Here is a 57,671-nt window from a genome sequence, read left to right on the forward strand (position 1 = left end):
GTTACGACTCCCCGTTAAGCAAACATAAAGTCTATGCAAAAGAATGGGAGTAATGATTTCTCTCATGTTGAAGCAGCCATTCTTTTCTCCATAGGCCCCCTGCATAACCGGTTAATTTCCCATTTGAACCGATTACTCTGTGACAAGGAATGACAATGCTTAACTTGTTTTTCACGTTTGCACTCCCTACCGCTCTGATCGCTTTTTCATTTCCAATGGAAACCGCAATATCCCGATAGGACTCCGTATTGGCGTACGGTATTTTTAAGCAAGGTATTCCATACTGTATTTTGAAAGTCAGTTCCGTCGAATTGATAGAGGAAGGTAAATGCATGGCGATCGCCTGTAAAGTATTCGTCAAGTTGGTGATAGCATTCTATCAAAACCGGAGGAGTTTCAGCTTGCAAAACATTCACCATTTTATTCTTTTCAGAAAACAAAATAGAACGGATAGCTTTGTGGTCACCGATGATTTCTATCACGCCAATGGGCGATTCATAATCTAATTTATATATTTTCATATGATAGCTCCCCTCAAGTTACCTTTCGATATTCACTAGGCGAACAGTTTTTTATGCTTCGGAACACTTTATAAAAGTTGGATGGACTCTGAAATCCCACCTCATAACAGATCTCAAGGTTCGTCAGCGATGAGCATTTTAGAAGATGAGCTGCTTTATCGATACGTATTTTTTCTAAATAAGTCCGTGGAGTCTCCGAGGTCTCTTGTTTAAATAAGCGTTCCAAATAAAAGGGGCTTAAACCGACTTGATCTGCAATATCTTGTAATGTCACATGTTGTTTATAATGATTGACTAAAAATGTAATGATATTTTTAACAACCCCAACATTCGGGGAATGCTCCACTTCCGGCTGACATCTTTTGCAAGCACGAAAACCAGCTTTTTCAACCTCATTGATGTCGTGGTAAAAATCCACATTGGCTTTTTTGGGCTTCCTTGATCTGCAGGAAGGACGGCAGTAGATTTTGGTTGTTTTGACTGCCGTAAAAAATAGCCCATCATATTTACGATCACAAGCGATGATTTTCTCCCACATCTCTTCAAATGAAAGATTCATACTAGTCACCATGTAACTCCACGATCCTTTCTGCACTATCTCTCGTTCTCATACAAATGGGAGGTATCCATTAGCCTTACTAATTCCTGTGCATTCTTTTCGATATAAGCAATCACTTTATCAGACAGAGCATTTCCAAAACTAAAACGTCTTACACCAAGTTCTTTAAGCTTATGACAATTCGTTAGTCCAGGTAATGATAATACATTTAGTGGAGCACTAATTTTCATTGCAATATCTCTAATTTCATCATGGTCGATCAGACCGGGAACAAAGATCCCGCTAGCACCACTCTCAACATACGCCATTGCCCGTTCTACTGTTTCCATGAAAGGGTTTTGCCTTTGAAAATAAGTATCTGTTCTGGCATTGATGTAAAAACCTGTATAACCATGATGATCTAACGCAGCTCTCATGTTCTCCAGGAGTTTGCAATGCTGTGAAATCTCTCTTAATCCACTTGATGTTTTCAATGAATCTTCAATATTGATACCAGCAACCCCGACATCTGCTGTCTTCAACACATGATCAATGATTTTGTTTATGTCTTCACTATACCCTGCCTCGATGTCAGCGGAAACGGGAACCTTCACATTCTCTGTTATCGTTTTGATGATTCCCAAATGCCTGTCAAAATCAATCAATTCACCATCTGCGAGTCCTAGCGAGTTTGCGATTCCCCAGCTTGTTGTACCAATTGCTTTGAATCCTGCCTTTTCGAGTGTCAAAGCAGAAAGCAAATCCCATGCGTTTCCTAAAAATAACAGCTCCTTTGCCGTATGCATCTCATTGAATTGTTGAATCTTATTCACTTTATTTCCTCCCGTTGTTTGTTTGTTGGACCCATTTTAACAAGGAAGCGACCTATCATTCGTCTCCATTCTTGCTCTTATGGTCTGTCTAAGTCGATGGCATAGAGGCTTGAACTCACCCCATTATTAGCACCGAAAAAACAAGAATGACCGAAAGCACCTTGGTGCCATCGGCCATTACAATCTGAGAAAGGAGCTGCCCGAAAGCAACCCCCCGACTACTCATTACCCCTGCTTCGATGCAAAATCCTCCGCTGCCACGCATAAATAATACGCTAACCCTGTCTGCTGAGCTTCGAGCATATTTCTGTGAAACTCATCCTGTACAAAGAATCTAGCCTGGGCGGCAAAGTCCTTTGCTGTTGTCATGTGTCCTTGGCTGTTTAGTGACACGATGTGTTGCGTAATGAGATGTTCTACTTTTGGATCATCGTGCTTGATACCTTCCTTCAATGTCTGAGCCATTCCATCCATAAAATGCTTGGCTTCCTGAGCGGCTTCATTCATGGCATCAACATCAATCGAATTCTCCTCCATCAAGTCATACGCATACTTTTCCTTCAAATACTCATTCTGCCGTGACAAAGCTTCCTTCCACTCTTGCTCACTTTGGAATCCGCTAAACATCTTGTTTGTATCCATCCTTACCCCTTTCTCGGTACACCGGATCGACTCGTCAATCGTCTGTATCAAGCGCTCCATTCTGCTCCTATTCGCTTGCAGAAGTTGCTTTTGACTTGACAAAATCGACAATCGTTCTGGTTCTCCGTCCAAAAGTTGTTTAATTTGTTTGAGGGGAAAGTCCAGCTCACGGTAGAACAAAATCTGTTGTAGACGCTCCAGCTCTTCTTCTCCGTACAGACGATAACCTGCATCGCTCACACTATGCGGCAACAAAAGACCAATCCTGTGATAATGATGCAATGTTTTTACCGTCACCTTTGCTAAATCGGATAGCTCCTTTACCGTATAGAGCACTTCCCTTCACCTCGCTTCCGATTCTAAAGGCTCCTGTAAGGTCAGAGTCAAGCAACTCGTCATCCCATTATTCTTGTATGACCCATTGCGGATTCCATACCACTTCCCACAAGTGACCATCCGGGTCTTGAAAGTAACCAGCATATCCACCCCAAAAAGTGTCATGGGGCGGTACGGTAATCGTCGCACCAGCATTCTTTGCCAGCTCCATGACCTGATCAACCTCTACTTTCGTTTCCACATTGTGACCAATGCTACATTCAGTATGGCTCGATGCGGTCAGTGGAAGCTTCGCGTCATGTGCCAGATCTTTGCGATTATCTTAAGTAACCTCCATTATTGATATCGAATGTCGCACCCGTATAATGCTTCGATTTATCCGACAGCAAAAAGACAACGGTATCGGCAACATCTTCAGGCAATACAGGCGTATCGATAAGCTGATGGCTGAGATACTCTTTTTTTCTCCATTCCGGTATGGAATCCATCATGGATGTGTTCACCATCGTGGGAGCGACAGCATTTACCCGAATGTAAGGCGAGAAATTCATGGCAGAGCTTTTTGTTAAGCCCAGTATGGCAGCTTTCGATGATCCATAAATGGCATCTGAGCTCCCTTCCTGACCAGACACGGAGGACAGATTCACGATTACTCCCTTGCGCTGGCTATGAAACAATTTCTTGCCAAACATTTGAGAGAAGTAGATATAACCCTTGACGTTGATATCGAGGACTTTATCGATTTCATCTTCTTGATAGTCCAGTATATGTTTGGCCAAATAAATTCCTGCATTATTAACCAAACCGTCTACGTCGGAATGCTCTGTTTCTACATAAGCGAAAAACGCAGCGACTTCTTCATACTTCCTTACATCCATCGGATAGGTATCTAGCACAGTGCTGTCATTCAATGATTCTTTCAAAACAAGCAAGGCTTGTTCATTAAGATCGCACGCAATGACTGAAGCTCCTTCTTGCAAGCATTGATTCACAATTGCTTTTCCGATGCCAGAAGCCGCACCTGTGACGATTACTTTTCTATTGCTTAGCATGTAAAAACTCCTCTCACATCATGAATGCTAAGAAGTACTTTTCTTGTGCTGGCTGATCTCGTCCAGAAAGGACTGCATCGTGCTCGTGATGACGGTATCCCTTCTTCGTATGAAAACCGTGGACACAGTCTGATAAGGTTCTGGTACCCGATGAAGATGAATCATCCCGCTTTCAGCTAGATGTCTCACCGCTGATTTCGGCATAATGGTGATCCCTATTCCTGCAGCAACTCCGCCGATGATCGTGTCAAACGTTCCGAACTCCATCACCTTCCTCGGAATCAATCCCGCAAGCTTCATCCAGCCCTCCAGCCGCTCGCGATACCCGCACCCTTTGTGATACAGGAGCAACGCTTTATCTGTCATGTCATCAACGGCGAAGGAGCTGCTTTTAGTGACGAGCACAAGCTCTTCTTGGAAAACCTTCACTTGTTCAATCAGTGGATGGTTGATTGGGCCTGTGACGAACGCTCCGTCCAGCCCCACATCCAGTACCTCCTGAAGCAAATGCTCTGTTACTCCTGCCTTAAGCGATAAATCCACTTGCGGATACTGACTGCAATAAGAGGATAAGAGGTCGGGAAGCGCATGGATCGTCTCCACCATCCCAATCGCCAAAACCCCGGAAGGCGTGGAGGTTTGATTGAAATAACGATGCATGTCTTCCACTTTCACCAGTATATCCCGTGAGAATTCCAGAAGTCTCCTCCCTTCTGCATTCAACGTCATCCCTCGCTTGTTACGATAAAACAAGGGCGTCCCCAGCTCCTTTTCCAGCAGTTTGATTCTTGCCGTCACGTTGGATTGCACGTAACTCAGCTCGGACGCCGCCTTGCTCACGCTGCCTAGCGTAGCCACCATTTGGAAAATCCTCAAATCGTTCAGCTCCACTTTTTCCCTCTCCTCATGCTTCCTCCCCAATGGAGTTCTTTCGATGTAACTATCACTAAAAATGATACAATACCTGATTTTCAATCATTATACTATCTTGTTTCCATCCCTTATGATCTTAGAGGAATCAAGATTGAAAGGGAGAGCTTCACCATGAAAAACAAACCAATCATCACAGGATCAATCTTATGCATGATCGCCAGCGTGTCGTGGGGAGCGATGTTTCCCGTCGCCCACATCGCCCTGCAGCAGATCGATCCATTTTATTTCTCGTTTCTTCGCTATTTCTTCGTTACTGTCATTCTGTGCGGCCTGCTTTGGATCAAGGAGGGATTTTCTGCCTTTCGCTTGGAGGGGCGGGTGAAGGCTCTGGTGTTCTTTGGAACAATGGCATTTACGGTCTACAACATGGGGGTCTTCCTGGGGCAGCATCTCATGGGCGAGGCAGGCACCATCGCTGCATCCATCATGGAAGTGCTTATGCCCATGATCTCCATCCTCCTTTTATCAGTCACCACCAAAAAGCTTCCGCCCTCTTATACATGGACCAGCATCGCCATTGCCTTGGTTGGGGCATTGCTCGTGATTACGAAAGGGAGCCTGGCTTTTTTCGCCACGGCAAGCGAGCAGGTTTTCCCGTTGCTGCTGATTTTCGCCGGTGTGGTAGGTTGGGTTGTCTACTCTCTCGGCGGAGGACATTTTAGCAATTGGTCTACACTGCGATATTCGACCTTGACATGCTTATTGGGAACTGCGGTTTCTTTCGTCATTGTTACGATCGGATCTCTCTTTCAATGGATTCCCGTCCCTAGCTGGGAGAGCATGATGTCCGTCAAATACGAAATGGCCTTCATGGTGCTTTTTCCTGGGTTGGCCGCCCTTTTGAGCTGGAATGCCGGTATTAAAGCCCTGACTCCGTTAAACGGCATTTTATTTATCAACCTGGTCCCTATTACCACTTTGATTATGATGTCTTTTCAAGGCTACGAGATCAGCATGTTTGAGTGTTACGGCACCTTGCTCGTCATTTTTGCTTTGATCCGAAACAATCATTTTCAGAGAAAACAGCTTGGACACCGCGCAGCTGCACGAGAAAAAGGCAAGAGGTCCATCTCTTCCATTCCGTATTGACCTTCTCGTCGCGTGAAGCTTTATGATGAGAAAAAACGTTGGAGGTAATCACGTTGGACAAAGAACAATTGCAGCAGATTTATTTACAAGAAGAATACTATTGGGGGAAAGAGCCAAACAAGTTGCCACAGAAAGTATTGGAATACATCCCAAATGAGCAAATCCAAGGGAAAAAGGCGATTGATTTGGGGGCAGGAGAAGGAAGAGACAGTGTTTTCTTGGCCAAGCAAGGTTTTGATATGACGGCAATGGATTTTGCTCCTGCTGGCCTCGCTAAAGCTGAAAGATTAGCAGAGGAAATGGGTACGACGATCAGAACCGTCGAAGGCGATATAAACCATTTTGTTTTCCCCCATCCTGTTGACTTGGTTTATTCCATTGGAACATTACAATATATTCATCCAAGCAATAGAGCGCAGCAGTTCAAGCATTTTAAAGAGAACACCTTGCCTGGCGGTCTGAATGTTTTATTCGCGTTCTCTGAACATCCCGACATCGCGCTCGCCCCGGACTGGGGGAAAAATGAGTATCTCTATCAAAGAAATGAATTGCAAGGCTATTATGCAGATTGGAAGACACTATTCACGGAAGAATTCATATTCGATTGCTATTCAAGCGGCGTTCCCCATCGTCATGCTTCAAGAATACTGATTGCCAAGAAGCCGTCTTAAAAAAACTCCTCGCTTCAACTCCCCGTCCTTCTGGCAGGGACTCCCTCAGACGAGGCCACCATCGTATTTCCTCTTACGATGGCCGGTCTTGTTAATGAAAAGACGGCACATAGCAAGGAGATTATGACAATGACACTCCCAAACCAGGCTGTACTGGAAACCGTACCAGTCTGGTTTAACACGATCCCGCCAATTGCCGATCCAAGCGAAATACCGATTTGCAAGGCGGAATTATTAAAGCTTTGCTGAATATCGGACGTAGCAGGGTCGGTTTGAATCAAATAACTTTGTTGCGGTGGTGCCAGACCCCAGCTCAATGCACCCCACGCCATCATCATCGGTATGAATAGGAATAGGGAAAAAGTCGTAAAGGGCAATAAGCCTAATACAATAGCAAATGCACTAATCACGATGATAATGCTTTTACGAGCGCCAATCCAATCCGAAAGTGTTCCGCCCAATGCCCCACCACATACAGCTGCAATACCAAATACAAAGTAGCAGATACTGACCCACTGGGAATCCAGATGAAGATTCGTTTCTAAAAACGGCGTGAAGTAGGCATAAAGCGTATAATGTCCCGCTAGCATAAACATGGTAGCAAGATGGGCACTACCCAATTTTGCACTGCCTACTGCTTTTACTTGCTGTGAAAGCGGAATCGTTTTTTCCCCAGGAATGCGCTCCAAAAAAAGTGAAATCAGCACCATGGACCCGATTGATAACACAGCGATTCCCAGGAATATGACGCGCCACCCAAATGCATTGGAAATCAGGATTCCGAGTGGAACACCTAACACAAGTGACGAACTGATTCCCATATAAATAAGCCCTAAAGCCTTTGCCCGGTGAGCAGGAGCAACTATTTTCGCAGCAATCGTCAAGGACAGTACGACGATCAAGGCCGTACTTGTTGCGGTCAGCACCCTTGCGATCATCATAAAGGTAAAGTTCGGACTGAAATAGGTCATGATATTGCCGAGAAAAAAAACGAACAGGGAAGCAAGATATACGTTCTTGCGTTCCAATTTGCTAGTTAATATGAGCAAAACTGGCCCGGCAATAGCGTACACAAGAGCAAACACTGAAATCAACTGTCCGGCAGCGCTTAGTGATATGTGATAATCGTCAGCTATCGTCGGCAATATCCCACCTACGACCAACTCTACCAATCCAACTGCTACGGTCGATAAGGCTAATATGAAAACCTTCACATTCATAATCTGTTTTTCATCCTTTCGTGTTGATTGAAAATAAAAAAATCCTAATTACAAAAAATGAATCAATCATTTTCTGTAATCAGGATTTTTATGGTTCCTGGTAGAGACCCTCAAGCCATATTCTCGAGGTTATACAGGTACGTATTCTGTTTAATAGTGTTGATCTTACTACACTTCATTTTACCTTTCAAGAGTAAAATCCCTCCACCGAGATTTCAACCAGCTACAAAGCTCTCCTTTTTTCATATACTTTTAATCTCCTGTTTCCTTAAATTTTTTCATACGCGCTTCAATTCCAGCAGAGTACACATTCCACGCGTCACCCAAATATTTCTTTCCCCACGCTTCGGCCATTTGGCTTCGGCAAGAATTGCCCGTGCATAAAAAGTAAATCGTTTTTTTGTTTTCCATGATAGGTTCACCCTCTCCGCTTTCATTAAAGTTGTGTGTTGGCAAAATACTTCCGCTTGAACCACAATGCGACATGAACCAAAGCAATCATCACGGGGACTTCCATCAAAGGACCGACGATAGCTGCAAAGGCGGCACCGGAGTGAATTCCAAAGACACCAACTGCCACAGCGATGGCCAACTCAAAGTTATTACTCCCCGCTGTAAACGCAAGGGTCGTCGTAACCGGATAATTGGCGCCTATCTTCCTGCCCATGAAGAAAGAAACGAAGAACATCAAGATGAAATAGAGAAGAAGTGGAATCGCGATGCGAACGACATCTAATGGTATGCTTACGATATTGTCTCCTTGTATGGAGAACATAACGACAATCGTAAAGAGCAATGCAATCAGTGTGATCGGGCTGATTTTGGGGATAAACACTTTCTCATCCAAAGGGGTAAGAAACGATCGAGAAATTATAGTTGTTTCATGAAGTACCCCCCTTGTCTTGTCTAACAGCACGATTGGCTTGCTACTGTATGTGACGCTGTGCAGCAAGATGTGGCTTCAATTTTATGCATGTCGCTGTCGGACTTGGTGTAGAAGAATTCCCACTCATTACCGTCTGGATCTGTAACCCAAAACTTATCTTGTACGGCATAACAACATGTCGTATCTATCTCTTCACGTGCGAAAAAACCTTCTTTTTCTAGCCTCTCCTTATGAACAATGATGTCCTCTGCACTTGCAACCTGGAATCCAAAGTGGCTGACTTGATTCCCACGAACTTCGTCCCGAACATTTAATGTAAAGTTAAGCCCAGGGGTCTCCAGCAGGAACTTCGCATAATCTGTCTTTACCTTCACAGGCTCTACTCCGAATACCTTCTGATAAAAATCAACTGACTTCTCCAGGTTCGTAACGTTAATCCCAACGTGAACATATTTCATTTCGTATTCCTCCCTTAAAGTGAGTACTGTTAATCAAAAAAAATTGATGTAAGGTGTAAAAAAAAATTAGCAGCAGGTGCCTTTACCTGTTTTCCGGAAAATACAACAAAGCTCTTCCGACAACAACTGATTCACTTCACTGTCGTTCAAATCGTAATAACTCCATGTCCCTTTTGTTTCTTTCATGATCAAGTTAGCGTCCAACAAGATCTTGAGATGATACGATAGCTTGGATTGGGGCATGTCAAAAATTTCGGTTAGATCGCATACGCATGTTTTCCCTCTCTGGCAAAGCTCATACATGATTTCTAACCGTTTCTGATCAGCAAGAGCTTTGAATTTCTTCTCATATTGTTCCAACTTCTGTTTCAAATCGTTCATCGAAGAGTACCTCATTCATCAATTTTTTTTGATATATTAATTATATGCACGGTTTCCAAGAAGATGCAATAGTCAATATCAATTTTTTTTGATTAATCGTGGGGGTACAATAATGGAATTACTTCGACTATAGCAAAACGCATGCCGATGCTGGCATGCGCTTCTAAGAGCCAAATGATTCTTATTATTTTTTTACCGACTCGGCATATGTTTTAAAGTTATCTAAAATGGCCTGCCATCCGGCTTGCTGCATCTCGACTGTGTTAGTCTCTTCCGCATCGAACGATTCGATGATTCGTGTGTCGTTCTCTTGGCGAAGAAAGACGATCTTCACTTTTCTACCGTCGCCCATCGTATAGGCAATACTCTCATTCGTACTCACTTCGTCGTATACTCCGCCGAAATCAAAGCCAAAACTGCCGTCTTTTGCTTCCATTCTGGAGACAAACTTTCCGCCTACCTTTAGATCATTCTCGGCGTATGGCGTGTGCCAGTCATCCGAAGCGTTATTCCATTGCTTGATATGCTCCGGGTCCGTCCAATATTCCCACACCTTTTCAACGGGGGAATGAACTACCGTTTCTACTGTTATTGTTACCGGATCAGTTTTAGCCATGAGACAGCCTCCTTCGTATAAGTAGAAGCAAACATGTAATTCGAGATAGAAGAACAATTCACCTGCACATAATGTAACAGAAAGCTGTAACCAACATTTCTTTTCGATTGCTATTCTAAAAACACCGCTCATTCCACCAAATATTCGTCCAAGAACGCCAATACGAAAGCAGTTTCCCGCTCGCATTGGCGCAGATCGATGTCAATATCGTTCATCCCCTTTCACATGATAGATGAGCTGCACAACGCCAGAGGAGAACGTTCTTGTACGAACCAGTTTTACATTCAACCTCTCTTTTATATCAACAAACAATGGTTTTCCTTCTCCCAAAATGACAGGGTGAACAGATAATCGATATTCATCAACAAGCCCCAAATTGATAAAAGTGGTAATAAGGCTTGCTCCACCATATAGCCAGATGTCTTTACCAGGCTTATTCTTTAATGCATGTACCTCTTCAAGAATATGATCATTTATAAATATTGCTCTATCATCAGTCGCCTTTTGTGTCCTAGAAAACACATATTTTTCTTTACTGTGAACGAGTCCCCAAAATTCTTTTTCAGTATCAGAATGTTCTATTTCTGGAGTAAATTGACCCCATAAATCATAACTTTTTCTTCCATATAAAATCGTATCAATTTGATGTAAGAAATTCATAAAATCCATCTCAGGGTCCATAATACACCAATCCACTTCCCCATTTTTCCCTTCAATAAAACCATCTAAAGTTACAGCTAGATCTAAAATGATTCTTCGTTTCATGGTTTATTTCTCCTTTCGTTGATCTACCTCCATTATAGATCTTTAAATAAGTCACCTTATGTCATATAATTCCTTAGAAAAATCCAAATACACACCGGCATTATTAATCAACACGTCTACTCTTCCATATCGCTCATTTACTTCAATTGCTGCTTGACGAACGCTGTCTTGTTGATCGACAGCCATCTGCACAAATGAAACGTCTAATGCTAGCTCTTTCAGTTTTTGCGCAGCTTGATGCCCCTTCTCTGGATCCCGACTTGTCAAAATCACCTTATAGCCACTCAAAGCCAATTGTTTGACCATCTCAAATCCAACTCCTCGATTCCCACCAGTGACGAGCGCAACTTTGCTATTCTCTGACATTGAAATCCTCCCTTTCTCAGCTAAGGAAAGAGGCACACCGTTTTTGGCATGCCCCATACTAATTTGCAAAGATCAATCGTTATTCATTCTCCATCGTGCTAATGTCGATCACAAATCGATACCGAACATCAGAAGCTAGTACACGCTCCCATGCCTCATCAATTTGCTTAGCAGAAATAACCTCGATTTCAGGAGCAATGCCGTGTTCAGCGCAAAAGTCGAGCATTTCCTGTGTTTCGCGAATTCCACCAATTGTCGAGCCGGCAAATGACCGACGAAACAGGATAAGTGGAAATGCGTTAACGGACATCGGTTCCGCCGGGGCGCCGACATTGACTAGTGTACCGTCCAGCGCCAGCAACGAAAGGTAGGCATTAACATCGATTTGCGCGCTAACCGTATTTACGATAAGGTCGAACGAGCTGGCCAGTTGCTTGAACGTCTCTGGATCGTTCGTGGCATAATAATGATCCGCGCCAAGCCGCAAGCCGTCCTCTTTTTTCTTCAACGTTTGTGATAAAACCGTAACCTCTGCCCCCATCGCATGAGCGAGCTTCACAGTCATGTGTCCAAGCCCGCCAAGTCCTACTACAGCTACCTTCTTGCCAGGAGCAGCTCTCCAGTGGCGCAGCGGCGAATAGGTTGTGATGCCGGCACACAGCAAAGGAGCAGCGACATCAAGCTCCATACCGTCCGGAATTCGAACCACGAAATCTTCGGTTACGACGATGTGGGTGGAATAACCACCCTGCGTATAGTGTCCGTACCTGTCGATGGCTGCATAGGTGTCCGTCTTTCCATGGAGGCAATACTGCTCTTCTCCGTCACGGCAGTGAGCGCACTCTCTGCAGGAATCAACCATGCAGCCTACCCCTACCCGGTCGCCAACGGCAAACTTTGTGACTTCCGAGCCAACCTGAGTGACAATTCCCGCGATCTCATGCCCTGGAACCAGGGGATAGTTCACCGGTCCCCACTCGCCGCGAGCTGTATGAATGTCAGAGTGGCAAATACCAGCGTACTTAATCTCAATGAGGACATCATGCGGCTGGAGATCCCTGCGTTCTATCGTGGTCAGTTTGAATGGACCTTCTGGGCTGAATGTTGCGCGTGCATGAACAGTTATCATAGTCTAACCTCCTGAAATTGATGGTATATTAGTGTTCTTTCCACTCAACAATCGCACTGATGCCAAATAAACAAAACAGGTTGTTTAATCAACACATGTCTATTATTATATGGTTAAGATGCGTACGATCAATGGTTAAAAACGCGCAAAATGTTGATATCTCAACAGATTAATCAAAAATGTTGATTATCTTAGAAGGCCAGGTGGAGATTTTCAATGACCAAAGTGGATCGGAGAATTCTAAAAACACAGGACTCCTTGAAAAAAGCTGTGATTGAGCTGATGACTGAAAAAAACTTCGATGAGATTACCATTCAGGATATTGCGGATCGGGCAAATGTAAACCGCGGGACCATTTATCTTCATTATCAGGACAAGTATGATTTATTGGATAAACTCATAGAAACACACATTAACGAACTAGGAGAGATGGATAAGTGGGCATGTGAGATGGATTGGGTCGATGCTCTTGTGCCCTATTTTGAATATTTTGCGGAAAATTATTTGTTTTTTTCAACCATGCTAGCAAGTAAAGGAACCCCATCGTCTTTCCGAACTCGGCTCTTTGCTTCTTTTATTGAAGGATTCAGAGGTGAGATTGACAGAGAAAGCGGCAGAAATACTGATTTGAGCGAAGATGTTATGCTGCAATACGCTGGAAACGCCTATGTAGGGGTAATTGAGTGGTGGATTCGGAATGGGATGCCGTATCCACCGCAAGTCATGGCCAAACAAGTAGGGGCTTTGTTAGAGAGAAGTCTATAGTTAGATAGAGCAAGAGCGTCCTGATCAATTCCAGGACGCTCTTGCTCTTTACTCCTATTTTTTTATTTTTACCCCTCTTCAAATAGCCGCTCGCCCCGATACAGACGTGTAGCAATGTGGGCAATATGCGGCAGTTCGCGGGGTGTGGGGGCATGGGCCGCCAAATAGCGGGTTGCCGCCAAAAGCATCGTTTCACCAGCACGGGCGGCAAAAGCGTCGCTGCGCTCTGCCCAGAGCTCATATTCGGCGACTGCCGCTTCGTACATTTGAAATGAATGGAATTCGGCGTCTTCGCGTAAGAGCGCATGGCCCAACGTATTAAGCAGGGCGCCTGGGTCGCCGCCGGCGTGTAGGTAGCCGACCGTCCAGCGCGCCGCTTCCTTCACCTGCTGGCGTTGATCCAAAATTTGCAGCAGCTGCTCCGGATTGGTAGTGTCCACGGGGGGGACGGTCGAGCCATCCGGGCGTTGTGCCGCTGGAATATTCAAAAAACGATCCAAATAAATGCTGATTATCCCGTGGTAGATTGCCCGGATGAGCAGAGGATGGGTCGAGCTGCGCAAACGCTCATGTACGGCATGGGTATAGGTAAAGGTATGCAAAACGGAGATCCAATCCCCGAAATCATTCTGGGTATGGAAACGGACGATCCGTTCCGCTGCGGCCAAAGCAACCAGTTGGGCCAGTTGCGCCGGATGTGCGCCGGATTTCAAGACCTCTGTCACAAGGTTCACCGTTTCAAGGGGTTCGTCGCTTAACAGCTGCTCCACAATTTTCTTCTCGTCCGCTTCGGAAATATCTATATAGGGCTCAGTCAGAGGGAGGCTTTCCAACTGGACGAAGGCTTCCTTAAGCGGAGCGACAAGATTCACTGGCGACTGCCATTGATGAAGCTCCTCGCTGCGGGTCGGATTGGCGAGGAGCCGAACCAGTGAGGTCAGCGTCTGCTCGGCGTGCTCTTCGCCGATAAGGCCAAGCGCTTCAAAGGCTTTATTATGGAAATCGAACGTATGGCCGCCGTCCAAATAAAAGTGGTCCGTCGCCGCGATCAACATCATCTCCGAAAGCTGCTCCCGGGTAGCTCCCTGACGGATCGCCGTGAGCAATACTCTTTCCGCCCCTTGTGTATCGCGTACCTCGACACAGTTGCGGTACCATTCCGTCAGCCGCTCAAACGGCACATCTGCCCCTGGCAGCGGCTTAAGCAGATGTCGCGCCGCGGCACCGGAGCTATTCCGAGCCACATGGAGCAGCCCTTGGTAAAGAGCGAGGATCGTTCCCGCTTTATCTAGCTTCGGCAGCACATTTGCCATCGCGGTAAGGATGGTGAGTCCCGAATTCCAGCCTCTTCCATATGCGGTGCCGAACTTGATGCCGATCTGCGTGATTTCTGCTGCTGAAACACCGGCTTCCACCAAACCGACGACAGCTTTGGCAATCACGAGACCCAGATTTTGCTCCAGGCCTTCCCGCAACCGAAGTTTGTATTTCTCAATGCTGTTCGCCTGTTTTGGATGCGGATTCACCCAAACTACCCCATCTTCAATTTTCACTTCATAGGATGGAACATCGTCCGCCCACGGATCCAGTGTTCCACCGCTGCAGACGTCAAAGCGTGCATGATGCCAATGACAGGTGAGTATCCCGTCGCACAAGCTACCCATATGCAGGGGAAATCCCAGGTGCGGACAGCGATTGTCTACCGCGTAAACCTGCTCCTCATGATAGAACACGGCGATCCCGCCGTGGATTAGCTTGTGGCCCTTCTCTTGGATTGACGCCAGTGTACCCGCATTGATCCAAGGCTGGCTTTGGTTTTGTTGCATACCTGTCCCTCCTTACTATTCTGTATTTTCAAACAAAATTTACCATCGCCCTTTAACTTTGTCAATATTTTTATTTATAATGTATTGTAACATCATTGACCCAACACTGATTCTTTCAGATCTGAAAGTGAAATTCTGTACAGCTTATCGTCATTCTCCTGTGGAGCCCCGCGCCCATCTGTGTTATTGCTGATGAAATAAAGAGAGTCATCTTCAATCAGAACATCTCGAATTCTGCCAAGACCCGTTATTACTTCACGATATCCACCTGTTTCAAGGTCAAACTCTAAAACCGCAGACCCTCTTAATGCGGCAACATACAATTTGCCATTAGAAAAGTCCATTCCAGATGGCGCCCAAGTTGCCTCATCTCCAGAAGTAAATTGCGGTGAAACCATCCCTTCTTGTTCCTCATAGCCTTTAATAATCGGCCAGCCATAATTTTGACCAGCTTCCACTTTATTTACCTCATCATTTGCATTGTTGCCGTGCTCGCTTGCATATAGCGTTCCGTCAGGCAGCCAGGTCATTCCTTGAGGATTTCGATGGCCATAACTATAGATGTAGGAGTTGGGAAATGGGTTGCTATCTGGAATCGATCCATCAAGATTCATTCTTAGAATTTTTCCGCCTAATGATTGAAGATCTTGTGCTATACCCGCTTCAGATGCATCGCCGGCTGTTGCATAAAGCTTTCCATCGGGCCCAATTTTCAGCCTTCCTCCGTGATGATAGGTACCGCTTGGAATTTTATCGAGAAGCAAGCTTTCTTCTCTCCAAACGTTATCCTCCAAACGAAGGGTAATGATACGGTTAAATTGTCCAGAGTTGTCCTCATACGTATAATAAGCATACGCTCGTTGCGATTCTAAAAAGTCAGGAGCAAGTACAAATCCCAATAACCCCGCCTCTGAAGCTGTGGAAATCTCTTTCTCAAATTTCACACTTTGCCGAACCATTTTACCGCTCTCAACTTTTACGATCGAGCCTGCTCTTTCAGTCAAATAGAATGTATTACCAAGCTTTTCGATAGACCAGGGAGCTTCAAGGTTTTCTGCCAGTACTTCGTATCTTTGATTTTGGGGCTCATCTACAGAATTTTCCTGTGCCATTCCTGTCGTTTGTTGCTCACTCTCAGAACAGCCCGCTATGAAAGGGATTGCCAGCATACATGCTGCTAAAAATTTGATCACCACTTTACTCACCTCTCCCATGATAAATCAACATCTGTTTATAATTATAAATTGAAACATAATCCCCTCAATAAAAATCAAAAGCTTCAGTGAAATAAAGGATTAGACCGGACCCCCTCATGGTAAAAGGAGTTCCGGTCTAATTATTTACTTCCAGCTTCGGTAAGCCGTTTGCTTTTCCGCTTGCCCCATGCTCTCCTATTTTTCTGAGAGTACGGGGATATCCCAGTCTACATTGCGATGCTCAACCATCCTTTTCGTAGCGGTGATGGTCAGTTGCTTTGGAAACGGCTCGATGTTTAGCACGATCAGCGAGCCAGTCAATTCCGCCCGCCCATTTTTATAGTCGGTTCGATCGATAAAATACTGTACGTCGTCGTACTTTTTGCCGTTTTCGTCCGTAATGGACCAATAGGCACGAAATGGGGACATAGCCGCGGCCTCTTCCCCAAGCATTCCTTCAAAGGCAAGATGGTATCCTTCCAGTTTTGTAGCGGTTCCATCGGTGTTAAAGCTGTAGGCACCATCATCAAAACCTTCGACATCAACCACTCTATTCGCATCTTTCACATACTCATACTTTTTAAAGGTAAAGCGATCACCTTGATCTTCTGCTGTAACCGGTGCTTTTTCTATGCGATCAAGGTCAAGTGTTGCACGGAATGCCGCCGATTCTTCTGTATATACAGAACCAAGTCTGAAGGAAATAGATGTACTTGGATCAATGGGCTGGAAATAATGAAAATCTCTGGACCCGCTCTCCATGGGCAAAGAATGGCGCCATTTCAAACCATCGATCACGTTTCTTTGTTTGCTGGCTTTCCTCAATATTTCCTTAGAATCCCATGCTCCAAGAACAGTCCCCCGGTCATCTACAAGCTCATAGCTGTAGTCCTTTCTCCGTTTGTCCTCTGCATCGCTTCGATCGATTACCATTTCCACTCCACTCGGTGCAAACGTGATCTGTTTCACATCTAACTTGAGTCCTTGCGGGGTGGTGTAGGACTTATTGATTTCGTGTGTTTTTGTCGTGGCTTTTGCCTTTTTCATGTCAACAGGCACTGACAGCTTCCAGTTTCCTTTTGTATCGCCCATTTTTTTGATATCGAATTCTACAAGCAGCTCGTCTGGAACCTTGCTTAGATCACCAAAATAGCTTCGTAGCTCCCGATTCAAGAACAGAAAGCCGTCCGTATTTCTTGCACTATCCCACTCTTCATTGGGGTTATGGATGGATTCTTTGCTTGTGTCAGAAGGGTGTGCAGGCAGGAGAATGTTCCCCTTTTGGTCCTTGATTGTAAAAATGGGCTCTTGGTCGGTTCTTGCAAACATATCCTGCCAAAAGATTTCGAGTGGCTTGCCGTTTTCATCTCTCACGGAAGCCAGTATGCTAATTCGCAGAGGGTCAGCCACAACCTCTTTTATTTCGAGCGTGATTCCTTGATCGGTCGTGCTTTTATTAACTGGTTGCGCAAATCCATTTTGGGCAGCTTTGCGAATACCGATGTCGTAAGCCATTTGCCGTAAATCATTACTCTCAGTCGCTTCGGGTGCAGTTTTATCGATTGGGCTGCTCGTGAAAGCGGCATGTACATAGCTGGCAAAGGTCGGGGAAATGAGCATTCCCGAAGAGACTACGACTGTTAAGGCGGCGGCAGCAAATGTCACTCTTTTCATGATGATGATACTCCTTTTCTTCCACAAGGATGTGGTTGGCATAGGGTTGGCACGATTCAAAACTCTCACTGGATGCGGAGAGAGCGTGCTGATAATTTTTTGGTCCAGGTCCTCTGAGAGGGTGTTTTCCCAAGAGGTTTCAACGGTTTCTTCCAAATGATCAATCCATTGCTCCAGCTGTTTTTGGCAGAAGCTGCAATGATCGAGGTGACTTTCTAGTTTCTGTTTGTTCACTGCTGATAAACGATCTTCCATGTAAGCGATCAGTTGCTCATGCGTAAGGCACTTCAAAGCGGGTGCCCCCCTTTTTTCTCCGTTTTGATAAGCTGCTCGCGTAGCTTTTTTCTGGCATGGGACAGTCGCATTCGCACCGTATCTACAGACAAAGACAGCTTGCTGCTGATCTCTTGATAGCTCAACTGCTGAAGATAATGAAGAGCCAGAACGGTTCGGTGTTCCAAATCGAGGACCATCATCTGCCGCCTGAGGCCCGTGCGTTGTTCCTTCACCAGATAGGCATCCTCTGGAGCCGGACCATCGTCTTTCAGCTCTACATCCATCTCTGCCAGTAAAGGAGCCCGTTTTCGCTTGCGCCACTCATCAATCCCGCGATTAATGGCGATCCGATACAGCCAGGCTGAGAAGGAATGGTTGGGCTTGTAGTCTGGCAGGCTGTAGTAAGCTTTAATAAACACTTCCTGCACGATGTCCTCAATGTCATTAGAATGCGGGAAGCTTTTTTGGAGAATAGAAGCGACTTTCCCTTTGTATTTGTTGACGATCAGAGCATAAGCTCCTTTGTTTCCTTGAAGAACCTTCGCAATGATCTCCTGATCATCTTGCATGCTGTTACCTCCTAGCAAAAAGGGTGCTGCGCAGCCGTTCCTTTTTGTTCGTTCACTACTATATACGATGGGGGAAAGCTACCCCTCTCGAACTTTTTACAAAACGATAGAAAAAAGATGCTCTTCCTGTTCAGTGAAAATAAAGTATTAGACCGGAACCCCTACTGGCACAAGGAGTTCCGGTCTTCTTTATCACGAGATATTTGAAAATTAGTTTTAGAATCAACGATAGAGTGAAGTCATTCATGGCTCTAAACTGAATCATGTGTTTCTAGGTCTTGAAAAACTTATTGCAATTTGTTCACCGTTAGCCCCTACTATTAAAAGCAAAACGCCGAATAAGAAAAATCCAACAGGAATTCTTACTCCACGATCAAACTCCGTTCGCGTAATGCTTCCAGCCTTTTTGCTCGTTCAAACGCTTTATGTAAAAACTCTTTAGCCGATAAATTCTCATAATCCCAATTCATGGCCTCTATTGCAGTCGCACCTGAATAATTCGTTTCCGCAATTTTTTTCATAGTTGTTGACCAATCAATCGTACCGTCAAAAGGTAACCCGTGTTGGGCATGACTCCCATTATTATCATGTAAATGTAGTGCCATCACCCGGGACCCGAACATGGATAATAAATCATCGCTTGGATAGTAGCGGTAGTGATGCCCGCAGTCATAACAGAATCCGATACGCAGGGAATCCACTTGCTCCAGGACATATGCCAAATTGGTAAGGTTCCGCAAATTCTCCAGTGCAACATTGACCCCAAGCTGTTCAGCTTTTTCGGTGATTCTCTTGATTCTATCCAGTCCCAGTGCGTTATATGGTTTGGAATCATTAGGCAGGTGCACCACCATTGTCGGAATCTCAAACTCGGCGCAATCTGCAACACATTGCAAATAACAATCGGTTAAGGCTTCACCGTCCAGATTGTCAAGCCAGAGGTTGTTTTGGTTTTTGACAGGCGCGTGGATATTTTCTATAAAAAGACCCACTTCTCGCGCAGATTGCGGCCCGTTGCGGTAATCGTCATTCCGATTAAAGTCTTCACTCCACCACATTAAAACGCCATCAAATCCGGCTTCTTTTATTAACTGATAACGTTCTTTTATCGGCAATTCATAGCCAAACCAATCATAAATGGTAATCATAAGTCGATTCCCTGGTACATTCATAAGAATCCTCCTCGTTTCCCAATAATTGGTGCGTGTGAAGCTATGTTATTATACTATGAATGAATTGGCATAGGTGTAAACGAAAAAGAGCTACCCCGGCACAGGTAACTCAATTAACAGACCATCTCCAAGTATTGAAAGTTATCTTCAGGCACAAAATCCACCTATCGAATGCTTTACACCTCAAACTTGCTAACATAACGCAAATACTCTTCCATCTCTTCTAAATCATACCGATTTCGCATAAAAGCATCGGGATGAATAACGATGGTCAGCTTCTCACTGAATTTGCAGCATTCTACAGCAAGCATAAACGTATTTACGATATCGTGGATCAGCTCATAACGGTTCACGTTCAAACGGTTTCTTCCGCTACCGATTACAGGGATGATCAAATGTTCTTTTCTGCCTCGCTTACCGATATAGTCCCACAAGCTATTCAACGCTGTCCTAAATTGCTCACGATTCGGTATTGCCCTGCCATACTCATTAAGTTCAGCCGTTGCAACAACATACGCACCCTTCACTTTAGCCGAATTAAGTTCAAGACGTGCAGCTGTGCCGATAGGATATTTCCTTACTTGATTCCCTTGCAAAGTAATCATTTCACTTGGCTCATGCTTGAGCACGTCCTCCAACACCCGTTCAAAAGCGGCCGGATTCTCGTAAAACTGGTTCCGCAGCTGTGCCTGTACGGCTCCTTCATCCAGATGATCGTGTTTAAACAGGACATTGGACGGGACGATTACCGCACCGCCGCCGACACGGAAGACGTCATGAACGGTAATTTGCAGCGTAATGTCTTTGTCCTGCAGCTTTACGGTTCGGGTCAGTCTCGGACGGCTCATCCACAGCGCCAAGGCGATCCCGATGAGCAGAGCGGCCCAAACAGGCGGTTTTACAGGGGAGCCGTCCCTTTCGAAAAAAAATCCGGCAAATTCGATAAACGTCCAAATGACCGAAAACATCGTGATCCAATGTACAAGGAAACGTTTCATCACAAACGAATACTTCCATGCATGTGTCGAAAAAAATGCCCTTATTCTTTTTCTCAAGGCTGCGTTCCCCTTTGTCTAGCAAGTCGCGCACTGCATCCCCGGCCTATAGCTGCAGGACACGCACCGCACGTTCTTGGTCGGGTACAAAAGACTGAACCTGGATGCGAACCGGTCCTTCCGGATAACGCTGCAGGTGATAGGACTGGAAGCGCTCCTGTAAAAAGCTGAATTTCCGCCGAAACAGCGTAGCTACCTGCGGGTTGGCTGTTGTAAAAAATATCTGGGTTCCGTGCGTAATCGTGATCTGCCGCAAGAAGTCCAGCAATCCAAGCACATTCAACTCGTCCATATTGGCTACCGGTTCATCCAGCATCAAAATCCTCGGTGCTGTATCCATGACCAGGTGCATCACGAAAAACACGGCGAGGATCACAGTCGTCCGCTGACCGGTGCTCATCTGATTGATGGTGCAGCTTACACTGCTTCCTTTTCGCTTGGCGACGATCTGATTGTTCTCATTCCATTGGAGCGCCTCGAACTCATTCGGTGCATGCAGCGCAACGAATAGCTGGCTGATCGCCTCGAAGTTGCTTCGGACGAATTCATCTCCGTACTCTGCAAGCTGCTTCAGCCCAAAGAGTACTCTTAGCGCTTGGTCGCAGCGACGCAATCGTTCCGTTTCGGTTTGGATCTGCTGCATCAGTTCTAAAGCTACACTTTCTCTTTGCTCCAGCAACAGGCGCGGTTTGAGGATTTCCGTCAAGCTCGAACACTCCGCGATCAATTGCTCCAGGTAGGAGCGCCAATCTCGCCAGGAATGCTCCACACTGATGTGAACATTATGCTCGTGCAATCGCTCATATGCCTGTTCAGCCGCAACCAGATGCTGCCTGGCGCTGGAAAGCTCTCTCTCCAGCTTCTCCAGCTCTTCCATGCGTTTTCTTAACTCCTGGTGGTGATTCTCTGCTTGTCGAATCAGTTCCTCGACCGTTGCGGATTCTTCAAGGGCCTTCTCGATTTCCTTTTGGTGCAAATTCGCCCGCTTCTCAAGTCCTCGTACGAGCTGTTGTCCTGTTGCCTCCGTCCCCATCTCCGTCCGGACGGATTCGAGCTGCGGCGATTCCAGAAGAGCATCCAGCTCGGCCATCAGCTGTAACGTAAACCCTCGTCTGTCCAAATCTTGCGCTTCCTGCTCAAACTGGCGGCGCTCAGCTGTTTTCTGTTTTTGTTGTTCTGTGCATGTTTTCAGCACACGCTGCAAGTGCGCGGGATCAAAGGCTTCCGGGATTTTAACCATCATCAAGCGGTTCTTGCGTGCCAACAAATAGGCGTGCAGTTCCTGGAATCGAATCAATACACGGTAGCGTTCTTTGGCGGCTTCATAGACTTCATGCTGTGCCTGCGAGCGTATTTTGCTGTGCTCTTCCTCTTCCAGAAGCTTGGTAAGCCATTCGTCGTCAGAATGGATTCCCTTTTCAATGGCTTGCAAAAGCGTTTCCGAGGTCGTATGATCATGCCCGCACATGGGGCAGCGGGATTCACCCGGATTTGCCTCCAAGTAGTGACGGCCATCTACTTTGATCTCCGAAGCAAGCCTTTGCAGGAAAGAGGAACGCTCCTGCTGAGCCTTTGTTCGCGCCATCGCCTCCTGGTAATGCCTTCTCGCATCCCCCCATTGGGTTTCCGCTTCGTCCATCTGTTTTCTCGCTTCGTGTACATCTGCATACTCGGTCGCTGCATCTGCTACATCCCCGTAAAGGCGAATGACAGCCTCTATCTCCAACAACTCTTCTTGAAGCTCGGCCAATCTCTGCTCGATCCATTTCCTGCGATCACGGGAACTGCTTTGATCAAATATCCCCACTTTGCCTTGAAGCTGCTGGGCCAGTTGAAGATACTGATCGCGTATTTTTTCGTGATCCGATATGAGCATTCGCAAAGCATTCCGCTGCTCCACCAATTTCTCAGCAGACGAAACCGTTTTGAGCTGTTCCAATACTTCGTTCTTTTTGTTTTGGCAGTCGGTTAGTTCCGCGTGGTTAGCGGCGATCGCCGACTTTAGCTGTCTGCCACTTTGAATCTCCCCTAAATTCGGATGGATCAGGGGGCGACTCACGATCTCCAGCTCTGTCAGGCGAGGCTCCAGATGCTGCAGCCACGTTTCGACCTCGGACAGAGTCGCATCCTCCTCCAATATCGGGTACGCGTAATGGCAGTTTTTCATCCATTTCGAGATCGCGTTTCGTTTCATTGCGGCTCTGGCTCTCATCAATTCGGTTTCTTGCGCCTGCCCGTCTTGCTGCTCGGCAAGATTTGCTTCCAGGCTTGCCAGAGTGCGCTGAATCCGATTGGCTCTTTTCTGCATTTCATCTCTATGCTGCTTCCATCGTCTCTCGACACGCTCTAATTGCTCGCCGTAAATCACGCGGGCAAAAGCGGTCCGGTAATCGATTTGGCTGTCGTGGTTAAAGCAAAATTGGTGGACTGCCTCGGAAGAAAAGTAATTATACTGATGAAACATCCGATTGATCTGGCTTCGCGCTTTAGGTGCCACCTTCTGCCTGTAGTATGCGATCTCGCGCTCTTTCTTTTCCTGTTCGGAAGGCACTCCCTCGAATACCCTTTCGTCTCCCGAAAAGGTCATTCGTCCATCCCATGATTCTCTTATTTCTGAATCAGAGAGCAGATTCCGTTGAATCGCCCCGGTAAATGCCAGCTCGATGCACTCTAGCACAGAGGTTTTTCCCATCCCGTTCGGACCTGACAGCAGATTGACTTGGGCAAATTCCAATTCTGGCGCACTCGACAAAAAATGAGAGCGATACGCTTCTCCAAATTGCAGCGTTCGAATCGGGCCAGTCGGCTTTTGAGGAGGGGCTTCCATCGTTTCTTTGTGAGACTCCTGGGGAATCGATTCCATCGTGTCATCCAGGTAATGACCAATCGAGGCATCACTGTAATCCTGCAGACAAAACCCCAGACCAAAAGGGGCCAAAGCCTGTTCCCACTCCTTGAGCGGGTCTGCGGCTACTTGCCCATCCATGCGAGTCGGCAGCTTGGCTGTCGGCAGCCGCCTGGCAAGATCGGACCAGGTTAGGATCAGCTTCTTGCCGTAGCGTTTTCCCCGCTCCACCCGCACCATTCGCTCTATCGGGACTTGCTTCAAGTCATCCTCTTCCAAAATGAAACATAAATAAAGGTTCCAGCTCCAGTCCCCTTTCAGCCGAAAGTAGAACGGCGCCAACACTTGCTCTTCAAATCTCTCGTATTCCTGGAGATTGGCCGTAACGCCCAGAAAGTCATCCAGCGCCATCGGGACCAATATGTACTTACCCAGCGTCACCTCTTGCCATCTATGGGTCGCTTCATAGACTTCCCCGTACAGATGATGTTTCCGGACAAAGCTGAGACCGCACGCGCGGATTAGCTTAATCAAACGGTTGTTCAATCGACACACCTCCATGTGAGATATCCGTCCTGTTTTCTACCCGGTCGGGGCTGGTAAATTCCTCGCTGACTTGAGGGTAATGCGTGATTTCCCCCGTGGGTTTCCTAGCAAAAACGCAAATGGAATCTCCCAACAATTGATTCTTCCGCAAAATCCCCTCGGCTGTCTCTATCATTTCGCTTTCTCTCTCCACATAGCTGACGAGGGCCCCGCCTTTTTCATTCCCCGATTTGGGGATCAAGTTAAAGGGAGTCTCCTTTGCCAGCATAAACTGATACCCTCCCTGCAGCTTTCGGAGCTGAGCAGGCAGCGTCCTTTCGCTTTTCAAAATGCGAATCAGATTCGCTACCCTGTCTGCCTGACGCATCCGCCCCGGCTCGCAGGCATCGTCAATGTGATAGCTAATCCGGGAGCTTTGCTCACTCTCAGACAAGGTGAGCTCTCCTTTTTCAAAGTGACCCAGGCAAAGTCCGAAAAATTTGTCTCGCTCTTCGACGCTGGCATGGACGGGAAAAGCGAACTCGCCTGTGGCTTCTCGCGCTAATTCGTCCGGCAAAGCGGTTTGAAAATGCAGGGTGGAAGCTTCCCATCCATCGTTTCTCTCAGTGGGCAGGTATAGCTTGCTGGCTTGTACCGTACCCGAGGGTTTCAGGATGGCCGGACCTCCTCCATACGGCTTGCGGACAACAAGCAACTGAAGATGTTCATTCTTATGCGCGAACCACACCTTGTATTTCTTATAATCTTCGAATGCGAAGCCGAGCCCGTGCTTGATATTCTCATTTCGAACGCTGCGCAGCTTTTCGGCCCACTCATCGCCGCCATAGTTATGAAACCGGCGATAGATACTCGACCACGGTGTTTGAACCATATGTTTTGCCCCCGGTATCTGTTCCGGAAAAATCGCGCTGCCTGCCGCCCAGTTTGCGGTAATATAGATTGTCGAGTTCCCCCACTCCTGGCTGAACAGATTGTTCCGCAAGCTTGCCAATTCGCCGTTTCGCGGGGCTGGATTCATCTGCGGATGCAAGATGATCAATTTCCGCTCATTGCCCCCCGGAAAAAACTTGCTAGAGTCTTTCAAGTCTGGGTGAAAAGCATCCGCGCAAATAATCGAGACCAGCTGGTTGGGCTTCTGATCTCCAAAGAGTACGACGTGTTTTCCTCTGGATAGCCCATCTCCCTCGCAAACAAAGATGTCTTCTCTCATTGGTTGAAGCTTTAGCTGCGGCACGATACAAAGCTTGTCTCCTCGTTTGGATTGAAACAGGTAGAGAAGAAACCCCGCAAAGTTTTTCCTGTACGCCTCTTCCAGCGCCTTTTTGCCAACGTAGGCACGATCCGACCACTCATTTATTTTCTCTTCGAATATCTCCCAGGGCACGCCTTCGCAGCATAGACACCACAGCTTATTCGGATGCGGCTGCAATTCAGTCGTTCGAATAATCTCGTCAATCAAGGGAAGCGGAATCGCATACTCGGGCGTAAGGAAGATATCTGCCCGATGAGCTCTCGCCAGTTTCAGCGCCTCCCTACATTTATCTGCATGCAACTCGCTCGCATTTCGCACTCCCATTTCCGGATGCGCGAGGACGTCCCCTTTGCACTGCATGCGCAACAGTCGAAACGTCGGGTCCTCAATCTCCAGAAAGTCAAAAGAAGGCACGATGTCTTCGCTCTCAACCCCAAAGCACCGTTCTATCGGAATAACTGATATCGTCATGGAAGTTCCCTCCCTACTATCACCAAATATTTCCATAGTTTTACTATTTATACAATAACATCAATGTAGGGTGAAAGTAACGTGCTAACTCTAATGTTTCACCCTGTATTTTTATAAAAAAGAGTAAAGGACATGTCTCCTCTACTCTTAAAGTACAGCTTTATTTTTGTTTACTCTCCATTTCCGATCCGCTTTGTTACAGAGAACTGGATGCTTTAGTCAAAAGCTCAGCCAACATATTGTAATCGGGTAAATCGCCTTCACGAATTTTGAGCCATTTCCGTTCAGCAGGGCCTTCAAATCCCTTAGGCACTTCCAGACCAGTTGCATTCATGATCATAAATGCAATAGCGTCCTTGGAAGGGGAAATTACCGCGGCGTAGTGTCCATTTTTTAAGAAATGTGGCTTTTTGTACTGGATTCGTTCTTCTACTTCAGGAATGGATACATGGATAATCTGGCGGAGTTGATTAGAAACTTCAACCTGCCACGGCTGACTAAGGCTTTCAATAAAAGATGTGACCTCCTGGTTCATTGCGTACTGCTCCTTCCTGGTAATAAGTGGTGAGAATTTTACCCTACGAAGACAATACAGCATCCGAATTTCTTATACAGATTTTACTAATGCAATCATAGCATGATGGTCGCAGCAAGATTTCTTTTAGATTGCTGTGATGCCTTACTGCCTGTTAGCGTAAAGCTACCTAACTTCATCGCGGCAGCTTTGTCGTGTGCTTGTGCATTCATGGCTCGACTTATGATAAAGTGTTTTAGAAGAAAAAAGGAGGATGGCATGTATGCAAAATCAATTGGGTTCTGACGCTTTACCCCCAAAAACCTGTACAATCGATCGTTTAATTACCGTGAAGTCGGATATCGAGAAAGTATTGTCGGGACAAAAAACCGCGACACGGCGCAATGGACGCTACGCAGATGTTGGTGAAATCATGACACTCGAAGGCCACAAATTTGTCATAGACAAGGTTTATTCACAGTCGCTCGGGGAAGTAACGGATGATCATGCCAAACAAGAGGGATATTCAAATGTAGAGGAATATAAGCAATCCATTTTATCAATTCATCCAGGGATGCCTTGGCTGCCGCAAATGCGTGTGTGGGTCCATGAATTTAGCCGGGGCAAGGAAAAATAACGGTGAACATTCTATTATATAAGACGATTCTTTATCTACATATTATCAGTGCCATGATGTCCATTGGCCCGTTTTTTGTTCTGTTACCCATGATGAAAAGATTGCGAGAGGCTGACCTCACCAAACAAGAAGCCTATCTGGATACATTCAGGTCTACCACACGTTTGGCGAAGCATGCCGGTCATGTTTTGGTCATATCCGGGGTATTGCTTGTCATGGGTGGGTATTGGTCATGGAAGTCGTCCTGGATCGTGATGACTGTATTGATCCTGGTAAGCTCCTTGTATTTCCTAGCACGCGCATTTTCCCCGAAGATACGGAAGTTTCATGAAACTGACCAGGACAAGGATAAATTGGTGCAGTCGCTTACTCGTTCGATCTGGATCTATTTGTTTCTTTTGCTGGCCATGCTATGGTTCATGGTGGTAAAGCCTGAAGTATGGTAGAAATGATCGTCCTTCACTTGGGATCCATGTTCATGTAGTTAATGGCCCACAGATGCCCTTCCAAGTCCACGAAGCCCCAATGATACATGAACCCATGATCTTCAGGTTCAGCGTGCAATTTCCCGCCCAAGGATACCGCGGTATTCACGATTTCATCGACCTTTTCCCGGCTCTCGAAGGCCAATGCGATCGTCATCTGCGCATATTTGCTCGTATCGACGGATTCCTTCTCCGTGAGCGTATTAAAGAATGCTTGATTGATCAGCATGACCTGCAGGTTGTCGCCGATCACGATGGCTACCGAATTCTCGTTCTCGGGGAATTGCGGGTTGAGCTCGAATCCGAGTCCGGTGAAGAACGCTTTCGATTGTTCTACGTTTTTTACAGGCAGGTTGAAGCTCGTGAATGCGGACGTTAATGCCATTTTCAAAACACCTCTTCGTCAAATTAGTTTGTGAGGTCGGCTACTATCCAGCATCCTCTGATGCCGCTACAGCCGGTGAATCCCTATTAAAGTAACGTGCCCTTTAGGCCGCTGGGTCAACCTCACAACTAAGCTGGAACGTAGGTCAACCTGATCACCTTCTCGCCAATTCGATCGCTTGCCACGAGGCGCAGCGGCGGCCGCGGACCGGCGAAGAACGGCTTGCCGTGACCCAGCACGACTGGATGGAGATAGAGTCGATACTCATCAACGAGACCGAGCTCCGTTAGACTGTGGGCCAACTCCGGCCCGGCAACTTCAATCTCCCCTTCATGCTGAGCCTTCAGCCCACGTATGACCGCTGCGAGGTCGCCCTCAATCAGAGAAGCGTTCGGACCGACGGACTTTAACGTCCTCGACACCACCCACTTCGGTTTGCTTTGCCACGCCGCTGCGTATTCCCGTTCCGGCGCATCCCATTCAAAATGGTCTCCGTCCCAATACCGCATGGTCTCGTACATGCGGCGCCCGTACAGGCAGCCCGCCAGGCCGCGCACGTCGTCGATGAAATGACGGAATAGCACGGGGTCGGGCTGAAATGCCGTGTGGTCGTGGTCGACGAATCCGTCCAAAGACTGGTTCAATGCGAAAACGATCTTTGCCATGCGACTGACTCTCCTCCCTGGTTTTCTCGCACATTCATCATCAAGATTACACGTTCCATTGCAGCCTCTTTTATGTCTACATTTTATCATCCAACAGCATGTCCGGTTTCTCATGGATTGCTAATGTGCACAGTCCTGGCCTGACCGAATACAAATTTAATGTAACGAAGGATGGTAAATTAAACAATTCTGTCCGTTAATGCAATACCCCAATATTTTGTTTGCACTTTAATTTGGCAAAAAGAGAATCAGCCCGATTCCAACTAGAATCGGGCTGTGCGAATGCAATTTATACTTACTAACTCTAATGTAAATTTACCAACTCTAATGTCATTGAACAGTAACGCTAATGTTCACAGAAAATAAAGTATTAGACTGCAATTGTTGATTTGACGCGGTTTTTGTGCTAAAAAATCGTCAGCGTTTGAGAAATAAGTTTTAGACTGCCGCTGCTTTGTTTAACTATTGTTATTTCGTTTAGTTGAAGAAGTGACAATTACTATCCAGTATTTCCTGATGATATTATTCTTTCTCATTCAAATGATAGATTAGTTGCACAACGCCAGAGGAGAATGTTCTTGTATTAACCATTTTTAAATTCAACCTCTGTTTTATATCTATAAACAGAGGTTTTCCTTCTCCCAAAATAACAGGGTGCACAGATAATCTAAACTCATCAACAAGCCCTAAATCCATAAAAGTTGTAATGAGACTTGCTCCGCCATATAGCCACATGTCTTTACCAGGCTTATTCTTTAATTTATTTACTTCTTCAAGAATATTATCATTTATGAATATTGCTTTATTATCAGTCCCTTTTTTTGTCCTGGAAAACACATATTTTTCTTTACTATGATATAATCCCCACATTTCTTTTTCAGTATCAGTAAGTTCAGTTTCTGGAGTAAATTCTCCCCATAAATCATAGCTTTTTCTTCCATATAAAATAGTATCAATTTGATTTAAGAAATCAATAAACCCCATGTCAGAGTCCGCGATGCACCAATCAACTTCCCCATTCTTCCCTTCAATAAAACCATCTAAAGTAACTGCTAAATCTAAAAGTATTCTTCGTTTCATAATTTGTTCCTCCTTTCGTTGATCTACCACCCATTATAGATTTTTAATATGTCACCTTGTGTCATATATATAACATAAATGGTATCTTTTTAACTATCCTGCCCGTTAGCTTAGTCAGTAGGCGTAAGTCTAATACTTTATTTCCCGAGTCTACAACTTTATTTCTCAGTCTAATACTATTTTTTCTCAGTCTACTTTCATCTAACAAAAATAGCCCCAGTTATGACCAATTTATTTGGCACACTGGGGCTGATAATGATCTTAAATTAAGTGACAAACTATATTACTTGGTAGCAGACTTTTTTATTTAGTGGCAAAGTCTATTATTTAGTGACAGACATTATTATCACTTAACAGCTTTTGACAGGTGTAAAAAAACTCTGGAACTACTTTTGTGGAATTTTACTGGTTTTGATGCGACACGTGATAAACATGAAAAAAGGAAAGTGTGAAACCACTAGAAATTACCATAAAAAGAAAGTTGGGAACCATTGTTTGATCATAAGGAGCACAGATCATAGACTAACCAGTGTTGTTCATTTCAATTTTCAAATCTCTTCCCAGTTTTGTTAAGAATTTTGTGTAAACTCAGTCAACCGATTTATGAAAAGGTTTCATCCCCCTAATTGGGATATCCTTTTCGTAGACAACGGAGTCAAGGGCGTAAGGCGAAGCGAATCCTTGACACGTTGGTAGAGAAAATGACAATCCCTTCGGGAGTGACGCCTTCATTTTAAGCTGATATACGGCTTTACTTGATCCTCAAAGAAACTAGAATAAAACTAAATTTCCAGTTTTCTTAAAGTGCCTTTCTGCTCTTCTTAGCATAATTAACGATACTAATATCAACACAACTAAGACTAACAACAAAGTTCCTAAATCAGGTAATATGTCAAAAAAAGAAGCTTTAGACATTAATAGTTTTCTAACAACATTTATAGAATACGTAAGAGGAAAACAAAATGAAACTAATTTTGCCCAAAGTGGAAAAGCCATTTGTGGGACTCTTACACCAGAAAAGATATTCATTGGTTCGTCTACAACAGTGAACAGAATACTACAATGCTCCCATAGGCTGAGACACGGGAGCGTGATAAATAAGTTATAATGAAGCCATGGAAAAACGGAACCGATATACCCCAGAATTTAAAACGAAGGTCGTGCTTGAGGTTCTTCAGGAAGAGCAGACCGTGAATCAAATTGCCGCCAAATATGAGCTGAATCCGGTGATGATCAGCCGGTGGAAAGCCGAGTTTCTTGAGCGAGCCTCGATGGTGTTCGAGAAGGGAACCAGTGAAGCGGACAAACTGAGAAAGGAGTACGAGAGCAAACAAGAACATCTGGAAAAGCTGGTCGGTCAACTAACCGTGGAGATCGACTGGCTCAAAAAAAAATCTGGCCTTAAATAAATCCGTCAAAGAGCGCCAAGCCATGATTGAGCGCGATCATCCCACAATTAACATTAAGCGCCAAGCTTCTTTGTTAGGTGTTAATCGTACAAGTGTGTACCGCAAGCCCGCAGGAACGGAGGAGAGCGCTGAAAACATTCAAATCATGCACGTGATTGATGCCATCTACACCGACAAGCCCTTCTTCGGGTACAGGCGGATCACCGTCAAACTGCGGGAAATGGGTTTCAACGTCAATCGCAAACGTGTACGGCGTCTGATGAGACTCATGGGGATTCACGGAATCCATCCACAGCCCAATTTGAGCAAGCGACTGCATGCAAAGTACGTTCGCCCTTACTTGTTACGGGGACTGGACATCCATCGCCCCAATCACGTTTGGGGAGTAGATATCACATACCTTCGCATGGGGAAAGGATTTATGTACCTGTTCACCATCATAGACTGGTTCAGTCGCAAGGTGGTTGATTACGAGTTGTCGAGCACGCTAGAGAAAGGGTTTGTCATGACCTGTCTGAAACGAGCATTTCGTCGCTGTAAGCCAGAAATCATCAACAGTGATCAAGGCAGCCATTTTACGAATGCAGATTATCTCAATCTGTTGGCAGAACATGAAATCCAGGTATCGATGGATGGCAAGGGACGTGCGACGGACAATAGTCGTACAGAACGATTCTTTCGAGCTTTAAAGTATGAATGTATCTATCTGAATGAATTTGAAAATCCACGAGAATTACGGAAAGGCATCAAACGGTACGTCACGTTCTACAATACGGACCGTCCTCATCAATCTTTGGACTATGCAACACCAGACAGGATTTACTACGAGCATGTAACATCGGTAGCATAGGCAGCTTTACATGGAGGGGCGGGCATGATAGGCTAGTTAGCCTCGCGATGCTAGCTTACTAGCCATCGCCCGATCGCGAGCAGTCATGCCCGCAGAGGCTCCATGTCAAGCGGCCTTCGGAACTGTACCACCATTCAAAAAGATGGGAGGACATAACTTATTTTCGTTCTCAAAGTGTCTTGACAAAGGGGGGCATTACATACTAGCATCTCTAGAGAAAAGAAAAGCAATAGTTAAAAAACCTCCCCAAACTACCGCTGAAACTAATAATATTATGAACGCTAAAGGTATTGATAACCAGCCATTAATTTGAATTCCTTCTACCAAAAACATTACTATTACAATAAAAGTGAAATATAACCAGATTCCTTCAATAAGTGACGATAACGAACGCCCATAAATAAATGCTAATCTATTTACAGGTGTAATAAATATCATTTCAAGTGTACCAGATTGTCTCTCATAGCTCATTCTCCAGGCTGACTGCACAAGACACCAGAAAAAAGTGTAGCATAGATATCCAGTTAATAAGAATAATGTAAGTGATCCTGAATCCATGAATCTCTCTATAGGCGAATTTTTACCAGTAAAAAAAGGTTTAAAAGAATAAAATGCAATTAAAAATTTTAAAATTGGCCAAAAAAGAAGTGAAAAATAAATCAAATTACTTTGGAACATATTCCTATGCTCTTTCTTAAATTCTGCAATTATGAATGTTTTCCAGCCTTTCATGCACTTGTCCTCTCTGACATTAATAAAATTACATCTTCTAAGCTAGGTTTTTCCGACACAATATTAAGAATACGTAAGTTGTGGTATGCCAGTAGTGAAACTATAGAATTTGTCATATCTTTTTCTGATTTTATTATCAAATCATATTCATCATCATCTGTACTTTGAATTTGCCACGTTCCCTTGTTTTGGCTAATTTCATTATTTAACTTAGTATGTAGTGAATCTGGTATCTCTGAAACCGTGATCTTTAAGGTATTCTCCTTAAAGAAGAGGTTAGTTAACCTTTCAGGCTTGTCTTGCATAACCAATGATCCTTTATCAATAATAAGTACCTCATCACATAACTCTTCTACTTCTTTCATATAATGACTCGTTAGAATAATTGCTTTTCCTTTTTCCTTTGCTAATTCCTTGACATAATTTCTTAAATGCTTTGCGATTGATGCATCCAAACCTAAGGTTGGCTCGTCAAGAAATAGATATTTGGGGTTATTAATTAGACCTCTTGCAATCTGTAATCGTTGCTTCATGCCTTTAGAAAATTGTTCTACAGGAATATTAGATTTTATATCTAAGCCTACTTCCCTTAATAAACTAGTTATTCGATGATCCAATTCAGCTTCCTTAAGTCCGTAAAGGCTTCCAAAATACCTTAAATTTTCTTTCGCAGTTAGTTTCCAATATAGCATCCGCTCTCCACCAGCAATCATATTGACAATTGATTTTACTTTTTTATCATTTTTTACAATATCCATCCCATCAACAAATATAGTACCACTGCTAGGTTCAAGCAATGTTGAACACATTTTTATTGTTGTTGTCTTTCCAGCACCATTGATACCTAATAATCCAACAATTTGACCTGGTTCAACTTTAAATGATAAGTTGTTAACTGCAATATTTTCTTGCCATTCACTCTTGAACCAACCTAGTCTCTGTTTTGTTCTATAAATTTTACTTACATCATTAACTATTAACATTTTTTCCTCCTACTAGTAGTGCTGTTCAATAATTCGTTTCTCCATATGTTTGATTGATATTGACCCTATAAATAAATAGGTAATTGAAAGTACTAACAAATGGATAACATCATTAATATGCAAGCTTATTAATTGTCCTTCTATAACTACGCTCCTGAACATAGTCAAGGATGGAAAGAGAGGCATAATATAGCTGAGTGGTTTTATCCAATCCGGTAAATAAGCCACTGGAAAGGTGACACCTGATACAAAAGACATTATAAAAAACAGCGTATTTTGACTAATATAAGTATCGCGAAAATATAGCATTATACTTCCCAAAAAAAGAGCCTGGCAAAAGAAACTGAATATTGATAACACCCAAATTAATATAGCCCCAAATATGTTAATTTTACTTAAATCAAGTCCGAAAATAAGACCAAATGTAACAATTATAATGAATTCGAGTGAGGTTCGCATAATTTGTTGTGTTACATTACCAATAAAATATCCCTTCCTCGAAAAGGGCGATATAAGTAATCCTTCTAAAGTCCCTTCTCTATATTCTGTTATTAAGGAACGACTTACATTCATTAATGTTGAAACTGCAAATGAATAAAGTGCACCACCTAAAATAACATAACTTAGATAATCGTTTGAACCCGCATATATTTTGAATCTTGGATCTAAGCTTCCCTTAAATACGTATGTATATGTAAAATAAGCAAAAAGTACCGTATAAACACCCGTAAGTATATGGCCAAGGAAAAATGACCATGGGTATGCTCTATACATTGCTATCGTATTTCTAACAAATGTTGCTTTAATAACCGAAAACATTTACTTCCCCCATTATTATTAATCATCGGTTAACAATCTACAGACTTATTCCTTTGAATCAAAAATCGATAGACATAATTAAATGCCACTATTAAATTATATGTAAGATGAACCAAAATAGCTGTTATTATATCACCAGTAACACAGTACATGATTCCCCCACAAATACTCAGGAGAAATTGGAATAAGTAATCTTTAATTACAAATGATTTTGTAGCCCAGTAGTGGAGAAAATGTTCAACCATAAAAAGCAATGATGAAATGAAAACTCCTAAAGTTCCTCCGACGAATGGATATAGTAGTACTAATACAAATGCCTTATAGTATGTTTCTTGAAAAACTGCTGAACCAATTTTAGTATACAATTCAATTGTGACAGTCTTGAAAGAAACAGGTGGTAATAACGATATAAAATCCTTATTATAAAATGGGCTTAGTTCTTTAAGGCGTGGAATAATGAAACAGATACCTATGATAATAGAGATTAGGTAAAGTCCCCCATCTTGTCTTATTTCGTTCATATGACTGGTTGGTAAGAACAATAAACAAAGCAAGTACGGTAAGAAATATACTGAGCGCCTAACCCAATCAGCACCTTTAAACCAATTATTTTTAATTAAATGAGCATGCCTATTAATGAAATAATTTAAGTTTGTGAATATTAGTAAATAATACATTTCTGTTGTTTTAAATGATATAACAAACATGATTAACATAGCTTCTATAATAACTAGACTTATCCACTGATACTTACTCATAAATCACCTCAAATAATAAAAGTAGATCAAAATGGTGAGAATATAAATTCCCACCGGCCTATTCAACTTCTACTAATTCTTTACTGAGTAATTCTTGAATAAACTCCTGTAAATCGGATAAAACTGTTCCTTTGTCAACATTATAATTAGCAGCAATAGAGGCAGCTATTTCTTCTAATGGGGTTTTTCCATCAATTGATTTCCAAACAATTTCACCAATCTCATCTAGTTGATAAATTTCATTATTCTTTGCTAGATAGTTTATCCCATTTAATACGCGGCTTTGAACAAAAATATCTCTACTTAATATCATTTAATATTCTCCTTTAAATTGTGTTTTATAGGGGGCTGGTACCGATGGGAATCCCATCGGTACCTAAAAAATTAGGCATTTTCCATTCCGGCGAGCAATTTTACACTTTTCAGTTTTGGCGCTTTGTACATTTTTATCACCTCCTTTCAATATAATGTTAACTTAGCTGTTTATCTCTTAATGATCCTTGAACCCTAAGATTTAACTCTTGGCAATACTTCACTACTTCTTTAACGTATTTCTTTGAATCATTAATATATTCAGGTGAGATTAAATAACTCTGATATTTATCAAGTAAGGTATGGTCTCCTGTTGTCTGTTGGTATCTCTTTATTTTTCTAAACATCCATTTTGGATTAGGATTTGTCTCTCCATATACTGACAAATAAGAGTTAACAACAACATCAAGTAATAATCTAGCCATAACAACTGCAGAACCAATATCCTCCGATATAATAGAACCTTGTAAATCCTCAAGTAAACCTGCATATCTCTCTGACGAGGTAACCACGCTATAATAATTTAAATTTTCAAATTCTATTTTCTCGTATATATTATAGAAAGTAGTAGGGTTTACTAATGGTTTAGCAAATTTTAAACGATGTAATAGATCAAACTCACTATAAGTCAATCGATCCAAATAATTTTCGGTTTTAAAATCAAGTTTATTAAGACGATTAATCATATCATTGAAACAATTCCAACTCCAAAACTCAAAATCGTATCGTACTCCATCAACTCTTACATTCCATACAACACATTGTTCAACCTGTAAAACAGCATCATTAGAAGAAAACTGATTTTTTAATCGATCCAAATTCTCATCGTGGCAAATAACATAAATGTCAACATCTGATTTTACATTACCAAACCCCTCAGCAATTGAGCCTGCTACATAAACAAGGGAACTATTTATATCAATCGAACTTATCATTTTCGTAATAGTTTCAGGAGTAACAAGGACCTTTTCTAACAATGGGTGCATAGATTCTCACTCCTTACACTAATGTAAATTTTCAACATTTTTATTTGAAAATAGAATTTGATCTCTAAAAACATCTTCAGCCATTTGCCTTTTTCTTATCATACAACTACCAATTTCATTATTATTTGAATAAACCCAAATTTCAGTACAATAACCTTGACTTAGGAATAATGATGGGCTAGCTGTTAATCCATATGCACCGGATCCCTTTAACACAATTAGATCTCCTTGCTCCAATTCAGGTAGTAGTACGTTTTCTAATAACATATCTGCTGGAGTGCACAAGGGACCACCCACGTTTTGAATAATATTATTACGATTGTTCGAACTGATTACCTCTGTTATAAAGTTACCATCAGTATTTTTCCTAATTCCTCCAGCTGCAGCTATGTTTTGGTGTATACCTCCATCAGTTATGGCAAACCTTTTTCCTCTAGATTCTTTGGTATATAATACTTTAGTTACGTAAAACCCACATTGCGCAACAAGATATCTTCCTGACTCTAAAATCAATCTTGGAACGTATCCGAGGTCATTAATGTAACTATCAATAAAAGGAGATAAATGCTTTTTAATTTCATCAAGATTAACTGATCCTTGTTGTTCATATACTGTAGGCATCAACCCTCCGCCAAAATCTATCATTTCCAACTTGAAATTATGCTTAGATGAAAGTCTAGCTGCCATTTCTAAGATATATTTTGTATTTTCAAAGAAGATTCGCCAGTCCAATATTCCAGTCCCCATATATGTATGAATACCTATTATATGTACAAACTTATATTTGTTATTAATATCACTCTCTGAATAAAACCAATCTTCATCAATACCAAATTTTGATGACGTTCCACTCATTATTAACTCGGAACCTCTTCCAACAAGAGAAGGATTTACACGAAGAGCAATATTGATTTTTCGGTTGTATTTCAGACCAATAGTATTTATTAAATCAAGTTCTTGAATTGATTCAACAACAATACAATAAACATCATGTGAAATTGCAAATTCTATTTCATGTGCAGTCTTGCCGGGTCCAACAAAAATAATATCTTTAGAATTTGCCCCAGCTTTTAATGCACAAATCAATTCTGATTCTGATGATATTTCAAGTCCTGCTCCCAGATTGTTAATATGATTAACGATTGTTACATTCGGATTAGCTTTAACAGAGTAGAACACTTCAATTTTTTCATGAAGAGCATTTTTCAGCTTATTATAGGTATTGGTTAGTATTTGTTCATCATATACAAAGAATGGTGTTTTATATTCGATCGATAGGTTCTTTAAAAGATTCTTTGTAATTAGGTGATCCACGATCTCGCATCTCCTTTATTATTGATTAATACAAAATTCTTTAACAAATCGAGAGTACTTACCATTTCCAACAGTTGATTCAGAGTCAATTTCCAACTTCTTTAACAATTTCATAAGTTTGTTTTCAGCAAATTCAGATTCACTAGTTTCTAATTCAATTTCATAATCGTGTTTTCCAAAATACAAACTATGATCCAAACTTAGTATCCCCAAATCTGTAACATAGTTAGTTCTTTTTGTATTTAAACTTCCGAGTATTCTAATTTTATAGGGGTTAACATTTTTTTCAGCAATACAATGTACAACATCTACAGGAATGCGGTTATTTAACAACATATAAACCGCCTCCTCAATTGAAAGATTTCTTTTAATTTCAGTAGAGGTGGTTAAACTACGTTCCTCCATTTTTTGTTTTAAACAAATTTGGAAATTACCTTGCTTTTCACGTATCCTTAATGTTACCTTCTTTTTTTGCAGACAAAAATTATACGTGTCAAAATAGTAATTAGTTTGTATTACTGTTTCTTTTTCATATTTTGTGTCCAAATAGTTAGCTAATTTATTGAAGTCATCTGCATTTAATAATCTTTTATATTCTTGTTCATTAACAATTTCCACCTCAGTCACTCCTAATTAATTCAGTAATTCTTCCCGTAATCGATTCGAAGATTGATTCTATCGAGTTTATTGCATTTAATTTAAGTGTTTGTTCTTTATATACATAAGATGAATATCTCATTCTCATGAGTTGTTGATATTTTAAGTAACTTTCTTCTAAATTATTTGAAAGTCCGAGATCTAAACCTGCGCTAGCTGGAGAAACACCTTTTACCCTTCGTCGATTTAATGATTCTTGCTCAGGAAGATCAAAAATGAGTGTTAAATCGGGTGTTTTTGCAAAACTATAGCATTTTTCTAAATAATCTAACGGCACTCCCTTTATTGAGTCACGCACAAAAGCAGTATAAACCCACCTATCCGCTAAGACGATTTTGCCACTATTTAAGGCTGGTTTGACGATTTTCTCGTATCGTAAAATGAAATCTGCTAAGTGCATTGAAAACCAAATTAAAGGTGTGAACCCTTGAAGCTTAATCGAGTCAGTAAAAGGCTTAATTTCAGATGAGTTCCATTTCGTGTCAACCACTTCATATCCTTCAGATATAAGATGTTCTTTAATTAGTTTTATTTGAGTTGTTTTTCCACAAGCATAGATACCTTCAAATACGATTAATTTGCCGTTCAAGTTCTGTAACGCCCCCAGTGTATTAAATAAGCATTGTTGCTACTGGCATTTTCGTTTGTTTGAGAAGAGGTTTTTCATATTTTATATCATTAATTTTTTTAACAAGTATTAATTTTGGCTTTTTATATTCCTTCATTATTTTACGCCTCCTAATCTACTTTCCTTAAAATAATCACCTGGCTAAGCTGTAATATCTCCTCGACTTTTTGCGATATTTGATTAAGGTTTTCTATACTTTGTGATGCCCAGTACTTATTAACCAATTTGTGATCATTTCCTACTAAATCTTCAAACACCTTGTAATACCACTTTTGCTTGGTTTGAGGTTTTCCGTGTTCTCCACAATAAACACCTAATGCTTTATATAATGCAGAAGTTGCTAGATAGTACGCTTCTTTGTATCTATTGTCTTTAAAGAAGTTGACTGCATCTTGGTATTCAGAATAGTATTCTAAGTAGCAAGTATGTGTTATCGCCCGCTTTAATAACTCTAGGTCAATACTTTTTATGGCTTCCTCAACTGTTTTACTACGATTGATAACTACACTCTTTTTTAATCGGTAAAGAATTTTCAATTTTGCCATTGAAATAAATGGATCAAGCTCGTTGGTTAATGAAAATTTTCCGAGCCTCTCTATAGTTTCAAGGAGATTTTCAATCTCTATTTTCTCTATGTCTAAGATCATATTATTAATTTTAACGGTTTCAGCTGATCGCCTTTCCTTTTTCCCCTCAATAACGTGATATATATCAATATCTGAAGACCTTGTTCCAAGACCCTCAAAATAAGAAGACCACAAAATGAAGGAGCCTTTTGGATCCACTTCTACCAGTTTAGTACTCAATTCATTAAAACTTGATTTATGTTGTTTCAGTTGCTCCTTTAAAATATCGATATTCTTCATATTAAAATTCATCCTTTATAACAATATATGCCAAATCATTTTCCAATAACATATCTTGGAATTCTAACAAGTCTTTTTCAATTTCTATCTTATCCAACATATAATCTTTTGCTATTTTTTCAATAATCTCTTCGTTTGATGTTTCTCCGTCTAATAACTGCCAAATCAACCATGCTACACCTGATAACTCAAAAGCAGTACCGTCAAGCTTCCCGATATATGCCTTGTCTTCAACTTTTCTAAAAATAACATCAATGGCTCGCTTTAAGTAAGCTGGTTTTACAAGCATCTATGTTCACTCCCTTGCAAAAAATTATAAAAGATACTTTTAAAGCCATTAAATGTGTTACCTGTTCTTCCAAAATACATTAAATGTCTAATTGCAAAGACATAAATCAAATGGTTTTCTAAGTATATGTATGCAACTGGTCCCAAATTCTCAATTACATTTATGTCTTCTGCTTTATTCATTAAATAATAGCTAATTTTCTTTTTTAGTAATAAATTTAATAAACTGTTGAAAGCTTCTTTACCGTGAATAATTAATATATTCGGTTTAAATATTTTCAGTGTCTTAATAAACAGATCTTGACTAATTGAAATTATTTCTGTATTAATTTTTTTAAGTTCCCTAGAGGAACTTGTTGGATAAGTAGTCACATTTGTTTCTATAACTTGTTTTTTAGAAATATACTCAATCCAAGATGTGAGATTATCAATCCCTATTCTGGTTCTTGATATTCCTTTCTTTCCTTGGTTTAATCTTTTGTTAATATAAAATTTCTTGAAATTATTGTAATCACATAAGAGACTTATGTAATCTTTATACGCTAAATCACTAGGATAAATTGGTGTTGCAGGATTTATTCCAACTATGAAAATGCCTATTTCTTTTGGATAAGTTTTGCATAAAAATGGACGTAAATACGGCTCCTTTTGAGATATATAGATGTCTTCAAGAAAAAACTTTTTCGTTATATCAACCATCTAGAAACCTACTTTTAATTAATTCTATAGCCATGTCTGTTACTTGGTTTGTTGATAATGTTGCATCCAACCTTTCTACACTAATTGATTCTATTTTGAAAAAGTAATCATATAGCTTAATCGCTTCTTGTAATTTTTCTGGCGTTTCTTTTGGAGTTAGTTTTTTGCCCCTTTCTTTTAATCTTTGCCAAGCAATTTCATGAGGAACTTCAAGATACACATTCAAATCAGGCTTAATCAAAAGGTTATTTATTCTTCTCAATATTCCAATATCTACATTATTTATATATGGATAAACTAAGTTGCAAATCGAATACCTATCTGTAATAACAGTTTTTCCGGATCCTAAAGCTGGTTCGATATGATACATTGATTTATGAAGTAAGTCTAAACCCCACGATCCCCCCCTTAATATTGGCGAAAAGCACTCTCTTCGCGAGGTATTTAACTTCTTTGCTACTGCTTCTAATTCAGGTGTAAATATCGCATCTTCTTGAGAATAAAATGTTTTTACCTCATTAAAATTGCTTAAATATGTTGAAATATTTTGAGCTAATGTTGATTTACCTGATCCATCAATTCCATATATACAAATAAATTTCCCATGAATATTCATAGCCAATCCTCTCTATATATTTATAGGAGTAATATTTTCAATTTTCCATTCGATATGATTATCTGGTAAACACCATTCAACACGTGCATTCATGAATTCATCCTTGAAAAGCATTCTTGAAATAAAAGCTTTATGATATTCAGGTATAGCATTGTGAGATTCGATGTCTTTCATATCTATCCAGCATGGTTGTACCTTTTCTGGTTCATTATTTTGAAGTTCTCCCTCAACGGAGTTACTTACAAAAAAGAAACAAACTGAATGATATGAACTCGTGTGAGCAATAAATGAAACGACACCCTTCATTTTAAGGTTAACTACTGATAATCCCGTTTCTTCTTGCATTTCTCTTCTACATGCCTCTTCTAATGTCTCGTGAAGTTCAACATGCCCACCAGGTGGAATAAACTTATTATAATTAGATGACTGAGGATTTAATCTTTTAATAAAGGCTAATTTATTATCCCTAAATGCTAAACATGAAACCTGCACTCTAATTTGCATAGACAACATCCTCCTTTACACTCTTCTTATCTCCGTAATCTTTCAAGTGTTGAGCTAGAATTTTAAAATAATCATTAAACTGGCTCAAATTAATTTCTTTACCTCTTCTTAAATTACTTTCGTAATAAATGAGCATTTCAATTTGTTCTTCTTGCTGCATAAAGGGCATCGCTGGCATTTCATATATATATTCTGGTTTGCTGTGTCCTATTTCAGCAACAATTTGAATATGCTTATCGTAAACATGTAAACTATTAACTAAATGAGTGTAAGTCCCAATACTAACCCCAAGCATAGAAGCAACATACTCTTGCATCATAGAAAAATTAAAAACATCATATGGTAAGCCTAAATAAACATCGTTAGATCTCATATGAACCATTGCATGTAATTGTTGATCTCTTATTAAAAATTGAATTCCACACGTACAAGGTATATCTTTACTGTTTACTGCTACATCCCGATGAGAATATATTGGAATCAGCGCTCTTCGTGTATCTGGGTCCCTTTTTAGTAAGCTAATAACTTTTGGTAACTCACCAATAAATCTAGGACCATATGCTCCGTATAATGTTTCTCCGTCATCAGAATATTTTCCGTAACTTGGAGCATAGTACTCTAACATTTTTAAATTATTTGAACCTTTTATGCACCATAACCATTCAGCAATTGCAAAAGGTATTGATATATTTCTCTTTTTGTTTTGTAACATTCTTGTTCTAGGATTATTAATCCTTACGAATGCTCCTAATATTTCATGTGTATGAAGACCACGTGGCGATGAAATATTACCATTTTCAGTTATATATTTACATACTTGAGTATAAACAGAATCAAAGTCGTCCCCAATTATATACATACATACACCCCCTAAAATTACTTTGTAATATCTAAGCAGAAATTAATTAACTTAATTCTCTCTTTTACAACAGTAATTAAGTTTTCAATTTTAATTGAATCGTAAATATATATCGGGAAATTACTTTGGATAAGGTAACTTAGTAATTGTTGTATAATTTTTTCGATACTAAATTCTGCTTTAGATACGAAAGAGTAGCACTCAAGAAAATAGCACATTTTCTTTACATCATAATTGCTTAATAATACAGCCGCCCTACCTATTTCAATCCATAGATCATTAATCCCGGCATAATCAAAATCAATAAATTTTACTTTTTCTCCTTCGCAATGGCTAATAATTATATTACTAGGTTTCAAATCTCCATGAGTTAGCGACAAATGCTGTGGAGAAAAAGAGATTTTATTTTTCTGAATAATTCTATAACGTAAGTCTAGTAAATCACTAATGTAATTTATAGCAATATTTTCTGATGTTCTCGTATGAAAGTAAGATTGATAATTCACTATTTCATTCATAATCTCTTCATAATTTTTTGATAGTTTTCTATTGGGTAATTCTATATTTTTAGAAACCACATGCATTACATGCATATGTTGAGCGATGGCATTTAACGTATGCTGATTACATTCTGTGCTAGGATGTTCACCTTCTAAATATTCCTGCATAGTAAACATATGATTTTCTTCGACTGTAATAAATGAATTTTCTTCATTTAAAAGTACTGATGGTGCAATATTATGTTCAGAACAATTACTTTGTATCTTCAGTACTCTTTCCAATGTAGAGTGGGTTATATTCTTATAAAATTTCAAGATAAAGTATTTTTGATCACTTTTAATTTTATATACATTATTAAGACTATCGACATTTATTTTCTCAATAGTATTAACACTGATTTTTGGATAATTATTACTTAAATACCGGAGTATACTGTCATACATTAAACCACTTCCAAAGATTTGTGTGCTGGATTTGAAATAAAATACTCAAAGCTAATCCTCAAATCCGATTGTTCTAACAATGATAATTTCTCTCTAATCAACTCTTCGTTTCGATTTTCACCGTATAATACTCCTAATAACAAAACTTTCAGCCAATATTTTAGAAAATACGGTAGTTCGTAATGGTTTATGGAAGAAAAGTAATTCTCAACATTATCACTTATTCCATTCTGGTGCCACTTAGTTAATACATCCAGTGTAAAGGAAAATTTTTCCCTATATGAGGAATAGTCACATTCGACTTTTATATTCTGTCCTGAAGAGACGTTATAGTTAATTATCGGTCCCCTGTTAATTAACTCATTCGCTTTTATAAACGGCTCAGTAACATGTAAGCAGGTAGAACTATAATACATGCGTCCAACCTCAACCTTTAACCACCCAGCCATCAATTCTAATAATGTAGAATAAGTATGTGTGTCACTATTTGTAAAATCGAGCATATGGGTCGCTCTATAATTCAAATACATGTCGAGCTTACCTTCTCTGATAAGGAACTGAATATAAGTTGAACAAGGCATATGTTTTTGTTTAGGATTCATCAAACATATTATTGCTTGCCTTGACTCATGATCTTCAGACAAAACAGCTAAACACTTTGCTATTTGATCTCCATAAATTGAGTATAATCTTGGTCCAACTGCCTCTGGAAAATGTCCATTTTGATCAAAAAACTCCATTGCTCCTTTATATTGTTTTAAAACGTATGAGTCTGTTCGTCCTGATAAAACAAATATTGTTTCTACAATGTCAAAAAGCATACACGATAGGCTTTGAAATTCACATTTCAGCAAGGGTTTATCAATTTCACAAAAGACAAAATCTATTTGTCTCGCATTTAAAACCTTATTAAATTTTGTTTCTCTTCCTTCTTGTACCACTTTGCGAAGCATACCATGAAACATTTCCCCAGGCGTTCGAAAGCGATAGTAATTCATCATGACAGTTAATTTCCTCCCACACTTACTATTAATTTATTTCTAAGTAAACTATAAATAAATGCTATTAAATCCTCTTCCAACTTAATAGGAGACACATTGTATTCATTCTTCAAAATTAAAATAATCTCTTCGACAGTCTTAATTCCATCCAATTCACTCCAAATGCGTTCACTTATTCCTTTAAGAAAGTAATATTTGTCGTCAATAAAACTATGTATCCCAATACCTTCTTCCGTATTAAATATTTTCAGGTCTAGACTATAGTAATAAACGTTATTTTTACTTAACATCCAATAATTACTCTCCTTACTATGGACGGAGGCACATTACCTCCGCCCAAAAACATTGTTAAGTTACGCTCTGCATTTACTGAAAGTAAGATCTGTTCTACATTTGTTGAAATCTGTTCTGCACTTATTGAAAGTAGAGAACTCATTCAGATAGGAGACCATTTCTTCCAAATCACCAACCAAAAGCAACTCAGGGCATTCATATTGTTTCATTTAATTCACCTCCTTTCTCTATTTAAAAATCAACGTTGCATCCCCAAATTCATAGAACAGATACTCTTTTTGTATTGCTTCTCTGTAAGCGTCCATTATTAAACTTTGTCCAGCCATGGCTGCAGCTAAGGCGATTCGACTTGTTCTTGGCCCATGAAAGTTAGTTACTATACCATCAATGACTTTAAACTCAAAGCCTGGATAAATATATAGATTAGTCCAAGAGCTTCCACTTTGAATAACCCCGTTTTCATTAACAGAACTTTCTAATGTCCGAGTAACAGTAGTACCTATTGCTATTATTTTATTACCTTTTTCTTTAGTCTCATTAATTTTACGAGCAGTATTCTCTGATATAGAATAACTTTCAGAGTACATTTGGTGCTCTTCCAGTTCTTCTGTTTCTATGGTCATTGAACTTAAACCCGTGTGAAGAGTGATATACTCTATTTCTATTCCTGAATTTTTCAATTCCTCTAATAATGTTTTTGTAAAATGTCTCCCTGCTGCAGGTAACTCTACTGATCCAGGAATTGTTGCATACTCATTTTGGTAATATTCAAGTGACCACATTTTTTCAGTGTAGTTTGAAATTATTGGTCTCCCGTATTTTTCAGATAGGAAGATAAGCTCTTCTTCATGAATTAACTCCAATTCGAATAGACCATATATATCATTACTTGGGCCAATTATCTTAAATTCTAGCCCCTCACCTACTTCAAAGATTTGATTTGCCATATTATCCTTAAAAGTATTATGTAATGTAGCTAACCAACGTCGTTTGTCTAATTGACTGCATAAGGCTACACTTACAAAACCCACATTTTTATTTTTTCCTTGAAAAACAGCATTAATAGTTTTGCTGTTATTTAAAACGATTAGGTCACCTTCACTTAGATAGCTCCCAATATTTCTAATATTGTCATGAATTATTTTATTCTGACTTTTTTGGATGACCAACATACGACTATCACTTCTATTTTGACCATCTATTTCTCTTGGTCTTCTTGCTAATAATTTTGGAGGAAGTTCAAAATCGAGTTCACTAACCTTCATTCTTTTCTCCCCTTCTATTTATTTTTATTTATTAAATTGCAATTCATTCTGAGAAATTATCAAAATTTGTAAACACCCCAACCTCTTTTCCATATTTTATCAGGGTTTTTTTGGAATATCAACTCTGTTTTTACATTTTTTTGTCGATTTAACAACCCTACCAGTTTGGTCCATATTCTTTTGGCAGTTCATTCACACTATTAACTTATAAAATATCAAGTTGATTAAGGATTTGAGAATGATAATCTCATTCTTGATCACTTTGTGGTATACGCTTACAAGCTTACAAAAAAATTGCCCCTGAGCACCTCTTTCCTGTATCTTAAAGTTGCTTAGACTACAAGATAAAGAGGAAAGAAAATACTTCAGATGGCTAATTATGAGTTTGTCAGTAAACCCGTAGACAAGATATCCAAACCTAAGCCAAAGCCAGTCACTGAATCTGTTCAACCAATCATCTTGAAGTGACTACGTCAAGATGAACAAGCCCTTACGAAAGCAGCGGTACACTGCGAAACGCATTTACCAAAGACTTATGGTAGATTATGATTTCACAGGCGGTGAATTAAATATTGGTGCTATGTTAGACAACTACAGCGTCTCTCTACCAAAAGCATCTCCCGCCAGGGAAGTTTGCTTAAATTGACTAAGTTGAGGTTGATATTCTGCTGTTTGGAAAGCAAGTTACCATCCAGGTGTTACTTTTTGCGTTGCACGTATAGCCGGAAAATCTTTGTCCAAACGTTCAAAACAGGAAGCACTTTTACACGGTCATGTAAATGCCTTCGTGTTTCTTGGAGCTGTACCTCAAGCTATTATTTATGACAATTTAAAAACTGTCGTGAAGAAGATTCTGGAGGGGAAAAATAGAGGAGGAGCAAGAGTAGTTATTCGATTACGGGCACACTATTTGTTCGAAAGTTACTTCAGTGAATCTTCAAAAGGGAATTAAAAGGGTCAGGTTGAGAACCTTGTTAAAGTAGTCAATCAACAGTTTTTTTACGCTACTGCCTTCTATATCCTCTTTTATATGAGCTAAATGGTTAGCTATTGGAAAAAGGCGTAACTTATGAAAACACGAAAGTTCTTCGATCAACAACTACATTGGCTGAAGCCTATATTGAAGTTCAGGAGCACATGTTGCCACTTCCATCTCAGCCCATAGATTGCTATCGGGTCGTACCGGACAAGAGTACATTCCCTCTCTTTATTTATCTTTGAGCAAAACGCGTACTCCGTACCCGTTTCTTACGCCTCTAAAGGAGTTAGTGTGTCGCGTTTATGCTGATGATCTTGCGATCTATCATAATGGAGAGCTTATCACTACCTGTAAACGCTGTCTTGAGAAAAAAATAGGTTTTTGACTATGATCATTATCTAGATCTCACGTGGATCCGAACTGGAAATGTTCTATACACCCAGCACTTGCAGAAGGCAGAATTACCTGATGTTTATGATCGGTGCAAACATCGGTCTGGAAGAATGAAAAACTTTATCCGCATTTTCTTAATAAAATGTCCCTGTTTTCCAAAAAAAGTCCCCTATGTTTACCCAGTATAATGACTTATTGCAAAAAAGATTATGGTTCTTTGAATACATTATTTCTGCCCAGAATCAAGAAATTCTTTACGGTAATAGCTTGCTGCAATGGAACGTCAAATCCCTTATGAAGAATTCCTTTTGGTTCCTTTGGAACAAGAAGTTTTGCAACGAGATACGAATCAAATTGCAACCAGTACGCAAACAGGCAAGGTTTACTGTAAGTACATCAAGAAGGCTGAGAATGTAATCTTTATCGGAGATTCGGGCCTAAGAAAACACATTTATCAGTCTCCCTTAGGGTGGAGGCTTTCCTTACACTGTTCAATTCTGAAAACTCGTTAAATTATGTAATAAGACGATGGAGGCTCAATCAAAGAAGCGTTTACTTCAATTGGTGAAACAGTGGTCAAAAGTCGATCTTGCCATTCTTGAAGAAGTAAGGTTTATTCCTTTAAAAAACATGAGCGGAACTACTCTTTAATTCTGTGTTGACCGCTACGAAAAAGGAAGAATGATCATACCGAGTAATTGAGACTTCGCAGATTTGAATCAATCAGGATGTGCAGATAACGACTGCTTTAGTGGATCGACTTACCCATCGTGCACATATTTTTTTGAAACGAACAGCGACAGTTACCGGTTTAAGCAAAGCCTAAAACAATCGTAATCATGAGAAGGTTACCCATCCATCGTGGGAATAATTTTTCCATAGTGGTCAATCTTTTGACTGACATTCATGGAGTTAACTTACTATTTACAGCGATTTCAACGGTTAAATTCCTGATCCCTTGGGTAACAAAATTTGAATAGTTTTTCATTGCACGCTCCGTTGAGATTAGCAAGCAATAACTCGGTTCTCTGTCTTATTTTTGGTCAATTATAATATCCTAAACTCCTTAAATACAAATGTGAAGGTTTAGGCTGCCAGTTGGTACAAATCATTTATAAATTTTTTGTTTAGAACTTCCGTGAATGTAAATAAAGGCTGTTTAGCATAGAATAATAGATTAGTTAAGTTAACCTAGAAATCCCTTTGGACCCTCCCTAAGTCAAAAAATAAACCTAGACTAGACTCCTCTAGGTTTATCCTTAACTTCAAATTTTAGAAGAACACAAATTTCATTGGGTAACTTTAAAAAAATAGCATGTAAAATAAGCTAATAGTTATCGACTTATCAATGCGGAATTTCCGAACTTTTCCATATATTCAACTGGATTTATCACGACTTCTTCGAATAAGGCTATATTTATTTTTGCTTCCTCTAAAATACTTACTGTCTCCTCTCTTTTTCTATAACTATCTAAGTATACAACTCCAATAATTCCTTTTTTTATTATCACTTTTGCACAATTTATACATGGAAAATGTGTAACAAATAAAATACAATCCGCTGCATCTTGTACATCTAATAAACAATTAATCTCTGCGTGTATACTACGAAGACAATGATTATCAACCATTAAATGCCCAACTTCATCACAATGTGGATGTCCAGATAATGAAGAATTATAACCCATACTTTTAATACTTTTTTTCTTAGGATCATACAAAACTGCTCCTACTTGCGCTCGATCACAAGTAGATAATTGACCGATTCTTATAGCAAACTCCATATTGATTTTAAAACGTTCCTTTAATCTTTCAAAGCTTTTTATATCTCTTTGGTTCATTTCTTAGCCTCCTCCATTGTTGTTAGTTTATAATAATTATTCTATTTCTTTTAGCTCATAAATCACTGTTGTGAAAATTATTTAATATCGGATTATGCAATTTACAGATCAATATTTTATAACTTAACACTGGTCTCGTAAATATTTTCGAACAACCATTTTCTACGGTTCAATTCAGAGGAAAACCTAGTTTGGTTGACGGGAGATAGGTACTACCAATTATTCGAATACCACAGAAACCTAAAAAACTCTCTATGGAGCTCTCAATTCAAGAGAGTCAAATCTATTCGTAACTTTCCCAATTTATTTTTGGCAAGTTCATAAATCGTTCATCTAGCATAGCCTTTGAGAGAGCAATGTTTTCATCTCACTTGATATCCCTCTATAAGATCGTTGGCACACAAAAATGTTATCTTCACGGCTTTATATCCATAATATCTTCCTTGACCATCCCTTCTCTTTTCCTTCCGGTTGAACCTTTCACTAACGATAATAATTTTATCTTCATCATGATGAGATTTGGCCATAACATACGTGATAGATTCAAACGGATATATCTTTTGAGTACTATTCTTCTTTAAAATCCGAGTAATGCACTAATGTTCATATTACATACCATACATACTTTAGGGTGAGATCTAGATAGATAGGACTATTGAAGTAATAGTGTATTAACTAGGCATTAAATAAAATTAATTCGCACCGTTACCTACTTTTCCAAATGTCTTACCCCTAGTCGTTATTGTGTAATGTCCAAAGTTCGGTTACCACGTACCCATTAATCCATGCTTAATTTTGCGGAGTAATTCCACGAAGATTTCAAACCTTCTTGGTATAAGACAACGGAGTATTCTTGTTTTCGTAATCCTAATTGAAGGTACGCCTTGTGACATCTTATTACATTTTTGGACCTGTTCACACAAACTGTTTGCGGTTTAACCCCTCAAAATTAGAGTCTTTCTCCCTTATTCTCGCATTTTCATATGATTCTTCCTTCTTCCCTACTTCAACCACCTTGGAGTCGGAGTCTAGAAAGGAAACCGTCTAGCGTCAAGGAGATCACTTGACCCCAGACGGTTTCCTTTCTGCTTGTCAGCTAGGTTGAAGTAGGGATCGTTCTGCAATCCTTTGCCACACTACACTTTCACAACAAATGGTGTAATGCGTTGCAGGGTAAAAGCTTTACCAAATTCTACAGGTGATAAATCGTACAAGCTTCCGTGAATCCGGCGCTGATTGTAAAAGAGCAGATAGTTTGTCACGGTTTCATAGGCTTCTTGATAGCTCTGAAATTCATTCCGCTGCAAACATTCTTTCTCCAAAACGCTGTGAAAGGACTCAATGTGAGCGTTTTTGTTTGGCGTCTTTGGAGGAATTCGTTCGTGAACGGTTCGGAAGCTTTGACAGGCCTCCTCGAATACATGACTAATAAACTGCGGACCGTTATCCGTACGGATAACAGGGGGATTCTCGTTGTCGAATTGTTGCCGTTTCCACAAAGCTCTTTGAAGAATCTGAGATGCATGTTTTCCTTCGCATGACAAACCAAAATGATAGTCTACGATCGCTCGATCATAGACGTCAATGAGACTCATCAGGAAAAAGAAACGATGTTCCCCGGCGATAAATCCGTATTTTACGTCCATCTCCCACAATTGATTCGGAGCGGTGATCTCTCGGTTATTGGCAAGCCTCCGGGGATGATGACTATTCTTTTTTCGTTGTGGTTGTAAAAGTCCTTCTTCTTTCAGCAGGCGGTACACTTTTTTCTTGTTGATGATCAACTGGTGATCTCGCCGCAGGCAGACCGTAAGCTTTCGATAGCCATAAGCAGATTCTTCATCCGCAATCAGTTCCGATATCCATTCTTTAATTTGCTCGTCACTGACAGGTTGTCCGTCCGTTGACAATGAATAACCAGGGATCGGCCGCCCTCCATGGTAAACCCGTGGCTTTTGAGAGGCCTTATTTTTCCGATAGTAGTAGGTTGCTTCAAGGATGCCGACAATACGTAGCACCAATTTGGCTGTATACCCCAGCTGTATCCACTTGTCGGCTATTTCCACTTTGTCCGATAAGCTGGGTTCACCTTTTTTACAAGATCACGGAGGATCGCGATTTCCAAATCCTTTTCTCCAAGTAGTTTCTTCAGTTGATCATTCTCGGTTTCCAATTCACGAAATTCTCCCGGGCTCGGAGTATAACTCGTTACCGCTTTGGCTTCGGCAGGAGTGTTTTTCCAATCCGCATGTTTCGAATCACGTATCCAACGATACAACATTTTCGCATCGATCCCATGCCGTCTGGCAACTTGGCTTGCATTTCCTGCATCTTGGGCTTCTTGAACCAGCTGTTGTTTAAACTCGATTGGATAGCGTTTTCGTTGCATAAAAAATCCCCCTCTGTTCTTCTGATACCAGCTTAACAAGATAAGGGGGGTAGACTCAAATCCAATTTTGGGGCTTAAGAGTTTGGAGTACATCTACAATCAATTGTATACTTACTTTTTTGTTCAATGCCACCTATTGGATTTTCCTTAAGAATACCACTGAATGTCGTTCTATTTAAAAATAGTGTTCGGAATCCTTTGTTCTAATGATGTTAGTGGAAAGTTCTCTTTGCTTTATTTCTCGCCATAATTCAACTGTTGGAAGTGTATTCATAATTATTTCGCATAGTTCGTCAACATGATCACGCATGGCTATATATAGAGCAGCCACCTCATTATCATAATCGTTTAGCCAATTTTATATACTAATAGTTTACCAAAGAACAACCTCAACCAACATAGACGTCACGATTTTCTAGATGATGAATTCCCCAGGAAAGATAAAAAACTATACCATATGGCAAATGATCCCCTTTTTTTATTTTTCACATACTTCATTGCGAGTTAATCGAACAACCTTAGATCATCCAAAAAAGGAGTCCCTTTGACTACGGACTCCTTACTCGTAAATTTATTCGTTTAATTCTCTTAACCTCTCACTAATTACAATCTTAAAATCATCTGTTATCCCGCGATAAGACCTTCTATAAGCTTGAATTGTTTCGACCGTAATCTGCTTATAGTTATAATACGTTTTGAGCTGCCAAACTAATGCAGGCAAATGTCGGAGCTGGTACTGCTCTTTTGTTTCGGAACATTCTATAAGTGCATTATTGCTTTTGGGTAGATGTTGTATGTAAGTCTTAAGTCTACCTACCTCTTTTTTCGAAAGAGTTGCCATAATTGAATATTTACCTACCCTTGTATTAGGATTTGATTCTATTAATTTTTTGGCAGAGTCTCTAATTTTCTTTTCTAATGTCACGTCAAACTCGTTCCAATCAAACCTTACAAATGACTTTGAAAGAGGTAAGTTTTCTTCAAACCATATCGCATCATTTCGTCTTAACCAAGCATACTCTTTTCTATACTTAGTAAGAATTTGATTCCTACTAAACTCAGGGTTTCTCTGCATAAAATTCACAATCGTCTGTCTATATTGTTTTTTTTGTTGGCTTTCTTCGGAAATTTCACTTGTTGCTGCAATTTCATTCCCTACTATCAGTAGTTTAAATTGCATACTCATGGAATGTTCTTTAGCCACTTTACGAACGAAATCCACAGAACAGAAAAGTTTTGTGGCAATTCGCCCCAATGTTTCACCTTCCCCTAAGAGGTGTACAACTTGATCTTCTTTTGCCTTTGAGAAAAAAACATTATTACGATAACGACTCCTCTTAATTACCGAACCCTTTTTCCACTCCATAACATACCCTGCCTGGCAACATTCACAAATAAACTGGCCTTTTATTCCCCCTAGCCCATTTTTCGTACGAGCGCATTTATGAATGGTACTTTGCATATACTCAGGGCAATTCTTATTTTTACAAACCCACGGACCATTTCCGAACGGAATTTCACTGACGAATGGAACTGGTTTTAATATGAACCTTTCTAGGGAACCAGCTAAAAACTTGATCAGCAACAGGCTAAGAGGTACATTGACTACCAAAGGATCGGTCTTGTAACCTAAGATTCGTTCGATTGAGTTCCATTTTTTAATATAGTTTATTTCAATACCCATCCTCAAAAATTGTTCATGTGTAAAAGCATTAAGAAATTCCTTTATAAAAACTTGCTGTCGTATTTGCTTACCACCAATTTTAAGAAAACCTTTTACATTAAGGTATTCCCAAAATCTTTGCTTAAATAGCCATAGTTTTATTTCTGTTGAATGAATAAATAAAAACTTCAAATCCATGTGTAATTCTTTTTCAAACTGATCATTCATGTTGCTACTTTTTCTATACATTATATTATGTCCACTTTTACATCTGCCCAAAATAGGGGTGTACATTAGTTCTGTTCCACAGTCATCACATTGTGTTATTAAGTCTACAGAATGCTTAAAACAGGTATGGATAAATGCATATTGATGTTCACGATGAATGTATGAAACCCCATAAATTTCCCAATCTTCTTCTATGCATTGAGGGCAATATTTAATCTCCTCAGATACACTCTTTCCATATTTACTCCCCACCAATTTCCCTACGCAGATTTCCTCTAGCTCTGCTCTATGTAAAATGTCCTTGAGAATAGAATTAGTACGACTCTCAGAAAGAAAAGGAAGGAAAGTAGGCAACAAAGTATGTTTCTCAATAATAGTCTGGGCTTGTAACTCTTTGCAAAAAGGAAGTTTTTGTAGCAAAATTTCTAGTGACCTAGGGAATACTGTAAATTTCGATTTGGAACCAAATAACTCAATATTTGTGTCGGTAATTTCTCGATTTAGTGAGTACATATGATAACGATACAATATACTTCTGAAGTCTTCATTTGGTAATGGGGTTGGAAAAAACATTATGTTCTCCACTCCGTGATCCCCCTTCTCTAATTACTCTCCTGGCTATTAATTATTTCATTAAACCTATCCTGAACTCGTTTACTAAGAGGCTTTTTAAGTCCCGCAGTTTTCTGTAACCTCCATGCTATAATCATGTTCCCCCCTTCCCTTATTTGTTTTGCAGTCCATTCTAATCGACGTATCTGAAATTGTTCAGTAGTTTCAATTTGTTCATATAAAAACTCACTAGCTCTCGGTAATTTATGCAGACATTTTTCTAGTACTACTGGAAGATTATTCTCTATATTTCTTATTGTTGCAGCTACAGTAATTCGTTTAGGTGGGGTAGCTTCTTTGATCTCGGAAACAGCATGCTGTATCTCCTTTAATATAAATTCGTCCCTCTTTTGCCAGTCTACGATTGTATGTTGTGATTTATATTGATTTCTTATTTCTTTTCGAATAACTCTACCCAACCAAATACAATCATGCCTGTATAACCAGGTATAATCCTTTCCATTCAAACTCCTAACAGAAATGTTCTTACTATTTGCCTCATTGAGTGAATTAAGAAACCGCTTTCGTCGAATAAGTAATTCTTTTTTAGTACCACTTCTATTATTTTTTAAGTCTTTGGAGTGTAAATGGAAATTTTGTCTTTTAACCGTACCTGGGTCAACACCCAATAAATTAGCTATTTTTCGTAAAGATAAGTCCTGCAGGCTTAGCTCGTTTAACTTTTGATACCATGTATGGCCAAAAGATTTTATTCTTCCAATCCTAATTCTTGCATCTTTCGTCTTATCAGGACCACTTCTTGAGTAAATAAACCCACACTCACAACTAAAAGTGCCGATAGGAATTCCGTCTTTTGAAGATCGTGTTATGGTACATTGCTCAACAACTGGTTTTCCAAAATGTTCTGCAGCTTTGTTGAGGCAAGGCCATGGTCCTTCCCCAAATGGGAGGTATTTTTGTTTAATTTGGTGACCATTTATATCTAAGAACAAGTAAAAAAGTAAATGACGTAGTGGATGCCATACCTCATAAGGATCTCGCATCATTTTATGAAACCATGAATCATAAGATTTGATATCGCACCCCATTTGCTCAAGGAATTCATCCGTGTAATAGTTTCGAAAATCTTGCGTTAGCTTAACAAATTTGATCCTCCCAGTAGGGGAAATATATCCTTTATCGCTAAGCACACCTGTGTAACTCGGGATAGACATGATTCCACGTTCATGGGAATTTAATAACTTTGCAGATTCTTTTGCTAGTAATAACATATAATTCTGCCAGTCTCTTTTAATTTCGATATCCTTACATTTATCAAGTCCAATTTGTACTAGTGGGGCAAACATAAATTTCCTATCTGTTGTGGAGTAACGAATATTCGATTCAGTTAACGGAACTTCGTGTATGTGACAAATGTTAACTCCAGGAATTTGATGTGCCCGGTGCCAGTATGGTTCCGTATACTTAGCAGTATCTTGGGTATAGCAAACCTTACAGAACTTTAAATATTTCGATGACTTAATTCGACATGAAGGCATTCCTAATGTTATATGTACTTCTCCCGATGGCGAACTGCGTACCATGCGCTTGTATATCTCAGTAGATTTCTCCGTGTTTAAAAAAGAAGAATAATAGGGGAAAATCGTATGCTTCCTTATAAGAGTTTCAACAGAATACGCATTATGAAGCTGTTCTGATAAATAGTTCAAATTACTAGGTAAGTCTATTGTTGCGCTTGTAAGTTGATTACCAAACAGGTCTTTTATTGTCTGTTTTTCTGAATTATTACCTGACGTCAGATGATATCTGGCTAGTCCGCTATACAATAATTCGTCAGGTAATAATCTTGGGAAATGCGCTAGCAATAGAATCATCCCTTTCTTAGATTCTATTACTAGTTTTTCTAATAATGGTCTAGTTTAAAACACAATTCATTTTTACACGATTAATTTAGCCAATTCGTCCTCGTTGGGTACATTACCGAGCTCAACGAGCTTTTGATAAATTACCTCTCCTTTATCAGTCTTACTCTGAACTGCATTTGTTAAATTATCTTCATCACGTACTTGAGGAGCTATCTTTTTCCTTCCTTTTCGTACTGGCCCTTTACTACTTTCTTCCTCATCTACAGATTTATCAATCTCCTTGTCTACGTTAGTTACACTCACCTCGTGCACTACTTGTTTACGTAACTTAACGAAGTCACACTCTGCCTCGTTCCGATTTAATACTCTCTGAGCAATCACTTCAGCAACTTCGGGAGATGCACCAAAGTCCATTGCCGTTTTGATGAGTTCTTCGAGTTTATCCTGATCTTGTTCTACCATGGCATCTCGTATCATCCTAGTTCTAATTTGGCCTTGCAAATTTATCTTCTCAGTAGCCTTTTGCATAAATTGGTCCAACTCTTCCCATTTGGGATATAAATCATCGACTGACGCATATGAATTCGGATCATTGCGTTTTAGAACTTTTAGGAGGGGTTGGACCAGCTGCATATGACGATCTGCCACGGATTTTAATAATTGTGCAGTTATTTTTTCATTTCCCTCTTCATCCTCCATAGCTTCCCATTGAGCAAGCATATAAAGTTTAACCGCAATATCCACTATTCCCTGCGATAATTCATACATTCGTTTTTTTATAGGCGATGTCAGTGCAGTTTGTTTAGACGTCCACTGATATTTCCATAGATTTTCAATAAAATAGTCCCATTCATCCCCTTCCATTAGTCGATCCAATATTAAATCTCCTTGTCCCGTGCTTCTTCTTGCTTGGCTAAATGATCCCGATAATAGCTTCATAGCTTTAAACGTCCCAATTAATACCACTGGTACCCCTATCGTATTAATCAATTGGGTAAAATAATTGAGCATTCTTTCTGCTCCACCACTCTTCATAAAGCTCAGATTTTGAATCTCATCTATCACGAGTACACCTAGTCCATGGAGTGTAGCAATATGAGCCATTAC

General features: G+C 40.5%; 56 protein-coding genes, 3 pseudogenes and 1 riboswitch (1 of these 60 only partly in view). Of the genes and pseudogenes, 6 read left to right on the forward strand and 53 right to left on the reverse strand.

The window, feature by feature from the left end; translation table 11 throughout:
- Nucleotides 1-31 precede the first annotated feature (31 nt).
- The 7 genes and pseudogenes from T458_RS49755 to T458_RS49780 all read right to left on the reverse strand — a co-directional run bounded on the left by T458_RS49755 (nt 32) and on the right by T458_RS49780 (nt 4,813).
- A pseudogene (locus T458_RS49755) lies at nt 32-521 on the reverse strand (methylated-DNA--[protein]-cysteine S-methyltransferase).
- Between the two features lie 13 nt (nt 522-534).
- Nucleotides 535-1,092 (reverse strand): bifunctional transcriptional activator/DNA repair enzyme AdaA, encoded by a 558-nt coding sequence (locus tag T458_RS49760; RefSeq protein ID WP_031306152.1) that lies wholly within the window; start codon nt 1,090-1,092, stop codon nt 535-537.
- A 23-nt stretch (nt 1,093-1,115) separates the two neighbouring features.
- Nucleotides 1,116-1,892, reverse strand: a complete 777-nt coding sequence (locus tag T458_RS49765; protein WP_023558634.1) for an isocitrate lyase/PEP mutase family protein — start codon at nt 1,890-1,892, stop codon at nt 1,116-1,118.
- A gap of 225 nt (nt 1,893-2,117) precedes the next feature.
- Complete coding sequence (locus T458_RS49770) at nt 2,118-2,870, reverse strand: MerR family transcriptional regulator (RefSeq protein ID WP_023558635.1); 753 nt, start codon at nt 2,868-2,870, stop codon at nt 2,118-2,120.
- Between the two features lie 67 nt (nt 2,871-2,937).
- Nucleotides 2,938-3,189 (reverse strand): annotated as a pseudogene (locus T458_RS56660) (VOC family protein); the annotation flags it as partial.
- The gene (locus tag T458_RS49775) at nt 3,188-3,922 is read right to left on the reverse strand and encodes an SDR family NAD(P)-dependent oxidoreductase (protein WP_023558637.1); all 735 of its coding nucleotides are present in this window, start codon (nt 3,920-3,922) and stop codon (nt 3,188-3,190) included. The pseudogene T458_RS56660 and the gene T458_RS49775, both read right to left, overlap by 2 nt.
- Nucleotides 3,923-3,949: 27 nt before the next feature.
- Nucleotides 3,950-4,813, reverse strand: coding sequence for a LysR family transcriptional regulator (locus T458_RS49780; RefSeq protein WP_023558638.1), 864 nt, complete (start codon nt 4,811-4,813; stop codon nt 3,950-3,952).
- 153 nt (nt 4,814-4,966) lie between these two features.
- Here T458_RS49780 and T458_RS49785 point away from each other — a divergent pair, with 153 nt between their 5' ends.
- Together T458_RS49785 and T458_RS49790 are read left to right on the forward strand one after the other, a co-directional pair.
- On the forward strand, nt 4,967-5,944 hold the full coding sequence (locus tag T458_RS49785) for a DMT family transporter (protein WP_023558639.1): 978 nt from the start codon (nt 4,967-4,969) through the stop codon (nt 5,942-5,944).
- A 53-nt stretch (nt 5,945-5,997) separates the two neighbouring features.
- Complete coding sequence (locus T458_RS49790; protein WP_023558640.1) at nt 5,998-6,615, forward strand: methyltransferase domain-containing protein; 618 nt, start codon at nt 5,998-6,000, stop codon at nt 6,613-6,615.
- A gap of 14 nt (nt 6,616-6,629) precedes the next feature.
- Here T458_RS49790 and T458_RS49795 read toward each other — a convergent pair whose 3' ends face one another.
- The 9 genes and pseudogenes from T458_RS49795 to T458_RS49835 all read right to left on the reverse strand — a co-directional run bounded on the left by T458_RS49795 (nt 6,630) and on the right by T458_RS49835 (nt 12,436).
- The gene (locus tag T458_RS49795; RefSeq protein WP_023558641.1) at nt 6,630-7,835 is read right to left on the reverse strand and encodes an MFS transporter; all 1,206 of its coding nucleotides are present in this window, start codon (nt 7,833-7,835) and stop codon (nt 6,630-6,632) included.
- 56 nt (nt 7,836-7,891) lie between these two features.
- Nucleotides 7,892-7,992, reverse strand: a riboswitch (purine riboswitch).
- A gap of 128 nt (nt 7,993-8,120) precedes the next feature.
- Nucleotides 8,121-8,246, reverse strand: a pseudogene (locus T458_RS56665) (arsenate reductase); the annotation flags it as partial.
- A gap of 25 nt (nt 8,247-8,271) precedes the next feature.
- Nucleotides 8,272-8,751 carry an arsenic resistance protein gene (locus T458_RS49805; protein WP_023558643.1) on the reverse strand — a complete coding sequence of 160 codons (480 nt, stop codon included), beginning with the start codon at nt 8,749-8,751 and terminating at the stop codon, nt 8,272-8,274.
- Complete coding sequence (locus T458_RS49810) at nt 8,742-9,179, reverse strand: ArsI/CadI family heavy metal resistance metalloenzyme (protein WP_023558644.1); 438 nt, start codon at nt 9,177-9,179, stop codon at nt 8,742-8,744. Before T458_RS49810 ends, T458_RS49805 begins: the two co-directional genes overlap by 10 nt.
- 66 nt (nt 9,180-9,245) lie before the next feature.
- On the reverse strand, nt 9,246-9,560 hold the full coding sequence (gene arsR, locus T458_RS49815; protein WP_023558645.1) for an arsenical resistance operon transcriptional regulator ArsR: 315 nt from the start codon (nt 9,558-9,560) through the stop codon (nt 9,246-9,248).
- A gap of 184 nt (nt 9,561-9,744) precedes the next feature.
- Nucleotides 9,745-10,176, reverse strand: coding sequence for an SRPBCC family protein (locus T458_RS49820; protein ID WP_023558646.1), 432 nt, complete (start codon nt 10,174-10,176; stop codon nt 9,745-9,747).
- 201 nt (nt 10,177-10,377) lie between these two features.
- Nucleotides 10,378-10,941, reverse strand: a complete 564-nt coding sequence (locus tag T458_RS49825; RefSeq protein ID WP_023558647.1) for a dihydrofolate reductase family protein — start codon at nt 10,939-10,941, stop codon at nt 10,378-10,380.
- A gap of 51 nt (nt 10,942-10,992) precedes the next feature.
- Nucleotides 10,993-11,307, reverse strand: coding sequence for an SDR family NAD(P)-dependent oxidoreductase (locus T458_RS49830; RefSeq protein WP_023558648.1), 315 nt, complete (start codon nt 11,305-11,307; stop codon nt 10,993-10,995).
- Nucleotides 11,308-11,386: 79 nt separating this feature from the next.
- Nucleotides 11,387-12,436 (reverse strand): NAD(P)-dependent alcohol dehydrogenase, encoded by a 1,050-nt coding sequence (locus T458_RS49835; protein ID WP_023558649.1) that lies wholly within the window; start codon nt 12,434-12,436, stop codon nt 11,387-11,389.
- Between the two features lie 216 nt (nt 12,437-12,652).
- On the opposite strand from T458_RS49835, the gene T458_RS49840 reads away from it, so the two are divergent.
- Entirely contained in the window at nt 12,653-13,201 is a 549-nt protein-coding gene (locus T458_RS49840; protein ID WP_023558650.1) for a TetR/AcrR family transcriptional regulator, read from the forward strand.
- A 68-nt stretch (nt 13,202-13,269) separates the two neighbouring features.
- Here the strand turns inward: T458_RS49840 and T458_RS49845 are convergent, their stop codons facing one another.
- The 9 genes from T458_RS49845 to T458_RS49885 form a co-directional block, all read right to left on the reverse strand.
- On the reverse strand, nt 13,270-15,027 hold the full coding sequence (locus T458_RS49845) for a Rieske (2Fe-2S) protein (RefSeq protein ID WP_023558651.1): 1,758 nt from the start codon (nt 15,025-15,027) through the stop codon (nt 13,270-13,272).
- A 92-nt stretch (nt 15,028-15,119) separates the two neighbouring features.
- Nucleotides 15,120-16,220 (reverse strand): PQQ-dependent sugar dehydrogenase, encoded by a 1,101-nt coding sequence (locus T458_RS49850; protein ID WP_031306156.1) that lies wholly within the window; start codon nt 16,218-16,220, stop codon nt 15,120-15,122.
- Between the two features lie 198 nt (nt 16,221-16,418).
- Nucleotides 16,419-18,188: a DUF4179 domain-containing protein gene (locus tag T458_RS49855; protein ID WP_023558653.1), complete on the reverse strand. Its 1,770-nt coding sequence runs from the start codon at nt 18,186-18,188 to the stop codon at nt 16,419-16,421.
- Nucleotides 18,185-18,742 (reverse strand): RNA polymerase sigma factor, encoded by a 558-nt coding sequence (locus T458_RS49860; RefSeq protein ID WP_023558654.1) that lies wholly within the window; start codon nt 18,740-18,742, stop codon nt 18,185-18,187. Before T458_RS49860 ends, T458_RS49855 begins: the two co-directional genes overlap by 4 nt.
- A 362-nt stretch (nt 18,743-19,104) precedes the next feature.
- The gene (locus tag T458_RS49865) at nt 19,105-19,914 is read right to left on the reverse strand and encodes a sugar phosphate isomerase/epimerase family protein (RefSeq protein WP_023558655.1); all 810 of its coding nucleotides are present in this window, start codon (nt 19,912-19,914) and stop codon (nt 19,105-19,107) included.
- A 176-nt stretch (nt 19,915-20,090) separates the two neighbouring features.
- Nucleotides 20,091-20,912, reverse strand: a complete 822-nt coding sequence (locus T458_RS49870) for a macro domain-containing protein (RefSeq protein ID WP_031306158.1) — start codon at nt 20,910-20,912, stop codon at nt 20,091-20,093.
- A gap of 103 nt (nt 20,913-21,015) precedes the next feature.
- A complete protein-coding gene (locus T458_RS49875) occupies nt 21,016-24,360 on the reverse strand; it encodes an AAA family ATPase (protein WP_023558657.1) in 3,345 nt (1,114 codons plus the stop codon).
- Nucleotides 24,341-26,083: a hypothetical protein gene (locus T458_RS49880; RefSeq protein WP_023558658.1), complete on the reverse strand. Its 1,743-nt coding sequence runs from the start codon at nt 26,081-26,083 to the stop codon at nt 24,341-24,343. The genes T458_RS49875 and T458_RS49880 overlap by 20 nt, the downstream gene beginning before the upstream one ends.
- Nucleotides 26,084-26,279: 196 nt before the next feature.
- Nucleotides 26,280-26,618 (reverse strand): DUF1801 domain-containing protein, encoded by a 339-nt coding sequence (locus T458_RS49885; protein ID WP_023558659.1) that lies wholly within the window; start codon nt 26,616-26,618, stop codon nt 26,280-26,282.
- Between the two features lie 262 nt (nt 26,619-26,880).
- Between T458_RS49885 and T458_RS49890 the strand changes: the two genes are divergently transcribed.
- Both T458_RS49890 and T458_RS49895 read left to right on the forward strand, forming a co-directional pair.
- Complete coding sequence (locus T458_RS49890; RefSeq protein WP_023558660.1) at nt 26,881-27,234, forward strand: ASCH domain-containing protein; 354 nt, start codon at nt 26,881-26,883, stop codon at nt 27,232-27,234.
- A 2-nt stretch (nt 27,235-27,236) separates the two neighbouring features.
- Nucleotides 27,237-27,680, forward strand: coding sequence for a DUF2269 family protein (locus T458_RS49895; RefSeq protein WP_023558661.1), 444 nt, complete (start codon nt 27,237-27,239; stop codon nt 27,678-27,680).
- Nucleotides 27,681-27,693: 13 nt separating this feature from the next.
- Here T458_RS49895 and T458_RS49900 read toward each other — a convergent pair whose 3' ends face one another.
- The 3 genes from T458_RS49900 to T458_RS49910 all read right to left on the reverse strand — a co-directional run bounded on the left by T458_RS49900 (nt 27,694) and on the right by T458_RS49910 (nt 29,849).
- Nucleotides 27,694-28,104: a VOC family protein gene (locus T458_RS49900; protein WP_023558662.1), complete on the reverse strand. Its 411-nt coding sequence runs from the start codon at nt 28,102-28,104 to the stop codon at nt 27,694-27,696.
- A gap of 128 nt (nt 28,105-28,232) precedes the next feature.
- Nucleotides 28,233-28,859, reverse strand: coding sequence for a dihydrofolate reductase family protein (locus tag T458_RS49905; protein WP_252989865.1), 627 nt, complete (start codon nt 28,857-28,859; stop codon nt 28,233-28,235).
- 432 nt (nt 28,860-29,291) lie between these two features.
- Nucleotides 29,292-29,849: a dihydrofolate reductase family protein gene (locus T458_RS49910; protein ID WP_023558664.1), complete on the reverse strand. Its 558-nt coding sequence runs from the start codon at nt 29,847-29,849 to the stop codon at nt 29,292-29,294.
- 1,115 nt (nt 29,850-30,964) lie between these two features.
- Here T458_RS49910 and T458_RS49920 point away from each other — a divergent pair.
- Nucleotides 30,965-32,108, forward strand: a protein-coding gene (locus tag T458_RS49920; RefSeq protein WP_423236789.1) for an IS3 family transposase whose coding sequence is annotated in 2 segments (ribosomal slippage) — nt 30,965-31,236 and nt 31,235-32,108 — 1,146 coding nt in all. Because the reading frame shifts where the segments join, the coding sequence is not laid out codon by codon here.
- Between the two features lie 195 nt (nt 32,109-32,303).
- Here T458_RS49920 and T458_RS49925 read toward each other — a convergent pair.
- The 25 genes from T458_RS49925 to T458_RS50030 all read right to left on the reverse strand — a co-directional run.
- Nucleotides 32,304-32,840: an ABC transporter permease family protein gene (locus T458_RS49925; protein WP_023558665.1), complete on the reverse strand. Its 537-nt coding sequence runs from the start codon at nt 32,838-32,840 to the stop codon at nt 32,304-32,306.
- Nucleotides 32,837-33,823, reverse strand: a complete 987-nt coding sequence (locus tag T458_RS49930) for an ABC transporter ATP-binding protein (protein WP_023558666.1) — start codon at nt 33,821-33,823, stop codon at nt 32,837-32,839. The genes T458_RS49925 and T458_RS49930 overlap by 4 nt, the downstream gene beginning before the upstream one ends.
- Nucleotides 33,824-33,835: 12 nt before the next feature.
- Nucleotides 33,836-34,642 (reverse strand): ABC transporter permease, encoded by an 807-nt coding sequence (locus tag T458_RS49935; RefSeq protein ID WP_023558667.1) that lies wholly within the window; start codon nt 34,640-34,642, stop codon nt 33,836-33,838.
- A 29-nt stretch (nt 34,643-34,671) separates the two neighbouring features.
- Entirely contained in the window at nt 34,672-35,400 is a 729-nt protein-coding gene (locus tag T458_RS49940) for a CPBP family intramembrane glutamic endopeptidase (protein WP_023558668.1), read from the reverse strand.
- 58 nt (nt 35,401-35,458) lie between these two features.
- Nucleotides 35,459-35,713: a PqqD family protein gene (locus T458_RS49945; RefSeq protein WP_023558669.1), complete on the reverse strand. Its 255-nt coding sequence runs from the start codon at nt 35,711-35,713 to the stop codon at nt 35,459-35,461.
- 157 nt (nt 35,714-35,870) lie between these two features.
- The gene (locus tag T458_RS49950) at nt 35,871-36,698 is read right to left on the reverse strand and encodes a hypothetical protein (protein WP_023558670.1); all 828 of its coding nucleotides are present in this window, start codon (nt 36,696-36,698) and stop codon (nt 35,871-35,873) included.
- 18 nt (nt 36,699-36,716) lie between these two features.
- The gene (locus tag T458_RS49955) at nt 36,717-38,012 is read right to left on the reverse strand and encodes a type III PLP-dependent enzyme domain-containing protein (RefSeq protein ID WP_023558671.1); all 1,296 of its coding nucleotides are present in this window, start codon (nt 38,010-38,012) and stop codon (nt 36,717-36,719) included.
- Between the two features lie 18 nt (nt 38,013-38,030).
- On the reverse strand, nt 38,031-38,630 hold the full coding sequence (locus T458_RS49960) for a CYTH domain-containing protein (protein ID WP_023558672.1): 600 nt from the start codon (nt 38,628-38,630) through the stop codon (nt 38,031-38,033).
- 1 nt (nt 38,631) lies between these two features.
- Nucleotides 38,632-39,258, reverse strand: coding sequence for a dTMP kinase (locus tag T458_RS0129285; protein WP_023558673.1), 627 nt, complete (start codon nt 39,256-39,258; stop codon nt 38,632-38,634).
- Between the two features lie 149 nt (nt 39,259-39,407).
- Nucleotides 39,408-40,163 (reverse strand): hypothetical protein, encoded by a 756-nt coding sequence (locus tag T458_RS49965; RefSeq protein WP_023558675.1) that lies wholly within the window; start codon nt 40,161-40,163, stop codon nt 39,408-39,410.
- Nucleotide 40,164: 1 nt separating this feature from the next.
- Nucleotides 40,165-40,452, reverse strand: coding sequence for a PqqD family protein (locus T458_RS49970; RefSeq protein ID WP_023558676.1), 288 nt, complete (start codon nt 40,450-40,452; stop codon nt 40,165-40,167).
- Nucleotides 40,443-41,150 (reverse strand): hypothetical protein, encoded by a 708-nt coding sequence (locus T458_RS49975; protein ID WP_023558677.1) that lies wholly within the window; start codon nt 41,148-41,150, stop codon nt 40,443-40,445. Before T458_RS49975 ends, T458_RS49970 begins: the two co-directional genes overlap by 10 nt.
- Nucleotides 41,143-41,766 carry a dTMP kinase gene (locus T458_RS49980; protein WP_023558678.1) on the reverse strand — a complete coding sequence of 208 codons (624 nt, stop codon included), beginning with the start codon at nt 41,764-41,766 and terminating at the stop codon, nt 41,143-41,145. The genes T458_RS49975 and T458_RS49980 overlap by 8 nt, the downstream gene beginning before the upstream one ends.
- Before the next feature lie 12 nt (nt 41,767-41,778).
- Nucleotides 41,779-42,270, reverse strand: a complete 492-nt coding sequence (locus T458_RS56160) for an NUDIX domain-containing protein (RefSeq protein ID WP_051410131.1) — start codon at nt 42,268-42,270, stop codon at nt 41,779-41,781.
- The gene (locus T458_RS49985) at nt 42,260-43,129 is read right to left on the reverse strand and encodes a thymidylate synthase (protein ID WP_023558680.1); all 870 of its coding nucleotides are present in this window, start codon (nt 43,127-43,129) and stop codon (nt 42,260-42,262) included. The genes T458_RS56160 and T458_RS49985 overlap by 11 nt, the downstream gene beginning before the upstream one ends.
- A 17-nt stretch (nt 43,130-43,146) precedes the next feature.
- Nucleotides 43,147-44,073 (reverse strand): phosphotransferase, encoded by a 927-nt coding sequence (locus T458_RS49990; protein WP_023558681.1) that lies wholly within the window; start codon nt 44,071-44,073, stop codon nt 43,147-43,149.
- On the reverse strand, nt 44,073-45,074 hold the full coding sequence (locus T458_RS49995; protein ID WP_023558682.1) for a thymidylate synthase: 1,002 nt from the start codon (nt 45,072-45,074) through the stop codon (nt 44,073-44,075). The genes T458_RS49990 and T458_RS49995 overlap by 1 nt, the downstream gene beginning before the upstream one ends.
- A gap of 5 nt (nt 45,075-45,079) precedes the next feature.
- A complete protein-coding gene (locus T458_RS50000; protein ID WP_023558683.1) occupies nt 45,080-45,364 on the reverse strand; it encodes a PqqD family protein in 285 nt (94 codons plus the stop codon).
- A gap of 231 nt (nt 45,365-45,595) precedes the next feature.
- Nucleotides 45,596-46,633 carry an S-adenosylmethionine:tRNA ribosyltransferase-isomerase gene (locus T458_RS50005; RefSeq protein ID WP_023558685.1) on the reverse strand — a complete coding sequence of 346 codons (1,038 nt, stop codon included), beginning with the start codon at nt 46,631-46,633 and terminating at the stop codon, nt 45,596-45,598.
- A gap of 2,706 nt (nt 46,634-49,339) precedes the next feature.
- The gene (locus T458_RS0129305) at nt 49,340-49,846 is read right to left on the reverse strand and encodes a deoxycytidylate deaminase (RefSeq protein ID WP_023558686.1); all 507 of its coding nucleotides are present in this window, start codon (nt 49,844-49,846) and stop codon (nt 49,340-49,342) included.
- A 1,136-nt stretch (nt 49,847-50,982) separates the two neighbouring features.
- Nucleotides 50,983-51,912, reverse strand: coding sequence for an IS3 family transposase (locus tag T458_RS50010; RefSeq protein WP_023555125.1), 930 nt, complete (start codon nt 51,910-51,912; stop codon nt 50,983-50,985).
- Nucleotides 51,903-52,235, reverse strand: coding sequence for a transposase (locus T458_RS50015; protein WP_023555126.1), 333 nt, complete (start codon nt 52,233-52,235; stop codon nt 51,903-51,905). The genes T458_RS50010 and T458_RS50015 overlap by 10 nt, the downstream gene beginning before the upstream one ends.
- Before the next feature lie 571 nt (nt 52,236-52,806).
- Nucleotides 52,807-54,711 (reverse strand): TnsD family Tn7-like transposition protein, encoded by a 1,905-nt coding sequence (locus tag T458_RS50020; RefSeq protein ID WP_023558687.1) that lies wholly within the window; start codon nt 54,709-54,711, stop codon nt 52,807-52,809.
- 17 nt (nt 54,712-54,728) lie between these two features.
- Nucleotides 54,729-56,564, reverse strand: a complete 1,836-nt coding sequence (locus T458_RS50025) for a TnsD family Tn7-like transposition protein (protein ID WP_171819415.1) — start codon at nt 56,562-56,564, stop codon at nt 54,729-54,731.
- A 72-nt stretch (nt 56,565-56,636) separates the two neighbouring features.
- Nucleotides 56,637-57,671 carry the 3' portion of an ATP-binding protein gene (locus T458_RS50030; protein WP_023558689.1) on the reverse strand. It continues 711 nt past the right edge of the window, so 1,035 of the gene's 1,746 nt are visible here — the last part of the coding sequence; its start codon lies off the right edge, out of view — the gene reads right to left on this strand; it ends in the stop codon at nt 56,637-56,639.

Origin of the sequence: Brevibacillus panacihumi W25 (genome assembly GCF_000503775.1) — a bacterium.
Classification (GTDB): Bacteria; Bacillota; Bacilli; order Brevibacillales; family Brevibacillaceae; genus Brevibacillus; species Brevibacillus panacihumi_A.

Excerpts from the sequence above, each read along its gene's own strand:
- T458_RS49760 (WP_031306152.1), bottom strand. The coding sequence starts at position 1,092 with ATGGTGACTAGTATGAATCTTTCATTTGAAGAGATGTGGGAGAAAATC.
- T458_RS49775 (WP_023558637.1), bottom strand. The coding sequence starts at position 3,922 with ATGCTAAGCAATAGAAAAGTAATCGTCACAGGTGCGGCTTCTGGCATC.
- T458_RS49785 (WP_023558639.1), top strand. The coding sequence starts at position 4,967 with ATGAAAAACAAACCAATCATCACAGGATCAATCTTATGCATGATCGCC.
- T458_RS49795 (WP_023558641.1), bottom strand. The coding sequence starts at position 7,835 with ATGAATGTGAAGGTTTTCATATTAGCCTTATCGACCGTAGCAGTTGGA.
- T458_RS49810 (WP_023558644.1), bottom strand. The coding sequence starts at position 9,179 with ATGAAATATGTTCACGTTGGGATTAACGTTACGAACCTGGAGAAGTCA.
- arsR (WP_023558645.1), bottom strand. The coding sequence starts at position 9,560 with ATGAACGATTTGAAACAGAAGTTGGAACAATATGAGAAGAAATTCAAA.
- T458_RS49820 (WP_023558646.1), bottom strand. The coding sequence starts at position 10,176 with ATGGCTAAAACTGATCCGGTAACAATAACAGTAGAAACGGTAGTTCAT.
- T458_RS49825 (WP_023558647.1), bottom strand. The coding sequence starts at position 10,941 with ATGAAACGAAGAATCATTTTAGATCTAGCTGTAACTTTAGATGGTTTT.
- T458_RS49830 (WP_023558648.1), bottom strand. The coding sequence starts at position 11,307 with ATGTCAGAGAATAGCAAAGTTGCGCTCGTCACTGGTGGGAATCGAGGA.
- T458_RS49835 (WP_023558649.1), bottom strand. The coding sequence starts at position 12,436 with ATGATAACTGTTCATGCACGCGCAACATTCAGCCCAGAAGGTCCATTC.
- T458_RS49840 (WP_023558650.1), top strand. The coding sequence starts at position 12,653 with ATGACCAAAGTGGATCGGAGAATTCTAAAAACACAGGACTCCTTGAAA.
- T458_RS49845 (WP_023558651.1), bottom strand. The coding sequence starts at position 15,027 with ATGCAACAAAACCAAAGCCAGCCTTGGATCAATGCGGGTACACTGGCG.
- T458_RS49860 (WP_023558654.1), bottom strand. The coding sequence starts at position 18,742 with ATGCAAGATGATCAGGAGATCATTGCGAAGGTTCTTCAAGGAAACAAA.
- T458_RS49865 (WP_023558655.1), bottom strand. The coding sequence starts at position 19,914 with ATGAATGTACCAGGGAATCGACTTATGATTACCATTTATGATTGGTTT.
- T458_RS49870 (WP_031306158.1), bottom strand. The coding sequence starts at position 20,912 with ATGAAACGTTTCCTTGTACATTGGATCACGATGTTTTCGGTCATTTGG.
- T458_RS49880 (WP_023558658.1), bottom strand. The coding sequence starts at position 26,083 with ATGACGATATCAGTTATTCCGATAGAACGGTGCTTTGGGGTTGAGAGC.
- T458_RS49885 (WP_023558659.1), bottom strand. The coding sequence starts at position 26,618 with ATGAACCAGGAGGTCACATCTTTTATTGAAAGCCTTAGTCAGCCGTGG.
- T458_RS49890 (WP_023558660.1), top strand. The coding sequence starts at position 26,881 with ATGCAAAATCAATTGGGTTCTGACGCTTTACCCCCAAAAACCTGTACA.
- T458_RS49900 (WP_023558662.1), bottom strand. The coding sequence starts at position 28,104 with ATGGCATTAACGTCCGCATTCACGAGCTTCAACCTGCCTGTAAAAAAC.
- T458_RS49905 (WP_252989865.1), bottom strand. The coding sequence starts at position 28,859 with ATGATAAAATGTAGACATAAAAGAGGCTGCAATGGAACGTGTAATCTT.
- T458_RS49910 (WP_023558664.1), bottom strand. The coding sequence starts at position 29,849 with ATGAAACGAAGAATACTTTTAGATTTAGCAGTTACTTTAGATGGTTTT.
- T458_RS49925 (WP_023558665.1), bottom strand. The coding sequence starts at position 32,840 with ATGAAAGGCTGGAAAACATTCATAATTGCAGAATTTAAGAAAGAGCAT.
- T458_RS49930 (WP_023558666.1), bottom strand. The coding sequence starts at position 33,823 with ATGTTAATAGTTAATGATGTAAGTAAAATTTATAGAACAAAACAGAGA.
- T458_RS49935 (WP_023558667.1), bottom strand. The coding sequence starts at position 34,642 with ATGTTTTCGGTTATTAAAGCAACATTTGTTAGAAATACGATAGCAATG.
- T458_RS49940 (WP_023558668.1), bottom strand. The coding sequence starts at position 35,400 with ATGAGTAAGTATCAGTGGATAAGTCTAGTTATTATAGAAGCTATGTTA.
- T458_RS49945 (WP_023558669.1), bottom strand. The coding sequence starts at position 35,713 with ATGATATTAAGTAGAGATATTTTTGTTCAAAGCCGCGTATTAAATGGG.
- T458_RS49950 (WP_023558670.1), bottom strand. The coding sequence starts at position 36,698 with ATGCACCCATTGTTAGAAAAGGTCCTTGTTACTCCTGAAACTATTACG.
- T458_RS49965 (WP_023558675.1), bottom strand. The coding sequence starts at position 40,163 with ATGAAGAATATCGATATTTTAAAGGAGCAACTGAAACAACATAAATCA.
- T458_RS49970 (WP_023558676.1), bottom strand. The coding sequence starts at position 40,452 with ATGCTTGTAAAACCAGCTTACTTAAAGCGAGCCATTGATGTTATTTTT.
- T458_RS49975 (WP_023558677.1), bottom strand. The coding sequence starts at position 41,150 with ATGGTTGATATAACGAAAAAGTTTTTTCTTGAAGACATCTATATATCT.
- T458_RS49980 (WP_023558678.1), bottom strand. The coding sequence starts at position 41,766 with ATGAATATTCATGGGAAATTTATTTGTATATATGGAATTGATGGATCA.
- T458_RS56160 (WP_051410131.1), bottom strand. The coding sequence starts at position 42,270 with ATGCAAATTAGAGTGCAGGTTTCATGTTTAGCATTTAGGGATAATAAA.
- T458_RS49985 (WP_023558680.1), bottom strand. The coding sequence starts at position 43,129 with ATGTATATAATTGGGGACGACTTTGATTCTGTTTATACTCAAGTATGT.
- T458_RS49990 (WP_023558681.1), bottom strand. The coding sequence starts at position 44,073 with ATGTATGACAGTATACTCCGGTATTTAAGTAATAATTATCCAAAAATC.
- T458_RS49995 (WP_023558682.1), bottom strand. The coding sequence starts at position 45,074 with ATGATGAATTACTATCGCTTTCGAACGCCTGGGGAAATGTTTCATGGT.
- T458_RS50000 (WP_023558683.1), bottom strand. The coding sequence starts at position 45,364 with ATGTTAAGTAAAAATAACGTTTATTACTATAGTCTAGACCTGAAAATA.
- T458_RS50005 (WP_023558685.1), bottom strand. The coding sequence starts at position 46,633 with ATGAAGGTTAGTGAACTCGATTTTGAACTTCCTCCAAAATTATTAGCA.
- T458_RS0129305 (WP_023558686.1), bottom strand. The coding sequence starts at position 49,846 with ATGAACCAAAGAGATATAAAAAGCTTTGAAAGATTAAAGGAACGTTTT.
- T458_RS50015 (WP_023555126.1), bottom strand. The coding sequence starts at position 52,235 with ATGCAACGAAAACGCTATCCAATCGAGTTTAAACAACAGCTGGTTCAA.